This is a genomic window from Falsiroseomonas sp. E2-1-a20 (assembly GCF_051433195.1).
GTDB lineage: Bacteria > Pseudomonadota > Alphaproteobacteria > Acetobacterales > Acetobacteraceae > Falsiroseomonas.
This window is the reverse complement of the sequence record NZ_JBHMFT010000015.1, coordinates 1-54,761: the sequence shown is the minus strand read 5'-3', so window position 1 is coordinate 54,761 and position 54,761 is coordinate 1. Positions and strand designations below refer to the sequence as shown.

Here is a 54,761-nt window from a genome sequence, read left to right as displayed (position 1 = left end):
GCCGACCAGCGCCTCCATGCCCTGGCCCATGGCATGGTCCAGCGTGTGGCCGGCGCGGGTGCGCAGTTCCTCGGCCGGGGTTCCGGCGACGTCGTAGTGGTAGGCCAGCGCCTTCCACAGCCGCAGCGGCCGGCCGGGCGCGACCTGGCCGCGCAGCAGCACCGTCGCGCAATCCTCCCGGAACTCGGTCTCGGCCACCAGCCGCCCCGGCTCCTCGATCACGTGGTCCATGCCGCAGGCCAGCACCAGGCCGGAGCCGAAGGCCTCGTGCGACAGGATGGCGCGCAGCCCCTGCACCGCCTGCCCGGTGGGCACCAGCAGCCGGCGGGCAGAAATTGGCTCGCCCAGGCGCGGGTCGACCGGGTCCACCGGCAGCGGCGGGCGCATCAGCAGGTCGGAGTGCAGCGTGATGTCGGCGGCGGCGTCCTCCGCGCTCAGTTCCCAGCCGATCGCGGCCAGGTTGCGGTCCTCCAGCGAGACCAGCCGCAGGGTGCGCAGCGCCAGCCGCTGGCCGGTCGGCAGGCGCCAGGCGACGCGGCGTTCCAGCAGCCCGGCGCGCATGTCGAGCCGCCGGCTGAAGTGCGTGAGGTCGGCGCGGTCCAGGCGGAACGGCTCGCTGCCGACATGCAGCCGCATCGGCGTCGCATCCGGCGGGTTCACCAGGCTCTGGCCGACCCTCGGGAAGCCATAGGCGTGCTCGCCATAGGTGATGGCGCGCAGGATGTGGAAGCCGTTGAGGTAGACCCCCGGCTCCCGCACCGGCGCGCCCTCGTCCAGCGTGCCGCGCAGGCCAAGATGGCCGTTGGCGAGGGCGAACATCGTCTCGGCCTGGCCAAGGAAATCCTGCACCTCGGGCCCGAAGCGGGTTTCCTCCAGCGCCCAGGGGTCGGCGGGGAAGATGTCGGCGGGTGGGCGCCGGCGCAGGCGCAGCATGGGCGTCTCCGGAACTGGGAACGGGAGCCCGGTGCACGCCGGGCGTCGGCCCCTTCACAGCGCGCGAGCGGCGCCGGTCGTTCCGCGCCGGCGCCAAATACCGCCAGCCGAGCTGCCTTCAGGCGATCGGGCGGCGGGACAGCAGCAGGTCGGCGTGCGGAATGTCCGGCAGGTTGCCCGGGGCCAGAAGGCGCAGGCCATCGGGCATGATCTGCTGCACGTGGTCGAAGCCCAGGCCGCGCAGCCAGGCCTCGAAGCCGGCCGGATCCTCCCGCACCGCGATCATCGGCGCGTCCCATTCCGTCATCATCAGCAGGTCGGGCGAACGGCGGATCAGCGCTTCCGCCCCGCGCAGCGCCAGGGGCTCGCTGCCCTCGCAATCCAGCCGCATCAGGTCGGCCGCCGGCAGCCCGGCCAGTACGTCGTCGATCCGCACGCCGCGCGCCTCGAAGCGTTCGGAATAGCTCGCCACGGTGTCGGCCTGGGCGAGGTGGCCGCTGCCGATGTTCTGGGGGTGGGCGGCGAAGGCGACGGGGCCGGCGCTCGCCACCGCGGCGGCGCCATGCACCGTGACGCGCCCGTTGAACCCGTTCACCGTGACGCTGTCGCGCAGCAGCGCCAGCACGCGGGGATTGGCTTCGAAGGCATGCACATGGCCGGCATCGCCGATCACCTGGGCCATCGCCAAGGTGTGGTAGCCCATGTTGGCGCCGACCTCGACCACCTGCGCGCCGGGCCGGAGCAGGCGGCGCAGCAGGTTCTCGACCTGGCGCTCCCATTCCCCGGACAGGGCGATGTGCGGCGTCATGCCGATATCGCGCACGTCGAGGAAGATCTTCAGGCCCGAATGGGTCAGCGCCACCGCCCTCGTGCCCAGGAAGCAGTAGGTGCTGCGGGCCACGCGCGGGGCGACGGGGCGGGAGGAGAACAGCCTACGGAGCACGCTCGGCCACCTTCGGATCAGGATATTTCGTTCTCTCATCATAGCCGTCGCGGCGCCACGTCCAAACCCCGGGCGCGGCAACGTTTGATTCATCCGGCGCTGCCATGATGCGTCCGCCGGATGTCCCAGCCCGACATCTTGCGACATATTGCCGACACACCGACGGCACATGGATTTGCTACGCCAGGAAGGCGAACCCAAGGATCGGGAGCCTTCCGTCATGCCTGCAACCCCCGCTTTCGCCAAGTCCGACTTCGCCGTCCTCGCCTTCCGCGCCCGCACGCCGGTGCGCGATTTCCTGCGCAACCTACGCCGGTGGCTCAGCTACCGGCCGGAGCAGCGCTACCTGGGGGGGCGGGCGTCGCGGCGCTGAGGTGATGAACGGGCAAGCCCACGGCCTCCGCCACCAGGGTCCGGTGGCAGCGTTGCGGGTCGGCTTCCAGGCACAGCAGGCACACCGCCTGCCGCCGCGCCAGGTCGGATAGCGACGCCAGCGCGGCCTGCGCCTCCACCCCCGCCAGCCTGTGCGCGAAGATGCGGCGCATCTCCTCCGGCCGGCCCTCGCGCACGGCCGCCCGGCCTTCCGCCGGCGTGCCGAGCGCCGGCACGTGCAGGTAGCCGATGCCGGCCTCCGCCAGCGCCGCGCCCAGCGCCCGCTTGGCGAAGCCCGGCCTGCGGCTGTTCGCCAGGGCGCGGACATCGACCAGGGTCGCGATGCCCTGGTCGCGCAGCGTCGCGATCAGCCGCGCCGGCGTCGCATCCTCGTAGCCGATGGTGCAGACCGGCGCCGCCATGTCACTTCGGCAGCGCGGCGTGGGCGGCGAGGCAGGCGATGTCCAGGATCTGGTTCACGCCGGCTTCCATGCCGACGATCTGCACCGGCGCGGACAGGCCCATCAGCAGCGGGCCGATGGTCTGCGCGGACGTCAGCCTTGGTGCCGCCTTGGTCAGGATGTGGGCTGCGTGCAGGCCGGGCATCACCAGGACATTGGCCGGGCCGGTGAGGCGGCAGAACGGGTACAGCGCGGCGCGCAGCCCCGGATCCAACGCCACGTCGGCCGCCATTTCGCCGTCGTATTCGAAATCCACCTGGCGCTGGTCGAGCAGCTTCACGGCATCGCGGACATTGCCGGGGATGCTGCCCTTGGGGTCGCCGAAGGTGGAGAAGGACAGGAAGGCGACGCGCGGCTCGTGCCCCAGGCGGCGGGCGGCGGCCGCGGCGCGGCTGGCGATCTCGGCCAGGGTCGCCGCATCCGGCCGTTCATGGATGGCGGTATCCGCCACCAGCACGGTGCCGGACCGCCGCGCCAGCATCAGGGTCAGGCCGAACAGCACGGTGCCCGGCGCGGGGTCGATCGCGGTCAGCACGCCTTCCAGTGTCGCGGCATAGCTGCGGGTCGCGCCCGTCACCATCGCATCGGCATCGCCGGCGGCGACCATGCAGGCGGCGAAGACGTTGCGGTCCAGGTTCACCAGGCGCTGGCAGTCCCGCTGCAGGAAGCCCTGGCGCTGCTTCTTGGCGTACAGCCAGTCGGCATAGGCGGTGTTGCGATCCGACAGGCGGGCGTTGTGGATCTCGACGCCTTCCGGCATCGCGATGCCGAGGGATGCCACCACCTCGTTCACCCGGTCCTCCCGCCCGACCAGCACGGGCGTGCCGTAGCCGGCGTTGCGGAAGGCGATGGCGGCGCGGATCACGCGTTCCTCCTCGCCCTCGGCGAAGACCACGCGGCGCGGGTTGGCCTGCACGCGCTCGGCGATCGCCTCCATCGCATGCGCGGTGGAATCGAGCCGCCCGGCCAGGTCGCGGGCGTAGCGGTGCAGGTCCGGGATCGGCTTGCGCGCCACGCCGCTGTCCATCGCCGCCTTGGCGACGGCGGGCGGGATGCGGCTGATCAGGCGCGGGTCGAAGGCGTTGGGGATGATGTAGTCCGGCCCGAAGCGCAGCGACTTGCCGGCGCCCGCACCGGCCACTTCCTCCGGCACGTGTTCGCGCGCCAGCAACGCCAGGGCATGCGCGGCGGCGACCTTCATCGGGTCGTTGATCGTGCTGGCGCGAACGTCCAGCGCGCCGCGGAAGATGAAGGGGAAGCCGAGCACGTTGTTGACCTGGTTCGGGTAGTCGCTGCGGCCGGTGGCGATGATGCAGTCCGGCCGCACGGCGCGGGCTTCGTCCGGGGTGATCTCGGGGTCCGGGTTGGCCATGGCGAAGATGATCGGGTGGGCGGCCATGGACCGCACCATCTCCGGCGTCACGGCGCCCTTCACGGACAGGCCCATGAAGCAGTCCGCCCCTTCCATGGCCTGGGCCAGGGTGCGGCAGCTGGTATCGGCGGCGTGCGCCGACTTCCACTGGTTCATGCCCTCCGTCCGGCCGCGGTAGATCACGCCCTTGGTGTCGGCCAGGATGACGTGCTGCGGGTGGATGCCCATGGCCTTGACCAGTTCCGCGCAGGCCACCGCCGCGGCGCCGGCGCCGTTGATCACCAGCTTCACGCTTTTCAGGTCGCGGCCGGTCAGGTGGCAGGCGTTGATCAGGCCGGCGGCGGCGACGATCGCAGTGCCGTGCTGGTCATCGTGGAAGACGGGAATGTCCATCAGCTCGCGCAGCCGCTGCTCGATGACGAAGCATTCCGGCGCCTTGATGTCTTCCAGGTTGATGCCGCCGAAGGACGGGCCGAGATAGCGGACGCAATTGACGAAGGCGTCCACATCCTCCGTGTCCAGGCACAGATCGATGCCGTCCACATCGGCGAAGCGCTTGAACAGCGCGACCTTGCCCTCCATTACCGGCTTCGAGGCCAGGGCGCCGAGGTTGCCGAGCCCGAGCACCGCCGTACCGTTGCTGATGACGGCAACAAAGTTGCCCTTGCTGGTGTAGTCGTAGGCCAGCGCCGGGTTCTTGTGGATGTGCAGGCAGGGCGCCGCCACGCCGGGGCTGTAGGCCAGCGACAGGTCGCGGGCGGTGGTCAGCGGCTTGGTCAGCCGGATCTCGAGCTTGCCCGGCCGGCCCTCGGCATGCATCGCCAGCGCTTCCTGCTCCGTGATCCGGGCGGTGCGCGTATCGGCCAGGGCTTCGGCCGGTTGCTTGAGCGTTTCATCCATGGTCACGGTCTTCCCCAACTCCCCGTCCTCCCTTCATCGCAGCCTGTGGGATGCCTGGGAAGCGGGGGCTTCCGCATCGCCGATGCGGCGGGCTAGGGATGACGGGTGACGGACCTCCGAAATTTCCCACCCGCGGAAGGCGCCACCCCGGCGCTGGCGCAGTGGTTCGCGGCCAAGGCGGCGCATCCGGATGCGCTGGTCTTCTTCCGCATGGGCGATTTCTTCGAACTGTTCTTCGGCGATGCGGAGGCCGCCGCCCCGGTGCTGGATATCGCGGTGGCCTTCCGCGGCGAGCATCGCGGCCAGAAGGTGCCGATGGCCGGCGTGCCCGTCCATTCCTGGGAAGCCTACCTGGCGAAGCTGATCCGGCACGGCTTCCGGGTTGCCGTCTGCGACCAGGTGGAGACGCCGGAGGCGGCGAAGGCGCGGAAATCCTCCACCATCCGGCGCGAGGTTGTCCGAGTTGTCACCCCCGCGACGGTGACCGAGGAGGGACTCCTGGATGCCGCCCGCCCCGCCTGGCTGCTGGCCCTGGCCGAGGCGGAAGGCGGCTTCGGCGCCGCCTGGATCGACGTCTCGACCGGCGGGTTCGAGACCATGGCCCTGCCGCGGGAGGATCTCGGCGGGCTGCTGGCGCGGATCGAGCCGGTGGAGGCGGTGGCACCGCCGGAGTTCGCCGCGCTGTCCGAACTCGCCCAGCGCCTGCCCGGCCGCATCGCCGAACGCGCCCCGGCGCGTGATGCCGCCCGGCTGCTGCGGGAGGCCTTCGGCGTCGCGACGCTGGACGGCTTCGGGCGGTTCTCCGGGGCGGAGCTGGCAGCCGCCGGCCTCGCCCTGTCCTACGTGCGGGAAACCCAGGCGGGCGCGCTGCCGCGGCTGGATCCGCCGCGGCCACAAGCCGGTGCGGCCGGCACCATGGCGCTGGACGCCGCCACCCGCCGCAGCCTGGAGATCCTGCGGGACCAGCGCGGCGGGACGGAGGCGACGCTGTTCGCCGCCGTGGACCGCACCCTGACCGCCGCCGGCGCCCGCGAACTCGCCGCCCGGCTTGCCGCGCCGCTGGCGGAGGCGGAGGCGGTCTCCGCCCGGCACGATGCGGTGGCCTTCCTGCTTGGCGCGGAGGCGACGCGCACGGCGCTCCGCACCACGCTGAAGGGCGCGCCGGACATGGCCCGCGCGCTTGGCCGGCTGGCGCTGGATCGCTGTTTTCCGCGGGATTTCGCGGCGATCTCCACCGGCCTCGCCCGGGTCGAGGCCGCTGCCGCCGCCATCACCGAGGCGCCGCTGCCGCCGCCCGCGCCGATCCTGGCCGCCCAGGCCGTCCTGCGGCTGGACCCGGCGCTGGCCGCCGAATTCGCCCGCGCGCTGAACCTGGAAAAGCTGCCGGCGCGGCTGGAGGATGGCGGCATGATCGCCGCCGGCTACGACGGCGAGCTCGACGCGCTGCGCCGCCTGCGCGACGGGGCGCGGGAGGCGGTGGCGGCCTTGCAGACGGACCTGGCCCAGGAATGGGGCGTCGCCAGCCTCAAGATCCGCCACCACCAGCAATACGGCTTCCTGGCGGAGGTCCCGTCCGCGGCCGGCGAGAAGCTTTTGCGCGACGCGGCCCATCCCGACCCGCGCTATGCGAAGATCCACCGGGCGACGATGGCGAGCGCCATGCGCTTCACCTGCCCGGCGCTGGCCGAGCTCGACCGCAAGGTGGCGGAGGCCGGCGACCGTGCGGCCACCCGCGAACGCGCCTGCATCGCGCATCTGAAGCGCCTGGCGCTGGACTCCGGCGCGGCGATCTCCGCCGCCGCGCGGGCGCTGGCCGAGCTCGACCTGCACGCGGCCGCCGCGACGCTGGCCGCCGAGGGCGGCTGGTGCCGGCCGGAGCTGACGGAGCGCGCGGAGTTCTGCATCACCGCCGGCCGCCACCCGGTGGTCGAGGCCGTGCAGAAGCGCGCGCGCGGATCGTCGACCCATGGGGCCTTCGTGCCGAACGACTGCGACCTGTCGCCCGGCCGGCGCCTGTGCCTGCTGACCGGCCCGAACATGGCCGGCAAATCCACCTGGCTGCGGCAGAACGCGCTGATGGTGGTGCTCGCCCAGGCCGGGCTGTTCGTGCCGGCGACCGCGGCCCGGATGGGGCTGGTGGACCGGCTGTTCTCGCGCGTGGGTGGCGGCGACGATATCGCCGGCGGGCGGTCCACCTTCATGGTCGAGATGGCGGAGACCGCCGCCATACTGAACCAGGCGACCGCCCGCAGCCTGGTCGTGCTGGACGAGGTCGGCCGCGGCACCGCCACCTGGGACGGCCTGGCCATCGCCTGGGCGGTGCTGGAGGCGCTGCACGACCGCATCCGCTGCCGCGCCATCTTCGCCAGCCACTTTCACGAACTCACGGCGCTGGCCGGCCGCCTGCCGGAGGTGCAACTTGCCCGGATGCAGGTGCGGGAATGGCGCGGGGAGGTGGTGTTCCAGCACCTGGTCGGCCCCGGCGCCTCCGAACGCAGCTGGGGCGTGCATGTGGCGCGGCTGGCCGGCGTGCCGCGCCCGGTGCTGAAACGCGCGGCGGAGGTGCTGGCGGCGCTCGAGGCGCGTGCCCGGTCCGGCGGGCCGGACACCCTGGCGGAGGAATTGCCGCTGTTCGCGCGCGCCGCCCAGGCCACGCCGCCGAGCCCGCTGCACGCGGAGCTTGCGGAACTCGACCCGGACACGCTTACTCCGCGAGAAGCGCAGGATGCGCTGTATCGTCTCAAGGCGCTCGCCGCGGAAGTTACCGCAGCGCAGCACGAGAACCCTGTTGCAGCGGGAAGTGACACGTTAGTGTGACATCAATGACCGCCAGCCTCGGCCAACCGCCAACCCCGGCGGCCGCTCTCGCCCTTCCCACCGAACCGCCCGAGGTCCTGCCGGACCTGATCGCGGGATTGGTCGAAGCCGGCCGCCCGGTGCCCCGCGACGTGGCCCTCGGCCTGCTGCGCCGCCAGCTCGGCCGCGTGCAGGGCCGGGTGCAGCGGGCCTTCGAGGCGCATGACCTTTCGGGTCTCGGCGCCGCGCGCTGGCTGGCGGCCCTCACGGACGGCATCGTCGCCGCCATCCACACCTACACCCTGGCCACGACGCAGGATCCGGCCGCCGCGCCGGAAGCGCCCTTCGCGCTGATCGCGACCGGCGGCTACGGCCGCGGCGTGCTGGCGCCCTATTCGGATATCGACCTGCTGTTCCTGTCGGACCAGCCGCTCGGCCCGCAGGGACGGCGTTCGGTGGAATTCCTGCTGTACCTGCTGTGGGACCTCGGCCTGAAGGTCGGCCACGCGACCCGGACGCTGTCCGAATGCATCGAGGATGCGCGCGCCGACGTCACCATCCAGACGGCGCTGATCGACGCCCGGTTCCTGGCCGGCGAACGCCCCGTGTATGAGCGCTTCGAGCAGGCCTTCCTCGCCGCCCGCAAGGCCAGCGGCCTGGCCTCCTTCCTCGCCGCCAAGCGCGCCGAGCGCAGCACGCGCCATGCCCGCTACGGCGAAAGCCCCTTCCTGGTGGAGCCCCACGTCAAGGAAGGCCGCGGCGGGCTGCGCGACCTGCAGACGCTGTACTGGCTGGCGCGCCACGCCTTCGGCGTGCAGCGCATGCCGGAACTCGTCGGCCCCGACACGCCCGGCGGCGGCCTGCTGACGCCGCAGGAGGCGCGCGCCATCCGCCGCGCCTGGAACTTCCTGTGGACCGTGCGCTTCCACCTGCACTACGTGACCGGCCGCGCCGAGGAACGCCTGACCTTCGACCTGCAACCCGTCGTCGGCGCCCGCATGGGCTACACGCGGCACGGCGTGCAGGACGGCGTCGAGCGCTTCATGAAGCACCTGTTCCTGACGGCGCGCGACGTGGTGCGGCTGACGCGGCTGCTCGAGCCGGCGCTGGAACGCGCGGCCCTCGGCCCGCCCGCCGTGGTGCCGGCGGGCGATGCCGCGCTGTCCCAGGCCGGCATGGCGCTGGCCGATGGCAAGGTGCTGTTCGCGCCGGACCGCAACGTCGCCGCCGACCCCGCCATCATGCTGCGCCTGGTGCGCGCCGCCCGCGACCGCAACCTGGAAATCCACCCGCTGGCGCATCGCGCGCTGATCCGCAACGCGCGCTACGCGGTGCAGCTGCGCGACGACCCGCCGGCCAATGCGCTGTTCCTGGACTTGCTGACTGGCCGCGACCCCGCGCGCCAGATGCGCGTGCTGAACGAGGTGGGCTTCCTGTCCCGCTTCATGCCGGACTGGGCCCGCATCGTCGGCCTGATGCAGTTCGACACCTACCATGTCTTCACGGTCGAGGAGCATACGATCGAGGCGGTGGGCGTCCTCGCCGCGCTGGAACGCGGCGAGCTGGGGGAGATTGCGCCGGTAGCCTCCGAGCTGATCGGCCAGATCCAGTCGCGCCGCGCGCTGTATGTGGCCGTGCTGCTGCACGACATCGCCAAGGGCCGCGGCGGCGACCATTCGGAACTCGGCGCGCAGGTGGCGCAGGAAATCTGCCCGCGCCTCGGCCTTTCACCTGAGGAGACGGAGACCGCCTCCTGGCTGGTGCTGAACCACCTGCTGATCAGCCAGACCGCCTTCAAGCGTGACATCGACGACCCCAAGACCATCCTGGACATCGCCGAGACCGTCCAGTCGCCGGAACGCCTGAAGCTGCTTCTCGTCCTCACCGTGTCCGACATGCGCGCGGTCGGGCCGAAGGTGTGGAACGGCTGGAAGGCGACGTTGCTGCGCGAATTGTACTGGCGCGTGGCGGAAGTGCTGGCCGGCGGGCTTTCGGTGCCGGAACGCGACACCCGCGTGGCCCGCGCGCGGGCCGCCGCCGCGGCGCTGCTGACGCACCAGACCAAGGCCGAGACGGACCTGTTCCTCGGCCTGGGATACCCCGGCTACTGGCTGTCCTTCGACCCCGAGACCCACGCCCGCCACGCCGAGATGATCCGGGAGGCCGAGGCCAACGACGCCCCGCTGACCGTCCGCAGCCGCGTCATCGAGGCGCGCTCCGTCACCGAGGTCACGGTCTACTGTTCCGACCACCCCGGCCTGTTCAGCCGCATCGCCGGCGCGCTGGCGGTGGCCGGCGCCTCCATCGTCGATGCGCGCATCCACACCATGACCAACGGCATGGCGCTGGACACCTTCTGGGTGCAGGACGCCGCCGGCGGCGCCTTCGATGCGCCGCACCGCCTGGCGCGGCTGGCCGTGCTGGTGGAACAATCGCTGTCCGGCCGGCTGCGGCTGGAAGCCGAGATCGCCAAGCTGCGGCGGGAGCCCGCCCGCCTGCGCGCCGTCACCATCCCGCCGCGCGTCGTGCTGGACAACCACGCCTCCAACACCCACACGGTGATTGAGGTGAACGGCCGCGACCGGCCCGGCCTGCTGCACGCCGTGACCACCGCGATCAGCGGCCAGGGCCTGCAGATCGCCAGCGCCCACATCACCACCTACGGCGTGCGGGCGGTGGACGTCTTCTACGTGAAGGACGTGTTCGGGCTGAAGGTGGAGAACGAGCGCAAGCTCTCCGCCCTGCGCAGCGCCCTGCTGGTGGCGCTCGGCGCGCCCGAGATGCCGCCCGACACAGGCATCAGGACCGTCTGATCCGCATCAGTGGTGCTTCCAGCTGACCTCGGTGAGGGCCGGTTCGGTCGGGTCGCAGCGCAGCCAGCTGCCGTTCGGCATGCTCTGGCCGGTCATCGCCAGGATGAAGCCCCAATGCGCCACCACCAGCGTGGTGGACCAATCCTCCAGCGCCGACATCTCGCCGCGGAACAGCGCGGCGCGGGCCAGCACCTGGTCCGCCGGTTCCTCCACCGCCGGCCACCACACCTCCTCCATGTGCTGGAAATCGAGATGCGGCCATTCGGCGCCGAGTGCCGTGCAGGGGCTGCCGATGTCGCAGCTGAAGGCGTAGCGTTCCCGCACCAGGGGGTTCACCAGCACCGGCACCCCCAGCCGCTGCGCGACCGGGGCGGCGGTCTGCAGGGCGCGGGTGTAGGGGGAGGCGATGATGCGCGTGATGCCTGCCGCCGCCAGCGCCGCCGCCGCTTCCTCCGCCTGCTGGTGGCCGAGCGGGGTCAGGCGCGGGTCGGCGATGCCGGGGTCTCGGCGCGTCGCGCTGAAATGCAGGTTGAACTCGCTCTGGCCGTGGCGCAGCAGGATCATGGTCGGGCGGGCTCCTGGAGGATTTGCGGGCGGGACGGCAATCTCCCGTCGCGTCCCCGCGTTGCATCTGGATCTGAAGCTTCGGGCTGCAATCGGCGATGCACCGGGATGCAGGCGTTGCGGGGGGACGGGCGCCGCCTTAAGTGAGTGACTGATGAGGAGTTGGCAATGTCGGGCGGCTTTCCTGTCGATCTGATCCTGTTCGCGATGGTGGCGGCCTTCCTGGTGCTGCGCCTGCGGAGCGTGCTCGGCCGCCGTACCGGCTTCGAGCGCCCGCCGCGGGACGCCACGGCGCCGCCGGTCGACCCGCGCGCCCGGCGCCCGGCCGCGGAAGGCGACATCCCCGAATTGCCGCCGGCCGCCGCCACCGCCAGCACCACCCGCCACGTGGTGCCGGACCCGCGCACGCCGACCGGCCAGGCGCTGGTCCGCATCAAGGGCGTCGACCCGAGCTTCGAGCCGCATGGCTTCCTCGATGGCGCCGAGGGCGCCTTCCGCATGGTGGTGGACGCCTTCGCCCGCGGCGACCGCGAGACGCTGCGCGCGCTGCTGGCGGATGAGACCTATGGCGGCTTCGAGGGCGCCATCACCGTCCGCGAGCAGGCCGGCGAGACGCAGCGCAGCGAGGTGCGTGCCATGCAGGAGGCCGGGATCGAGTCCGCCGACCTGCGCGGCACCGTGGCCGACGTCATCGTCCGCTTCGTCAGCGACCAGATCAACCTGACCACCGCCGCCGATGGCAGCGTCTCGGCCGGGGCCGAGGCGGTGACGGAACTGACGGACATCTGGACCTTCCAGCGCGACCTGCGCAGCGGCGACCCGACCTGGCGCCTGGTCGCGACCCGCAGCGCCTGAACCTCAGCTCCTGACTGGGGGCGCAACCCGGGCGCTGCTCCTCGCCGGCGCCATGGCGCTGGCGGGCTGCGCGGAGCAGGTGGTGCTGCCACGCCCGGTCCCCTTCGCCGAAATGCCGGGCTGGCGGGCCGATCGCGTGGCGGAGGCCATTCCCGCCTTCCTGAGCAGTTGCGCGGTCCTGGCCCGGATGCCCGGGGAGCGTAGCCTGGGCGGCGCCGGGCCACTTGCCCGCAGCGCGGGTGACTTCGCCGGCCCCTGCGCCGAGGCCGCCGCCCTGCCACCGGGCGATGAGGCCGCCGCCCGCGCCTTCCTCGAGCGCCGCTTCACCGCCTGGCAGGTCGGCGAGGATGTGCTGACCGGCTACTACGAGCCGGAGCTGCGCGGCAGCCCGACCCGCACTGACAGCTTCGCCACCCCCCTGCATGCCCGGCCACCGGAGCTGGTGGAGGTCGATCTCGGCCAGTTCGCCGCCGACCTGCGCGGCCGCCGCACCTCCGGCGTGGTGCGGGATGGGCGCCTGCACCCCTTCGCGGACCGTGCCGCCATCGTCGGCGGCGCGCTCGATGGGCAGGGCCTGGAGCTGGCCTGGGTGGATGACCCGGCCGATGCGTTCTTCCTGCAGATCCAGGGCTCCGGCCGGGTCCGCATGGCCGATGGCCGCGTGCTGCGGCTCGGCTACGCCGCGCAGAACGGGCACCCCTACTTCGCTGTCGGCCGCGCCCTGCTGGAGAGCGGCGCGCTGACGCGCGAAAACGTTTCCATGCAGTCCATCCGCGCCTGGCTCGCCGCCGCACCGCCCGCCGAGGCCGCGGCGCTGATGAACCGCAACCCGAGCTACGTCTTCTTCCGCCCGCTGCCGGGACTGCCACCGGAGGCAGGTCCGCTCGGCGCCCTGGGCGCACCGCTGACGCCGCAGCGCTCCGTCGCCGTGGACCGCACGCAGACGCCGCTGGGGGCCCCTGTCTGGGTCGCGGGCGCCATGCCGCGCCTGGCCGTGGCGCAGGATACCGGCGGCGCCATCCGCGGCGCCGCGCGGGCGGACCTGTTCACCGGCTGGGGTGACGCCGCAGCGGACCAGGCCGGGCGGATGCGGGACCGCGCGGCGCTGTTCGTGCTGGTGCCGAACTAGGGCCGTTTCACCTGCGCCATGCCCAGATGAAACGGCCCTAGCTGTTGATTTGGCGCATTTTCCGAGCCGTCAGGCGTATCCGCCTGACTTGAAAATGCTCTAGCCGCCCGGACTAACCCCCGGCGCGGACGATCCGCACCAGCTGCGCCACGTGGTCCGGCGGTGTCACCTTCTCGATGCCATGGCCCAGGTTGAAGACGAAGGGCCGGCCGCGCATCGCCGCCAGGATCTGCCGCGCCTCCAGCTCCAGCGCCGCGCCCCCGGCGATCAGCACCAGCGGGTCCAGATTGCCCTGCAGGCCGACCGTCGGCGGCACCGCGCCGGCGGCGAATTTCGGGTCCATCGACGTGTCCATCGCCACGGTGTCGACGCCTGTGCGCTGGGTGTATTCGCCGATCAGCGGCCCGGCCAGGCGCGGGAAGCCGATGACGGGGATGTGCGGGTATTGCCGCTTCAGGCTGCGCACGATGATCGTGGTCGGCTCGATCACCCAGCGGCGGAACTGGCTCGGCGGCAGCAGGCCGGCCCAGCTGTCGAACAGCATCAGCGCCTCGGCCCCGGCCTCCGCCTGGGCCAGCAGGTATTCGGTGGTGGCCTCTACCAGCGTGCGGATCAGCTTGCCGAACAGGGCCGGGTCGCCGAAGGCCATGCTGCGCGTCGTCGCGAAGTCCCGGCTGCCATGGCCTTCCACCATGTAGCAGGCGACGGTGAAGGGGCTGCCGGCGAAGCCGATCAGCGCGGTCTTCGGATGCTGCGCGTCCACCGCGGCGCGCACCAGCCGCACCGTCTCCAGGATCGGGGCCACACGCGCCCGCACCGCGCCCAGCTCCAGGGCATTCACCGCTGCCGCGTCGCGCAGCGGCTCCAGCATCGGGCCCTCGCCCTCGGCGAAGCGCAGCGGCTGTCCGAGCGCCCAGGGCACCATCAGGATGTCGGAGAACAGGATGGCACCGTCCATGCCGTAGCGGCGGATCGGCTGCAGCGTCACCTCCGCGGCCAGCTCCGGCGTCGTGCACAGCTTGATGAAGCCGCCGGCGGTGGCGCGGATCTCGCGGTATTCCGGCAGATAGCGGCCGGCCTGGCGCATCAGCCACATCGGCGGCGGCCACACCGCCTCCCCGCCCAGGGCCCGGAGCAGGGGTTTCTGTTCAGCCTTGGCCGTCAAGGTTGCCGCGCCTGCTGGCTCTGCCGTCAAACCCACCTCCCCCGATCCCATTCAGGGCTTCGCCCCTGGCGCCCTTGCCTACGGCACCACCGTCGAAACGCCAATCACCCATAATAAAGAAAGAATCTGAATGGAGGAGGAGGTTGTAGGGCCCTGTGGGCAGTGTGGATCAAGCCGGCGCGGATTCCATCCACAGACCTGTCCCGGCCGGACTCGCGCCGCAGGCCGCTGATGCGAAACGCGAATCCGGATTATCCCCACGGCGCGGCGGGAGCCCCCGGATTCCACCCCGTGTGCCGCGCGGCCGGGGGTTGTCCCCGCTGTCTGCGCCGCGCCACCGGCTCGGGCGATTCCATCCCCAGGACTCCCCTGATTCCGAAACCCTGTCGGCGCGCCCTCCCTTGCGGTAAGCCTGGACCCAGCCGCAGGAAGCGGCACCCCCGGAGGCAGGCGCACCGACATGCCGAACCGCACCATCAACCTGCACCTGGTGTCCGACAGCACCGGGGAGACGCTGAACTCTATCGCGCGCGCCACGCTGTCCCGCTTCGAGGACCCGCATGTCATCCACCACCGCTGGTCGCTGATCCGCTCCCGCCTCCAGCTTGACCGGGTGCTGGAGGGGATCGAGCATGAGCCCGGCCCGGTGCTGTTCACCCTGGTGGACCGCAGCCTGCGCCTGGCGCTCGAGGAGCATTGCGCCAAGCTGAACATCGAGCACATGTCGCCGCTCGAGCCGGTGATGGAGATGCTGCAGCAGGCGATCGGCGCGCAGGCGCGGGAAAAGCGCGGCGCGCAGCACGTGATGGATGCGGATTACTTTCGCCGGATCGATGCGATGCACTATGTGCTGGCGCATGATGACGGCCAGGGCACGGCCGGCATCGCGGAGGCCGATGTCTGCATCGTCGGCGTCTCCCGCTCCTCGAAGACGCCGACCTGCTTCTACCTGGCCAATCGCGGCATCAAGGCGGCCAACGTGCCGCTGGTGCCGGGGGCGGCGTTGCCGATCGAGCTGGAGGCGGCGCCCTGCCCGGTGATCGGCCTGCATATCGAGGTTTCGGCGCTGATCGAGATCCGCCGGCACCGGCTGAAGCTGATCGGCGCGCATGGCGTCCACAGCGACGTCACCGACTACGTCGACCATGAGGCGGTGAAGGCGGAGATCCAGGCGGCGCGGCGGCTGTGCACCCGCTATGGCTGGCCGGTGATCGACGTGACGCGGCGCTCGATCGAGGAGACGGCGGCCACCGTGCTGCAACTGATGGAAGCCTGGCACGCCCGGCGCGGCGCGCGGGCGGCGGAGCCGCCGGCGGTGCAGGACCCGGCCTCCGCCGTGCTGGCCGGCGGGGCCGGGCCCGCCTGATGCGGCAATCGCCAGCGCCGGCGCTGATCCTCGCCTCCGCCTCCGCGGCCCGGCGCGCCGTGCTGGAGGCGGCGGGGCTGCGCTTCGAGGCGCGGGCCGCGGCGGTGGACGAGGCGGCGATCAAGGAAGGCGCCCAGGCCGAGGGCATCCCGCCCGCCGAGGCCGCGCTGATGCTGGCCGAGGCCAAGGCCATGCGCATCGCCCGCCGCGCGCCGGAGGCGCTGGTGATCGGCTGTGACCAGCTTCTGGTGGCGCCGGACGATTCCGGCACGCCGCGCTGGTTCGACAAGCCGCCGGATATGGCCGCCGCCCGCGCCCAGCTTTTGGCGTTGCGGGGCCGGCGGCATGAGCTGGTGACGGCGACGGTCGCCTGGCGCGGCGGCGAGCGCATCTGGCAGGACGTCACCACGCCGCGCCTGACGATGCGCGATTTCTCCCACGAATTCCTGGAGGCCTACCTGGCGGCGGAGGGCGAGGCGCTGCTGGGCTCGGTCGGCGCCTATCGGCTGGAGGGGCCCGGCGTGCAGCTGATGGCGAAGATCGAGGGTGAGCACAGCGCCATCCTCGGCCTGCCGCTGCTGCCGCTGCTGCGTTTCCTGCGCCAGCACGGCGTGTTGGCAGGTTAATCCACCGGCAGGAAGATGAAGACCACCGCCGCCACCAGGCAGCCCATGGCGGCGAAGTAGGTCCAGCGCAGCTGCTCGCCCAGGAACATCACGCTGAACACGGCGAAGACCGCCAGCGTGATCACCTCCTGCATCACCTTCAGCTGCTGTCCGGTGAAGGTGCCGTAGCCGATGCGGTTGGCCGGCACGGCGAAGCAGTATTCGAAGAAGGCGATGCCCCAGCTCAGCAGGATGGCGAGCCACAGCGGCCAGGAGGGCTGCTTCAGGTGGCCGTACCAGGCGAAGGTCATCAGCACGTTGGAGAACACCAGCAGCAGCGGCGTCAGGAAATAGGGACTCATGGGACGTTCGCGGCATAAGCCGCGGCGCCCGTCCGGGCGCCCGGCCCTTCGGGCCGCAGGTCGAAGCCTGGTGAAGCGGACATCACGCTGGCACTTCCTTCACGGCGGTGGCCGGCGGGGGCGGCAGGCGCTTCAGCAGGAACAGCATGATGACCATGGCCGGCAGCGCCGCCAGCGTCGTCAGCCCGAAGAACCACGGCCAGCCCAGCCCCTCCGCCAGCCAGCCCGACCCGGCGCCGAGCGTGCGCAGCGGCACGGCGGCCAGCGACGACAGCAGTGCGTATTGCGTGGCGGTGAAGGTTCGGCTGGTCAACGCGGACAGGTAGGTGACGAAGGCGGCATCGGCCAGGCCATCGGTGAAATTCTCCACCCCCACCTGCAGCCACAGCATCGGCAGGGAATAGCCGGCATGGGCGAGGGCCACGTACATCAGGTTGGACAGCATCTGCAGCACGCCGGTCACCACCAGCGCCCGTGCGGTGCCGAGCTTCGCCACCACCCAGCCGCCGGCCAGCGCCCCGGCGAGCGTCATGAACAGCCCGAACACGCTGCCCACCGCCGCGACCTCGAGCCGGGAGAAGCCGAGTTCGCGGTAGAACGGCGCCGTCATGATGCCGGCCAGCGCCTCCCCCAGCTTGAACAGAGCGACGAAGGCGAGGATCGCCACCCAGTAGCGGCGCCGCGTGAAATCGACGAAGGGGTCCACCACCGCCAGCTTCAGCCGCGCCCCCCAGGGCAGCACGACCACGGGCGGCGCCTCTGGCTCCGGCCCCAGCAGCACGGCGGCGAAGCCGATGCCGACGAGCGCCGCGCAATAGGCGAAGGCGGCGGTCCAGCCGGCGAATTCGGCGATGGCCAGCGCCCCGGCATTGGCCGCCAGCAGCGCCGCCCGGTAGCCCCAGATGTAGCAGGCGAGGCCGTAGCCCTGGTTCTGCTCCTCCAGCACCTCGATCCGGTAGGCATCCACCACCACGTCCTGGCTGGCGGACAGGAAGGCGACCAGCACGGCGACCATCACCGTGACCTCCGCCGCCGTCGCCGGATCCGTGAAGCCGAGCGCCAGGATGGCGGCCGCCAGTACCGGCTGGATGGTGGCGAGCCAGCCGCGCCGCCGGCCGAGCCAGCCGAACAGTGGCGGCGCCGCCTGGTCCAGCACCGGCGCCCAGAGGAACTTGAAGGCGTAGGCCAGCCCGATCAGCGCCGTCAGCCCGATGGCGGTCAGGGAGACGCCGGATTCGGAGAACCACTGGCGCAGCGTGAAGGCCGTCAGCGGCAGCGGCACGCCGGCGGAAAAGCCCAGCGCCAACAGCACCACGAATCGCCGGTCCCGGAACAGCGCTGCCAAGCGGGTGTCCTTAGTTGCTCCACCCGTGCTTACCCGCGTGCCCCCGGCAACGGAAGCCGCGTGTCGTCAGGGCTTCAGTCATCCAGTGCCTCCGTCAGGGCCAGCCGCGCCGCGCGTTGCCGGCCGAGCAGGCGGGCCGGCGTCACCAGCCGCAGCCCCGGGGCTGCCACCCGCAGCAGCAGCGTCGCGCCCGGCACCAGGCCGAGTGTGCGGCGCAAAGGGCCGGGCAGGGTCAGGCGCCCCTTGCGGTCCAGCGTCGGGCTGCGCGGCGCGGCCGCCACGGCGCGGCGGACGCAGACTTCGCCATCCTCCACCGAAACCGATAGCGGCATGGCCGGAACCAGGCCCGTGGCCGCCCGCAGGGTGGGCGTCAGCAGCACCCGCCCGCGGGCATCGAGCAGCAATCTGTGGGCGCGCATGCACGGCATCCAAACGTTGCGGATTCGGAGTGTGGAGCGCAAACCAGATGGAATGCAAAAGGGGCCGCGTGGCCGGCATGGGTGGCGCGTGAAGATCACATGCCCGCGCGCCCGAAACCCTTTTGGTCCCGGCATGGCGTGGGTGTAGCCTTGCCCATGAGGCCCTGAGGCGTCCCCCCGCCCGAGGTCGTTCCCTGCGGCGCGCCGCGCACCGTCTTCCGGACCTCCTCCGGCGGCGCGCCGCAGGTTCCAACTCAGCCCAGCAGCAGGCAGGCCATGCCGGTGAAGCGCAGCGTGGCGCCATCGAGGGTCAGCGCGCCGCTGAAGCGTACCGGCTCACCCTCCGGCCCGATGAAGCGGATGGCGCCGTCCGCATCCAGGTGCAGCGACAGGCGCGGATCGTCCAGGTCCAGCACAGCGAGGAGCTGTGCGAGGCCGATCGCAGGCAGGCGCAGCGTATCCCGGCCCGGCCGCCCCGGCAGGTCCGCATCGCCATCGGCGGGAGACCAGCAGGCCGGCGCCCTGATGCGGTCCAGCGCGGCGGCGGCGGCCGGCGTGCCCATCGGGCGGGCCATGACCGGCGCCGGCGCGGGCCGGCCCCAGGATGAGGACAGGTCCGGCCAGGCCCGGCCAGACACCAGCCGGCTTCGCGAAAAGGGTTTGCCGTTGTGCCGGGCCATCGCAACCTCCTGTGCCGTTGCAACAGGATAGGTTGCGGGCCGTGGGCTAGGCAGGCGGGCCGTGCCGATGGCGGCCATAGGTCCGCCCTTGGGCCATCCATGCGAAAGGGGCAGCGCCGTTGCCGGCACCGCCCCCTGTTCCGCACGTCGCGAAGGGTCAGAAGTTGATCTTGATGCGTTCCACATCGAAGAACTTCATCGTCTCGTGGCCGATGGTGATCTGCCCGCTGAAGGACACCTGCGTGCCGGTCTGGTCGGTGAAGCTCATCGTCCCGTCCGAGGCCAGCAGCATCTGCAGGTTCGGGTTGTAGAGCTGCACGGCGTTCTGGAAGGTCTCGAGGTTCACGCCATGCAGGAGCAGCGTGTCCTGGCCGTTGCCGCCATGGAACTCGTCGTTGCCGTCGCCGGGCGACCAGATGTAGCTGTCGTTGCCTTCGCCGCCGAAGGCCTTGTCGGCCGCGCCGTCGCGGTAGCCGCCATCCATCGCGTCGTCGCCGGCCTCGCCATGCAGCTCGTCCGAGCCCGCGCGACCCTGGATGGTGTCGTTGCCGTCGCCGCCGAACACCTTGTCGTTGCCGGCTCCGGCGTTGACGAAGTCGTTGCCCGCGCCGGCATGGATCTCGTCATTGCCGCCGTGGGTCGAGATGTGGTCGTTGCCGCCGCCGGCGAAGACCTTGTCCATGCCGTCGGTGCCAGTGATGGTATCGGCGCCATCGGTGCCGTAGCGGTCGGTGAAGTTGCCCCCCACCACCTTCGCCAGGTCCTCGCCGTCGATCGCCTTCGGTGTGCTGCCCATCGGAGCCTCCTTCTGTTGCGTGTCCCGATGACCGAAGGCTAGGCGAAAAAGACCGACGACGAAACGTTTGGCTTGCCTCTCAATCCGATAGGCGCTGCCGTTGTCATGACCCCGACATGAAAAAAGCGGCGCCGAGTGGGCGCCGCTGGTTCATGGTCGACAAAGTTCGCTGGAGCGAACGGCTTACGCCGCTTCGCTCTCCGACCGGCGCGCATGCTTCTTGCGCTCATGCGGGTCGAGGTAGCGCTTGCGCAGGCGGATGGCGGCGGGGGTGACTTCCACCAGCTCGTCATCTTCGATGTAGGCGATAGCCTGCTCCAGGCTCATCCGGCGCGGCGGCACCAGCAGCAGCGCCTCGTCCTTGCCGGCGGCGCGGATGTTGGTAAGCTTCTTTTCCTTGATCGGGTTCACGTCGAGGTCGTTGTCGCGCGAATGCTCGCCGAGGATCAGCCCGACATAGACCTTCACGCCCGGATCGACGAAGAGCGTGCCACGCTCCTGCAGCGAGAACAGCGAATACTGGATCGCCTCGCCATCGGAGTTCGAGATCAGGGAGCCGTTGCGGCGCCCCTCGATCGGCCCGGCCCAGGGCTCATAGCCCGCGAAGATGCGGTTCATGATGCCGGTGCCGCGCGTGTCGGTCAGGAACTCGCCGTGGTAGCCGATCAGGCCGCGCGACGGGATGTGGAAGGTGAGGCGCTGCTTGCCGCCACCCGACGGCCGCATGTCCTGCATCTGGCCCTTCCGCAGGGACAGCTTCTGCACGACGACGCCCGAGTATTCCTCGTCCACGTCGACCAGGCATTCCTCGAACGGCTCTTCCTTCTCGCCGGTCTCCGGGTTCTCGCGCGTCAGCACGCGCGGGCGGCCGATCGTCAGCTCGAAGCCCTCGCGGCGCATCTGCTCGATCAGCACGCCGAGCTGCAACTCGCCGCGGCCGGCGACCTCGAAGGCGTCGACTTCCTCGGAGACCTTCACGGTGATGGCGACGTTGCCCTCGGCCTCCTTCATCAGGCGGTCGCGGATCTGGCGGGAGGTGACCTTCTTCCCCTCGCGGCCGCCCAACGGGCCGTCATTGATGCGGAAAGTCATGGCGAGCGTCGGCGGATCGACCGGGATGGCCGGCAGCGGCTCGGCGACGGAGGGGTCGCAGATGGTGTCCGGGATGGTGCCGTTGCCCAGGCCCGCGATGGCGATGATGTCGCCGGCATAGGCGGTGTCCACCACCACGCGGTCCAGGCCGCTGAAGGTCATCAGCTTGGTGAGCCGCCCGGTCTCCACCACGGAGCCGTCGCGGCGCAGCACCTTCACCGGCATGTTGAGCCGGGCGGTGCCCTGCTCGATGCGGCCGGTCAGGATGCGGCCGAGGAAGTTATCGGCCTCCAGGATCGCGGCGTTCATGGCGAAGGGCAGGCTGGGGTCGAGGCCCGGCGCCGGCACATGCGCCAGGATCAGGTCGAACAGCGCCGACAGGTCCTTCTTCGGACCGTCCATCGTGGCATCGGCCCAACCTTGGCGGCCACTCGCAAAAAGCATCGGGAAGTCGAGCTGGTTGTCATCGGCGCCCAGCGCCGCGAACAGGTCGAACATCTCGTTGTGGACTTCGTCCGGGCGCGCGTCCTGGCGGTCCACCTTGTTGACGACGACCATCGGGCGGATGCCGCGGGCCAGCGCCTTGGTCAGCACGAATTTCGTTTGTGGCAGCACGCCTTCGGCCGCATCGACGAGGACGACCGCGCCATCGACCATCGAGAGGATGCGCTCGACCTCGCCGCCGAAATCGGCGTGGCCGGGGGTGTCGACGATGTTGATCTTCACGCCCTTCCATTCCACCGCGGTGGATTTGGCAAGGATGGTGATGCCGCGTTCGCGCTCCAGGTCGTTGCGGTCCATCGCCCGCTCGGCGACCTGCTGGTTGGCGCGGAAGGCGCCCGCCTGCTTCAGGAGGTTGTCGACGAGCGTGGTCTTGCCGTGGTCGACGTGGGCGATGATCGCGACGTTGCGAAGTTCCATGGGGTGATCCGGATCCGGGCAAAGAGTTTAGCGAAGGATTCGAGCAGAGACCTTCGCGCCGACCCCCGCCGCCCCCGGGACTGACCGTGAGGTCATCCAGGCACTTCGCTGGGCCATTGGCATTGATGCGGCGCACACATAAGGGTGCGGGCGCCAAAAAGCGAGCAAGAACCGCATGACCGGGCCCGTCATGAGGCAGGAGGCAGCCCTGCCGGCACGGCAGGGCTCATCCAGGGGGGGCTCAGCGCAAGGTCGGACCCGGGCTGCCGTATCCGGGCAGGCTGGGCGCGGGCATCGGCCCAGGCGTGAACATCGGCGCCGGCGACGGCCCGATCACCCGCGGCGTGCCACCGCCCAGGGTTTCGCCGGGAACCACCGGCGCGGTGCCGGCAGCGCCCATGTCCTCCGTCTTGGAGCGCGGCAGGTCGGAGGCCGTCGGGGCAGGTTGCCGCAGCCGGTCCATCGCCTGGTCGATGTGGCGATAGGCCGCCGCGCGGTCGCGCCGGTCCACCGCCTGGCGTGCAGCCGAGATCGCGCCGACCGCACCGCCCTGTGCGGGCTCGCCGGCACGGGTGGCGATGACGGAGCGGGTCAGGACGCGGGTCTCCGCCTGCTCCAGATACTCCCGCGCCCGGCCGGCATTGCCTGCGGCCACGGCTTCCCGCGCCAGGCGCAGGAGCGATTCGGCCCCGTCGCGATCGGCGCCGTAGGCCGGCTGCGCCCGGGTCTCCCCCCTGGCCTCCCGCGGCAGCAGGGCGGGGCTGGCCAGCACCGGCAGGGCGGCGGCCAGCAACAGGGCGTGGCGTAGGCGCATGGCGGGTCCTCCGGTTCGAACCCCCTCAACGCCCTGCACCCGCCCTGGTTTCAGGCGCGTGGCGTCAGGCGGCGACCAGCGACTTCAGGTCGGCCTGCGGGCGGGCCCCGAAATGGCTGATCGCCTCCGCTGCCGCGACCGAGCCCCAGCGGCCGCATTCCGCCATCGGCTTGCCCCGGGCGAGCGCGGCCAGGAAGCCGGCGGCATAGGCGTCGCCGGCGCCGGTGGTGTCCACCACCTGCGTCGGCACCGCGCCGACGGGCCAGGATTCGCCGCCGGCGACCACCAGGCTGCCCTTCTCGGACCGCGTGATGGCGGCCAGCGCAACTTCCGTCCGGACCTGCGCCACGGCGGCGTCGAAATCCTCGGTCTCGTACAGCGACAGCAACTCGGCCTCGTTGGCGAACAGGATGTCGGCCTCGTCCTGGACGAAGGCGCGGAAGGCGGCGCGGTGGCGGCCGACGCAGAACGGGTCGGACAGCGTCAGCGCCACCTTGCGGCCGGCGGCGTGGGCTGCCTTCGCCGCCTTGTAGAAGGCGGCCTGCGCGGCGGGCGGGTCGAACAGGTAGCCCTCCAGGTAGGTGACGGCGGCGCTGGCGACCTCCGCCTCGTCCACGTCGTCGGGCCCGAAGGTGACGCAGGCGCCGAGGAAGGTGTTCATGGTGCGCTGGCCATCCGGCGTCACCAGGATCAGGCAGCGCGCGGTCGGCGCCCCGCCTTCGAGCGGCGCGGTCGGGAAGCGCACGCCGGCGGCGCGGATGTCGTGGGCGAAGACCCGGCCCAGCTCATCCGCCGCGACCTTGCCGAGGAAGCCGACGCGCGCACCCAGCGCCGCCGCCACCGCGCAGGTATTGGCGCCCGACCCGCCGCTGCCCTCGATGCCCGGACCCATGGCGGCGTAGATGCGCTCGGCCGACGCGGTGTCGATCAGCGCCATGCCGCCCTTGGCCATGCCCTGCGCCGCCAGGAATCCGTCCTCGGCACGGGCCAGCACGTCGACGATGGCATTGCCGATGCCGAGGAGATCGAGGCTGGCCGGGCTGGTGCCGGGTGCGGAGGATGTCATGCGATGCGGGCCTTGCTGCGTTTCGGCGCGGAAAGTGCCGGAAGGACGTCAGGACCGCTACCCCATCTGACGGTTGGGCGAGCCGGCTTGGCCGGCACCCTCGGCCGGCCCATCTGCCGGCTCATGCTCAACGCCCTGCTGCTGGCCCTGCGCCAGATCCCCGACCCGGCCTTCCGCCGGCCCCTGCTGCTTGGCGCGCTGGGGGCGCTGCTGGGGCTGGTCGGGCTGGCGCTGCTGTCCGGCTGGGCGCTCGGCGCCGTGGCGGGCGGCGAGGGCTGGTTCGCCACCGCCGCCGCGGCGGCCGGGGCCGTGCTGGTGGCGGTGGCGGCCTACTGGCTGTTCATCCCGCTGCTGCTGGCGGTGTCCGGCATCTTCCTGGACGGCGTGGCGGAGGCGGTGGAGCGGCGGCACTACCCGACCTTGCCGCCCGCCAGCGGCGCCAGCACCGTCACCCAGGCCTGGAGCGCCGGCATCCTGGCGGCGAAGATGGTCGGGCTGACGCTGATCCTGCTGCCGCTGTCGCTGCTGCTGCCCATCATCGGCGTGCTCGGGCTTTGGGCCGTGGCGGCGATCGGGCTGGGCGAGGGGCTGTTCGAAGGTGTCGCGCTGCGCCGCATGGGCCGCGACGCGGCGGAGGCGCTGCGCCAGCGCCGCCGTGGCGAGATCTGGACGCTGGGCGGCGCGCTGGCGCTGCTGGCGGCGGTGCCGGTGCTGAACCTGCTGGTGCCCGTGCTGGGCACGGCGGCGATGACGCACCTGCTGAACCGCCCCGCCAAGGCCGCCTGAACGCCGCGCCCGGAACTTTCCGGCCGGCATTTCCTGACCTTGGGGAAAGGCTGATTCAGCGAAACGCATCCTGCGCGCCGTTGTCTCCGCGCCCACGCACGTGTTAGCCGATGCAGCCGGACGGGGCGCCATGGCGCCCGCCATGCGTTGCAGGGGCGCATGGAACGTTGCAGGGGCCTTTGAAGGGGGACGATGATGAATGTCTTCGGCCGTCGCCGCGAGGAACGACCCGACGCGCCCAGCGCGGAACCTCAGACCGACCTGCGGCACGAGCCCGGCTCGGACGCCAGATCCGTCATCGTGCCCACCAGCCGCGACCCCGATCCCGGCGCCACCTTTCTCCGACCCACCAGGGATGCCTCCACCATGAGCCTCGCCCCGAAGCCGCCCACGCCGACCATGCCGACGCCGCCCGCCGGCACCGCCATCCCGCCGCGGCCGCCCCAGATGGGTGGTCAGATGGGCGGTCCCATGGGCAACCCGATGGGCAATCCGATGGGCAACCCCCAGGGCCCGATGCCCGGCGCGCCGACCATGCCGACCCCGCGCCCGACGGCGCCGGAGCGTCGCACCCTGGTGGTCGGGCGCGGCATCAGCCTGCAGGGCACGGTGGCCGATGCCGAGCGCCTGGTGGTCGAGGGCACGGTCGAGAGCCAGATGATCCAGGCGACGGAGCTCTCCATCAGCCAGACCGGCGTCTTCAAGGGCGAGGTCCAGGTGGAGGATGCCGAGATCGCCGGCACCTTCGATGGCACCCTGACCGCGCGCGGCCAGCTGGTCATCCGCGGGACCGGCCGCGTCATCGGCGTGGCGCGCTGCCGCCGCCTGATGGTCGAGGATGGCGGCCAGATCTCGGGCAAGATGGAGATGCTCGGCGACGCCCAGGTCGCCCCCGGCCCGGCGCCGCGCGCCTACGCCGAGGGCTGATGCGGCCGCGCGGCGCCCGGCACCCCGCCGGCGCCGCCTGCTGCACCACCACATGCGCTGCCGCGTCCTCCTGCTGCCGCTGAGCCTGCTGGCCGCCTGCGCGACGCAGGACCCGGCTGATCCGGCGCTTCTGCTGCAGGAGGCCCTGGCCTCGCACCAGGCCAGCCTGTCCGGCATCTCGCCGCACCCGGCGGCGGCGGGTGGGGAAGGTTCGGCGGCGCGACCGGCGGTGGGAAATCCGCCCGTCGCACAACCCGGCGGCAGCCTGCCCGCCATGGCCGGCCAGGTTGTCGGCCACGGCCCCGCCGCCGTCACCGCCTGGTTCGGTGAACCGCGGCTGCGGCGGGAGGAAGGCAGTGCCGAGATCTGGCACTACCAGGCGGAGCAATGCCACCTGGACCTGGTCTTCTACCGGGACGAGGCACCCGCCGGAGCCGGAGGTGGCCTGCGCGTCGCCTTCGCGGCGGCCCGCGCGGTCGGCACGGCGCGGCGCGGCGAGACCGCCTGCCTGCGCGACATCGCCCGCGGCAGCGCGCCCGCGACCTGACAGGCTGCGGAAATTCGGCGAAATGCCCTCTCCCCCACTTCCTAGGGCAGGTCGGCATAGATGCCGACAGTTGGGTGAGGGGGACGTGCAAGCGTCTGAACGAGCTCACAATCTTCACGCCCCCCTCACCCCAACCCTCTCCCCCCTGCGGGTGGAGAGGGCTTTTTCCGCAGCCTGCTAGAGATACCGCCCGCGTTCCAGGATCTCCCGCGTGTAGTCGCGGTAGCTCATGCCCAGCGCCTCGGCCCGCGCCAGGCGGCGCAGCACGATCTCCCGGCCCGGAGTCTTCCAGGCGGCCTTGCGGGCGCGGCGCCAGCAATGCAGCCGCCAGCCTTCCTCCGGGTCAGGGTCTTCCAGCGGCGGGCCGCCATTGTGTCCGGGCGGCGCGCTCATGCGGCACGCGGAGCATCAGGTGCCGAGGGATGGCGTCGTCGGGCGAACATCCGGCCTCCGTGGTCGATCCACGGAAACTATGATAGACAGAAATCCATCATGCAAGACGAAGCCGAAGCGCCGGATGCCGCCGCTGCCCGCTTGGCCGCCCGCCTGCGGGCGGAACGGGAGGCGCGGGGCTGGACCATCGCCGAACTGGCCGAACGCTCCGGCGTCTCCCGCGCCATGATCTCCAAGGTGGAACGCGCGGAGGCCAGCCCCACCGCCGCCCTGCTCGGCCGCCTGTCGGGACCCTTCGGCCTGACCCTTTCGGCGCTGCTGGCCCGCGCCGAGGCGGCGCCGGGTGGTGGCGTCATCGCCCGGCGGGCCGACCAGGCGCTGTGGCGCGACCCGGGCTCGGGCTACCTGCGCCGCATGGTCTCCCCGCCCGGTGCGGAGCCGGAGGTGGTGCGGGTCGAACTGCCGCCGGGCGCGCGGGTGCCCTACCCGGCGGCCTCCTACGCACTGCTGCGCGGCCAGTGCATCTGGCTGCTGGAGGGTGCGCTGCGGTTCCATGAGGGCGCGGTGACGCATGACCTGGCACCCGGCGACTGCCTGGCGCTCGGCCCGCCCGCGGACTGCGCCTACGAAAACCCCTCCGCGACGCAGCCCTGCCACTACGTGGTGGTGGTGGCGCGGCGCTGATTTGGCGGCCAGGATGCGCGGGATGGCGTATTCCTCCCCATGATGTCGGCCTGGCTCGATGCCTTCGTGCCGGTCTTCGGCCTGCTCGGCCTCGGCGCGCTGCTGCGGCAGAAGCTGCTGCGGGACGATGCGATCTGGGCGGGGATCGAGAGACTGGTCTTCTGGGTGCTGCTGCCCAGCCTGATCGTCAACGCCCTGTCCGGGATGCGGCTGGCGGATCTGCCGGTGGGCGGGCTGGCCGGCGCCATCTGGGGCGCGCTGCTGGCCGGCACAGCGGTATCGCTGCTGCTGGCCCGTGTGCTGAATGCGGGTCATCCGGCGATGACCTCCATCCTGCAGGGCGGCATCCGCTTCAACAACCTGATGGGCTTCGCCATCGCCGGCGCCATCTGGGGCCCGGCCGGCATCGCGCTGTGCGCCATCTGCACCGGGCTGATCGTGCCGATGGTGCAAACGATTTCCACCATCGCCTTCGCCGTGGGGGCCGCGGGACGCATCCGGCCCGTGCGGCTGCTGCGCCAGGTGCTGCTGAACCCGCTGATCCTCGCCTGCGCGCTCGGCTTCGCGGTATCGCTGGCGGGCGGGCTGCCGGCCGGGCTGTCGCCGATGGTGCGCGCACTGGGCCAGGCCTCGGTGGCGCTCGGGCTGCTGTGCGTCGGCGCGGCGCTGACGCTGCGGGGCTTGGGCGACCGGCCGCTGGTGCAGGGGCTGACCGCGCTGCTGAAGCTGGTGCTGATGCCGCTGGCGACGCTCGGCATCGCGATGGCGGTGGGGCTCGGCCCGTTGCCCACCGCCATCTGCGTGATGCTGATGGCGCTGCCCACGGCGGCGACGAGCTACGTGATGGCGCGCGCCATGGGCGGCGACGCGCCGCTGATGGCCTCCATCACCACCAGCGAGCACGTGCTGTCCGTGGTGACGCTGCCGATCTGGGTGTGGTTCCTCAGTACCCGGATGTAGCGGCTACCGCCGCGGCAGGAACCCGACGATCTCCTCCGCCCGCGCGCAGATCGGCGCGGCGATCGCCTCGGCCCGGTCGGCGCCGAGGCGAAGCTGCGCATCGAGCGCCGCCGGGTCGTCCAGCAGCCGCGACATCTCGCGCCGGATCGGGTCGAGGTGGCCGATCAGGGCGGCCACCAGCACTTCCTTGAAGGCGCCGAAGCCCTTGCCGCTGTGCTCCCGCAGCACGTTCTCCGGCAGCGTGCCGGTGATGGCGGCCAGGATGCCGACCAGGTTGCGTGCCTCGGCCCGGCCCTCCAGGCCCGAGACATGCTCCGGCAGCGGCTCCGCATCCGTCCGCGCCTTGCGGATCTTCAGGGCGATGCTGTCGTGTTCGTCGGTCAGGTTGATGCGCGACTGGTCGGAGGCATCCGACTTCGACATCTTCCTGGTGCCGTCGCGCAACGACATCACCCGCGCGGCGACGCCCTGGATCAGCGGCTCGATCTTCGGGAAGAAATCGACCTCGTAGTCGTGGTTGAACTTCTGGGCGATGTCGTTGGCCAGTTCCAGGTGCTGGCGCTGGTCGTCGCCCACCGGCACCTGGGTCGCGTGGTAGGTCAGGATGTCGGCGGCCATCAGGTTCGGGTAGACATACAGCCCGGCGCTGGCGGCCTCGCGGTCCTTGCCGGCCTTGTCCTTGAACTGCGTCATCCGGTTCAGCCAGCCGAGCCGGGCGACGCAGTTGAAGATCCACGCCAGCCGCGCATGGGCATGGACGTGGGACTGGATGAACAGCGTGCAGCGGTTCGGGTCCAGCCCGCAGGCGATCAGCGCCGCCGCCATCTCCCGCGTCTGCCGCGCAAGCTCCTTCGGGTCCTGCCAGACGGTGATGGCGTGCAGGTCGACGACGCAGAAGATCGTCTCATGCGTGTCCTGCATCGGCACCCAGTTGCGGATGGCGCCGAGGTAGTTGCCGAGGGTCGGCACGCCGGAGGGCTGGATGCCGGAGAAGACGCGGGTCATCGGGTCAGGCCAATCTGCAAGGTCCGGCACCCTTGTGCCGGGACCGCCGGCGACGTCAAGGCGGCGCACCCTTTCCTTGCGCGCAACGCTGCGACATACCTGCGCCACGCTTGCGCTTTAGTATCCTACACGGCCGGTTCCTGTGCCGGCCGATCCCGCCGCTCATTTCGTTCTGGACCCGCCCGTGATCCCTCCCCTTCCGACCGACCCCATCGTCCCCGTGATCCTGTGCGGCGGCACCGGCAGCCGGTTGTGGCCGCTATCGCGGGAGGGGTATCCGAAGCAGTTCTGGCCACTCGTCTCGACGGGCGAAACGCCCCGCACGATGCTGCAGGACGCCGCCGAGCGCGCCCGCGGCCCCGGCTTCGCCCCGCCGGTGGTGGTGAGCGGGGAGGCGCATCGCTTCCTGGTGGCCGAGCAGCTGCGCGAGGCCGGCATCGCCGATCCGCGCATCATCCTGGAGCCGGAGGCGCGCAACAGCGCCGCCGCCATCGCCGCCGCCGCCGTGCTGGTCGGCGAGGAACAGCCGGACGCCGTGCTGTGGATCATGGCCGCCGACGCCGCCGTGCAGGACGTGCCGGCGCTGCTGCGCGCGCTGGCCATCGCCGCCGCGGCCGCCCGCACCGGCCGCATCGCCACCTTCGGCATCCGCCCGACCGCGCCCGAGACCGGCTATGGCTACATCGAGGCCGGCGGCCCGCTCGCCGGCGCCGAGGGCGCGAGGGAGATCGCCCGCTTCGTCGAGAAGCCGGATGCGGCCACCGCGGGCGCCTTCCTCGCCGGCGGCCGGCATTTGTGGAACAGCGGCATGTTCGTCGCCACCGCCGGCACGCTTCTGGCGGAATTGCAGGCGCATGCGCCGGAGGTGCTGGCGGCGGCGCGGCATGCGGTGGCGGAGGGCACGCGGGATCTCGGCTTCGTCCGCCTCGGGGCCGGCTTCGCCGCCGCGCCGTCGGTGTCGATCGACACGGCGGTGATGGAGCGCACGGGGCTTGCCGCCGTGGTGCCCTGCGAGCCCGGCTGGTCCGATGTCGGCAGCTGGTCCTCGCTGTGGGAGATCGCGCCGAAGGATGCCGAGGGCAACGCGACCACCGGCCCCACCGCGCTGCTCGGTGCGCGGCGCTGCTACGTGCGGTCGGAGGGCATCCTGACCGCCGTGGTGGGGCTGGAGGACGTGGTGCTGGTGGTGACGGACGACGCGGTGCTGGCCTGCCACCGGGACCGCGCGCAGGACGTCAAGAAGATGGTGGAGCAGCTGAAGGCGGCGCGCCACAAGGAGGCGACGGAACACCGCCGCGTCTACCGCCCCTGGGGCGCCTATGAGGGCGTGGCGCTGGGCGAGCGGTTCCAGGTCAAGCGCATCACGGTGCGGCCCGGCAGCAAGCTGAGCCTGCAGAAGCACTACCACCGGGCGGAGCATTGGGTGGTGGTGGCCGGCACCGCCATCGTCGAGCGGGATGGGGAGCGCATCCTGCTGCGGGAGAACGAGAGCGTGTACATGCCGCTCGGCTGCGTGCACCGGCTGGAGAACCCCGGCATGATCCCGCTGACCCTGATCGAGGTGCAGGCCGGCTCCTACCTCGGCGAGGACGACATCGTCCGCCTGGAAGACACCTACGGCAGGACGTGAACCAGCGTCCATCTGGCACCCGGCGACGGGCGACCCAGATGGAGCGCATGACCCGACGCACATCTCGACGCACCCTGGGCCTCGCCCTCGCCCTGCTGCCCCTGCTGGGACTATCCCCCGCCCGCGCGCAGGAGGGGGAGGTGGTCCGCTCGGAACGCGAGAGCTTCCGGCTGACGACCTTCGCCACCGGCCTGGAACGGCCCTGGGGCGCGGCATTGCTGCCGGACGGAAGGCTGCTGGTGACGGAACGCGTCGGCCGGCTGCGGCTGGTCGGGCGCGACGGCGCGGTCTCCGCCCCCCTGCGCGGCGTGCCGGAGGTCGAGGCGGCAAGCCAGGGCGGGCTGCTGGACGTGGCCGTGGCGCCGGATTTCGACCGGACCCGGGAAGTCTTTCTCTGCCAGGCGATGCTGGTGCAGGGCGGCGCGCTGACCCGGCTGGTGCGCGCCCGCCTGGCCGCGGACGGCACGGCGCTGGAGGCGGTGACGCCGCTGCTGGACGCGACGCCGGCGCAATCCTCCGGCCGCCAGCATTATGGCTGCCGCATCGCCTTCGGGCCGGATGGCCGCCTGTTCCTGTCCACCGGCGACCGCAACGTGGACCGCATGCGCGCCCAGCGCCTGGACGACCTCGCCGGCAAGATTCTGCGGGTGGACCGCGAAGGCCGGCCGCAGCAGGACAATCCGTTCGCCAGCCAGGCCGGAGCGCGGGCGGAGGTGTTCTCCTACGGCCATCGGCATCCGCAGGGGCTGGCCTTCAACCCCTGGACCGGCAGCCTGTGGTCCTCGGAATATGGGCCGCGCGGCGGCGACGAGATCAACATCATCCGCCCGGGTGCCAATTACGGCTGGCCTGTCGTGACGCATGGCGTGAACTACAGCGGCACGCAGATCAGCGACCGCAAGTCGGCACCTGGCATGGTGGACCCGATCCATGTCTGGACCCCGGTGGTCAGCCCCTCCGGCATCGCCTTCTACGACGGCCAGGCGTTTCCCGGCTGGCAGCGGAGCCTGTTCGTGGCCGCGCTGAACGCGCCGGGGCTGGTGCGGCTGACGACGGAGGGCGACCGCGTGGTGGCCGAGGAACGCCTGCTGTTCGACCGCCGCATCCGCATGCGGGATGTGCTGGTGGCGCAGGATGGCGCGGTGCTGGTGCTGACCGACGAGGCCAGCGGCCGCATCCTGCGGCTGGCGCCGCAATAGCAATTCAGTGGTCGTAGTGCAGCCGCAGCTCGTGCCGGCCATCAGGCAGCACCGCCTCCGCCACCCGGTCCGCCGACCGGCGCAGCATCAGCGCGGCGAGGCGGGCGGCGAGCGCTGCATCCTCCGGCTCCTCCAGGCTGGGCGGGGCCCCATCGGCCGGCAGCAACGCCTCGCCCGACCAGCGCAGCACGGCATCGAGGTTGTATTCGTCGAAGCGGGCCGATAGCTCCAGCGTCGCGCGCGGCGCCAGGACCCCGGGCAGGGCGGCGGCGACTTCCTCCAGCGCCGCCTCCAGCCGCGCCACCACCTCCGCCCGCGCGCCCCATTCGGCGCCGGATTGGCGGGCAAAGGCCTGCAACGCCTCCGCGCCCTCCGCCGGCTGCCAGGCCAGGCGGCGCTGGCGGGCCGTGCCGATGCGGAAGGCGGCGACCAGCAGCAGCGCCGCCACCATCGCCAGCACGAGGGAGGAGGAAACCAGCAGACGCAGCCCGGCCGGCATGCCGGAGAAGATCTGCGGCGCCGCGTCGTAGGACAGGCCGATGACCAGCGCGGCGCCCACCACCAGCGTGCGCCGCGCATCCATCAGCCGCTGCGTGACGATGCCCATGCCGGTGGTGACGATGAAGGCCGCGGCGAAGAACAGCGCCGCGCCCAGCACGCCGCGCGGCACCGCCAGCACCACCGCCGCCGAGCCCGGCACCAGCGCCAGGACGATCCACAGCGCCCCCACCGCCAGGGCAACCCGGCGTGCCGCGACCCCGGTGGCGATCGAAAGCCCGACGCTGGCCGTGTAGCTGTTGGTCCCCGGCAGGCCGAGTCCGCCCGCGATGAAGGTGCCGATCCCATCCGCCAGCGCGCCGGCCCGCATCGGCCCGAAGTCAGGGCGGCGCCAGGCCGGGTCGTTCGCCCTCTGGCAGGCCACCACGTCGCCGCAGACCCGCACCAGGCAGGCCAGCGCCCCCATCGCGAAGCCCGGCACCAGCGCCCATTCCAGGCTCGGCACGGCCAGCGGCCAGGCGGGGAGCTGCCAGGCCACCGGCACGGGGAGCAGCGTCCCGCCCGCCAGCATCACCCGCCCCGCATGCGTGCCAAAACCCAGCACCAGCCCGGCCAGCACCGCCACCGGCCGCAGCCGTGGCCCGCCCCAGACGCTGAGGCCGATGATGACGGCCAGGGCCACGGCGGTCGCCGGCCGGTCGTCCGTGCCGCGGTCCAGCCCCGGCCCGAAGCCGAGCATCAGCCGCAGCGCCAGCAGGCCGAGCCCGATGCCGATCATCAGCACCACCAGGCCCACCAGCTCCGTCGGCAGCCAGGGCCGCAGGCGGCGCACGGCGAAGGACAGCAGGATCTGCGTCGTCCCCGCCACCATGGTCAGGGCCGACACGGCGGCGATGCCGCCCTGCTGCGCCGCGAAGAAGCTGGGCGGCAGGTAGATGGCGGTGAACACCGCCGGCAGGAGGTAGCCGGAGCCGATGCCGTGCCGGCCCCAGGCCTGCAACAGCGTGGCGATGCCCAGCGCCAGCATGGCCAGCGACAGGTAGCCGGAGACCGTCGCGCCATCGAGCCCCGCCGTGTCGGCGACCAGCAGCGGGAAGACCAGCGTGACGGAGCCGAGCCCGACATGCTGCAACGCCGCCGGCCACAGCACGCCGGGTGGCGGCGCACTGTGCAGGGGCCAGCGCGGACCCGAACCTGTTTCGATGCTCATTGTATCCTGCACGCGCCGGTTGCGAACTGCATGCAGCAATGTGCCGGCTTACGCCAGGGGAGAACCATCCCGCTTGAGAACCTCGCCCGCCAGGTACAGGCTGCCGCAGACCAGCACCCGCGCGGGCTGGCCCTCCCGTGGCAGCGCCGCCAGCGCCTGTTCCACCGTGCCGCCGGCCCGCGCCGCGCCGCCGCTGGCGGCGACGATGCCCTCGACCGGCATCGCCAGGTGCTGGCCCGGCTCCGCCACCGCCCAGAGGCTGGTCGCGGCCGGGATGATCGGGGCGAGGAATTGCGGCACCTGCTTGCCGGCCTTCATGCCGACCAGCACATGCAGCGCCCGGTCGGCGAAGCTTGCCCGGATGTGCCAACCGACCGCAATGCCGGCCCCGGCATTGTGGCCGCCATCCAGCCACAGCTCCCACCCCTCGGGCAGCATCCTGGCCAGTTCGCCCGTCAGTCGCTGCATGCGCGCGGGCCAGTTGGCGCGGGCGATGCCGGTGCGGATCGCGGCCTCGGTCAGCCAGGGCGGGTTCCAGGCGCGCAACGCGGCGATCGCGATGCCGGCATTGTCCGCCTGGTGCGGCCCCGCGAGGCCGGGCGGCGGCAGGTCGATGCGGCCGGCCGTGTCGCGGTAGGTCAGCGCGCCGTCCGGATGCCGTGCCACATCCCAGTCCCGGCCGCGCGCCAGCAGGGGCGCGCCATGCAAGGCAGCCTCCGCGGCAATGACCGAAAGTGCCTCCGGCGGCTGCGTGCCGGTGGCGCAGGGCACGCTGGGCTTGATGATGCCGGCCTTCTCGCCGGCGATCCCGGCCAGCGAATCGCCGAGGAAATCCATGTGGTCCATGGAGATGCTGGCGATCGCGGTCGCCGCCGGCCGGTCCACCACGTTGGTCGCGTCGAACCGCCCGCCGAGGCCGACCTCCAGCACCAGCAGGTCCGCCGGGACGCTCGCAAAAAGATGCAGGGCGACGGCGGTGGTGACCTCGAACACCGTGATCGGCGCGCCGGCATTCACCCCTTCGACATGCTCCAGCGCCGCGGCCAGCGCGTCCTCGGTCACCAGGCTGCCTGCCAGCCGGATGCGCTCGTGGAAGCGGACCAGGTGCGGGCTGGTGTAGACATGTACGCGCAGCCCCGCGGCTTCCGCGATGGCGCGGAGGAAGGCGCAGGTGCTGCCCTTGCCGTTGGTGCCGGCGACATGCACCACCGGCGGCAGCCGCCGTTCGGGGTGATCGAGCGCCGCCAGGCAGCGTTGCAGGCGGCCGAGGGTGAGGTCGATCAGCTTCGGGTGCAGCGCATGCAGCCGGTCGATGATCGCCTCGCTGCGCGAGGTGGTCGTGCTCACGCCGGCTTCACGACCTCGGCTTCCACGGGTTCCGGTGCCGGCAGGGCGACCAGCTCCTCCACCGGCGCCTCCGGCAGCGTCGGCTCCCGCAGCAGGGAGATGGTGCGCGCCAGCGTATCCCGCATGTCGTGGCGCTTCACCACCATGTCGAGGATGCCGTGCTCCAGCAGGTACTCCGCCCGCTGGAATCCCTCCGGCAGCTTCTCCCGCACCGTCTGCTCGATGACGCGGGCGCCGGCGAAGCCGATCAGCGCGTTGGGCTCGGCGATCTGGATGTCGCCGAGCATGGCGAAGCTGGCGGTGACGCCGCCCGTGGTCGGGTCGCACAGCACCACGATGAAGGGCAGGCCGGCCTCCTTCACCATGCGCGTCGCGATGACGGTGCGCGGCATCTGCATCAGGCTGACCGCGCCTTCCTGCATGCGGGCGCCACCGGAGGCCGTGAAGACGATCAGCGGGCTGTCCTGCAGCACGGCGAGTTTTCCGGCCGTCACCAGCGCTTCGCCGACGGCCGCGCCCATGGATCCTGCCATGAAGCTGAATTCGAAGGCCGCCACCACGGCACGGCGGCCGAGGATGTTGCCCTGCGCCACCAGCACGGCATCGTCCATGCCGGCCTTCTGCTGCGCCTCCTTCAACCGGTCCGCGTACTTGCGCTGGTCGCGGAAGCGCAACGGGTCGGTCGGCACCTTCGGCAGCTCGATCCGCGACCAGCCCTCGTCCAGCGTCGCCTTCACCCGGCCGGCGGCGGACAGCCGCATGTGGTGGCCGCAATGGGTGCAGACATGCAGGTTCCGCTCCAGGTCGCGGTGGAAGATCATCTGCTCGCAGGCCGGGCATTTGTGCCAGAGGTTGTCCGGCACCTCCCGCGGCTGGCCGAACAGCGCCTTCACCTTCGGCAGCGCCCAGTCGCTGATCCAATTCATGGCTCGAAACCCTCACGCACCGCCGCAAACCGACCGGAGGTAGGGGCAACAGGGGCCGCGGCGCAAGGGCCGGGCCGAAGCTCCGTCAACCGCATCGATAGACCAGATATATCATGCGGCTGGGGAAAACCCTGCTAGGGTGATCGAAACAAGACGCACCAGGGGGAAACGCCGCGATGAACCTGCGCGACCTGCGCTACGCGCTCGCCGTCGCGGAGCACCGGCACTTCGGCCGCGCCGCCGAGCTTTGCCACATCAGCCAGCCCACGCTCTCCACCCAGCTCCGCAAGCTGGAGGAGGAACTCGGCGTGGTGCTGTTCGAACGCACCAACAAATCCGTCGCCGCCACCCCCGCCGGCGAAGCCCTCCTCGCCCATGCCCGCGCCGCGGTGGACGCCGCGGACGCCATGCTGGCGCTGGCCCAGGCCTCCCGCGACCCGCTGCGCGGCCGGCTCCGCCTCGGCATCATCCCGACCCTCGCCCCCTACCTGCTGCCGCTGGTCTTCGGCCCGCTGCGCGACGCGCTGCCCGACCTGGTGGTGGAACCCTGGGAGGACGTCACCACCGCGCTGCTCGACCGCCTGCGCACCCACGACCTCGACGCCGCCCTGCTCGCCACCGCACCGGAGACACCCGAGCTCGAATCCCACGAGCTGTTCACCGAACCCTTCCTCGCCGCCCTGCCGCCCGACCACCGCCTGGCCGCGCAGGACCGCATCCGCGAGGAAGACCTGGCCCCCGACGTGCTGGTGCTGGCCGACGGACACTGCCTGCGCGACCAGGCCCTGGCCGCCTGCGGCCAACCCGGCCTCCGCGCCGGGGCGCTGCGCGCCTCCAGCCTGGCAACCCTGATGAACATGGTCGCCGCCGGCTACGGCACCACCCTCATCCCCGGCCTCGCCGCTGGGGTCGCCCGCGACGCCGGCATCACCCTCCGCCCGCTGACCAACAACACCGGTCGCCAGATCAACCTGACCTTCCGCGCCACCTTCCCCCGCCGCACCACCCTCGACGCCATCACCACCCTGGTCCGCACCCGCCTGAGCCGGTTCGCCGAAGCCGCGGCGGACGGCGAGGTCTAGGGTCCTTGGCGGGCGTGGTCGGCGCGGGTGGCTCGCGGGGGGCTACTGCCCCTCGGCGGGAGGGTGCAGGGAGCGTGGAGCCCCCTTCACCGAACTCGCATCCAATAGAGTCTCTGCTCCTGCCAAGGTTGGGTCGAGGGTTCGAATCCCTTCGCCCGCAGCAGTGGCAACCGGATTCCAACCTTCTCTGGGCGGTGGGCGCTCAAGCGCCGTGGCCATGAGGCTGCGCAGACGCTGGGTGCATCGCGCGCTGCGCAGGACGAAAGGCAGGTCTCCACCGCTCGGCTGCGAGCCACGGTGTTGTCCGATCACCCCGCCTGCCTTGGCGTCCGACCGCCGGCGTGATTCGTATCGGCGCGTCATCGCCGGCCTGGCGCCTGCGCCCCGCTTTCGACCAGCCGCCGCAGCGCGTCGTCGTCCCAAGCCTCGCATGCGAGCAGCGCGCGATACGGGTCTCCCTCAAGCCCCAGCACCGCCGCGAAGGCGGGCTCGGTCTTCATGCCCTGCCGCCGCCGATCCATCACGCGATCTCGCAGCGCCGTGCCGCCAATCCGCAGCAGCCTGGCCTCGATGCGAGCATGCCGCCAGGCCATCTGCTGTTCGACCGGTTCGGCGGCGGCGAAGATCTCGATATCCCAGCCGCTGGCCTGGAAGCGCGCCACCAGCGGGCGGTATGTGCCGCGCCATTGCCACAACGCGAACTCCGGCCAGCCGGAGCACAGCGGCCAGACCACTGCGAGGAACGCATCGGAATCCGGCGCGTGGCAGAGGATGTCGAGGTCGCTGCCTGGCAGGTCGAGCCCGAGCGCTGGCGTGCCGGCGACCCGCGGATCGAAGGTATCGAGCCGCCGCGCCGGATCAAGGTACCGCAAGACCTCCTGCCATGGTAGCCGCGCACCCATCCGCGCCCGCGTCTCTGCCAAGTCCCACCTCGCGTTGCATGAGGGCGATACACGCTTCCTCGAAGGTTTCGCGGCGCGCCGCGACCCGGGCCTGGATGCCCTCGGTCGCGACATGGCGCAAACGGTTGGTGCCATCGCTGACGGCGGCCAGGATCACCTCCGCCACCTCCTCGGATCTGCCCACACTGGCCGGGTCCACATCGCGTGGTCCGTCCAGAGTGTCGCAACCCGGTCGAATTACGAATCAACCCGCCCCTCCAGCCCCGCCGGCTCGCATCGAAGGTGCTTCTAGACCGAAGCCAACTCCTGTGATTCGGACCGGGCTTCGACGATGCTGCGCAGTCGGCCAGCGTGCCTGGCCGGGGGCATCCCAAAGATGCGGGTGTAGTCGCGACTGAATTGCGAAGGGCTGCCGTATCCGACGCTGAAGCCCGCGCTTGCGGCGTCCATGGCATCGCCGACTATGAGCCGCTGCGCCTCATGCATACGCAGATGCGTACGGAACTCAAGCGGACTCATCGACGTGATCGCTTTGAAATGGGCGTGGAAGGTGGAGCGGCTCATACCCGCCATCTCGGCCAATTTCTCGATCGGACAGGCCTCCCGAAAATGCGTTCTGATCCAGACGATGGCGCGGGCAATCTGGTTGAGGCGGCTGTCGGCGTGCGCCATCTGCCGGATCGTGGCGCCTCTGTCGCCGGCCAGAAGGCGATAGAGGATTTCGCGGATTGTCAGCGGCGCAAGCGCCTCAATGTCGTCCGGCGTGTCCAGCAGGCCCACGAGCCGGGTCGCGGCGTCGAGCAGCGCGGGCGTCGTCCGGTTCAGCGCAATCCCAACAGGAAGGCGCTCCGCCTCGAGGCGGGTTGCGGGATAGCGGATCGCGAACTCTCCGAGCGCCGTCATGTCGAGGTCGAGACGCAGACAGAGATAGGGCCGCTCCACGCTCGCCTCGATCACCGATCCCATGACTGGCAGGCCCACCGACGCGATCAGATCCCATAGCCGCCATAGACATGCAGCATGGTCGGCGCCGGGCCGGTGATGTCGGCGCGGCGGAGGAGGAACATCGGCACCCGCGTGCCGTCCTTCGAGGCGTAGAAGCGCTGATCCACGACGATGCGCGGGTCTATGGCAACTTCAGCCTTCGCCCATATCGTGCTGACGTTGGCGGAAACGTCGTAGCGGTGGATCGTGGTCGGTGAATTGAAGCTGGTGAAGGTGAAGAACGCCTCGTTGTCGGCAAGGCGGCCGCGGAACCCGCCGGCGGTGCCGATGCCGGGCAGCGCCACCGCACCGTCGGGCGTGCCGTCGAGCCGATACGGTCTCACTTCGGTCTTTGCATCCACCATGTAGGAGACCACGAGCCGGCCGCCGAGCAAGACCGCATCGCTCAGCGTGCCGTCCTGCTCGGGGACAAGCTCCACGAAATCCGCATCGGCGGCAGCCAGATCAAAAGTGACGATCCTGCTGCGCGCGGCACCTTGCTGCGTGGCCAGGATGACAGTCGTGCCGATGCACCCGATCACGACCCAGAAGTGATCGAAATTCGGAACGAGCGTGCGCGACGGCCAGCCGGGGCGCGTGAGATCGACGATCGTGGGTGTGCTTCCGTTCGACCCGGGGGACGAGAAGATCGCCGCGTGGCGGCCATCGTCGGTCCATGTCACGACGTGCACCAGGTGCGGATGGTCGGGCGTCGCATGGACGACGCGGTCGTTTGCCTGCGCTGTTCCGAGCGCATGAAAATAAACGGCATGACCGCATACCGGCGCCGCGGATGGGGTATTGTCGGCGGGAGCGGGAAAACCTGAGTAGAAGATGCCTGAGCTTCGTCCAGGCGATGGTCGTGAACCGCGCCCGGGCGATCTCGTCCTCCAGCAACGCGCCGGTCGCGACATCGAGCACGCGGATCGTGCGCCAGTCGCTGCCGGACTCCTGCACCCCGAAAGCGACAAGCCTGCCGTCATCGGAGGGTGACCATTCCGCGAGCGCGGTCGTGCCGTCGCTCGACCACGCATTGGGGTCGATCAGCACATGATCAGGCCCGTCCGCCCCCTCACGCATGATGAGCACGGCCTGGTTCTCAAGTCCGGCGTTCCGCGTGAAGAAGTAGCGTCCGCCCCGCTGCTGCGGCGCGCTGAGCCGCTCGTGATCGAACAGGCTGGTCAGCCGCGCGTGGAACGACGCGCGGGCGGGCAGCGTTGCCAGATAGGCACGGGCGGTGCGGTCCTGGGCGGCCATCCAGGCGGCCACCTCGCGGTCGCGGCGCGCGTCGTTCTCGAGCCAGCGGTAGGGGTCGGCAATCCGGTGGCCGAAACGCTCCTCCACGACATCGCTGCGCCGCGTGTGCGGATAGCTGATCGCGGGCATGGCGGCCTCCACTGTCTGGCCCTGGGCCATGCGAATGGGAGAAGGGCGTGACAGCGCGGTGACGAGGGCGGTGCCGAGCATGCCGGACAGCAAGGCACGGCGGCGCGATGCGGGAAGGTCCTGCATTGTCACGGACTGACCGGGATGCGCGCGATCACCGACGCCGGCCGCGGTCTGGAGGGAGGAACTTCCAAGCATTGCATCTGCCTTCGCTTCGTTGAGTTTCCCACGGCCGCACGACGCCGCGGTCGAACCGCGCCTCGGTCAGCCTGAATCGCCGCCCTTCTCCCTCCCGAAGGTTGCGTGAACATGGAGCGTCCCGCCGTACCGGCGAAAAACGCGGGCTGTCAGATCCTGCACTGCGCATTGAAAGCGGCCGTTTTGGATGCGCCACAGCGGACAACGCCCAGTTCGCCCTGCGCGATGGTCCCGCCCGCCGGAGCGGAACGGATCGCCACCCGGCCATCATGCTGGGCAACGACCTCGGCCACGCGATTGAGACCCAGGCCGCTGCCCTTGGATTGCAGCCGCAACCTGCAGAACGGCTTGAAGACGCGCTTGCGCTCCTTGGGTAGAATGCCCGGCCCGTCCTCCTCGACTTCGAGCGTCCTGCCGATGCCGCGCAGGACGACATGCTGCCCACCGTGATCCATGGCGTTGCGCAGCAGGTTCATCAATCCACGCTCCAGCGCCGCCGCATCTTCACGGCAGGTTGCGCCTGGACAGCAAGGCACGGCAGCGCGATGCGGGCAGGTCACGCATCGTCACGGAGTGACCGGAACGCGCGCGATCACCTTGATTTCGAAATCGAAGCCGGCGATCCAGGTGGTGCCGATCGCGGTCCAAGCCGGGTGTGGTGGTTCGGGGAAATGCTGGTTCTTCACTTTCAGCACTGTCTCGATCTGCGCCTGCGGGTCGGTGTGAAAGCTGGTCACGTCGAGGACGTCATCGAAGCCGCATCCGGCCGATCCGAGCGCCGCCCGGAGGTTCGCGAAGGCGCGCTGCACCTGGTGCTCGAAGTCGGGCTCGGGACTGCCATCGTCGCGGCTGCCGACCTGGCCTGATACGAACAGCAGGTCGCCCGATCGGACTGCGGCCGAGTAGCGATGCTTCTCGTAGAGGGCATGGCGGTCGGGTGGAAAGAAGGCTTGGCGTTGCGTCATGAGATTGCTCCATCGTCGTTGGTTGGATGTGCGCGCTCGAAGGGTCAAGCCTTCCTCGTAGCCATCACGCTCGCCGCATGTGTCGCGTCTGGCGCAATCAGTGGGTTCTGATCCTAGGTCTTGCGTTCTGCGAGCCATGAACCATGGACCCGGCGGGAACCCAGGCGGGGATCTCGATCGCGGCGACCGGTCCCGCTGCTATCCGCGTGGCATCGAGAATCCAGAGTTCGGCTTGTCGCGTCCGCAGATCGGTGACGTAGGTGAGGAGCCAACCAGGATCCTCGCCCCCGCCCGTCGGGTCGGCCGCGAAGCACGGCTTGCCGGCGTAGACGCCCATCAGCAAGGGGAGATGCTGGCGCTCTCCGGTTGAGAGATCGTATTTGGCAATACCACAGGTCTGCGTGCTTCCCCCGGGGAACGAGCACGCGTACGAGTAACGGCTCTCACGCCCCGTGTAGGCCAGGTTCATCGTCGGGAACTCGGTGACGAGGTCGTCCATGATCTCATTGCGGGCCGTGCGCCGCGCCGGATCGATCGTCCAGCGCGAGCGGTAGCAACCACCGACCGGCATCGCACCATGCGGCGCAGACCCATTGATGAAGTCGCTGGCCGACCCCCACGAAGGCTCGTCCATGAAGGGGCCCTCAATGACGATCCGGCCACCCTCATCCTCCCAGGAGTTCGCGAGATGCATGGAGACGTGCGGATCGACGTCGATCCAGACCGGCGGTTCACCTCCGGAACGATCACGCTTCATGACACCGATGCGCCCGCGATAGCCGCGGTCGAATTCATAGGGAAACGCGAGACCGTTCCGGAGGTTGAGGACGAGCGAGCCATCGAACCAGATGACATGGTCCTTCGTGATCGCGAAGCGCGAAGCTCGTCGTCTCGTCCATGACCGGCGTGAAATGGCCGGTCATGAAGGCGGGCAGCCTGTCGCGGTCCACGGGCCCACTCGCGGCCGGCGCCTCGAAGGTGAGGATGGATGATGCGACGGTGGCTGCTGCAAGGCCGCTTGCCATGCGCAGGACGTCGCGGCGGGTGGCGTTCATCGGATTGATCCTTTCGTCGCCCGGACGTACGCGCGGCGGCGCTCGATCTTTGCCAGAAGGACGAGGCTTGCGATGAGCACGAGCGCACCGTTGAAGAGATGATTGACAAGGAGCGGCGAGCCACCCCCGCCGGCCAGCACGAACTGTACGAGCGTGAGGACGGCGAGAAATCCCGCCCACCAGCCGAAGCCGCGCAGACGACGCACGGCGAGTACGCCGAGAAGCAGCACCAGGACGGGGAGCGCGAGAAGCGAGCCGAGCATGGCATGCGAGGAGAAATCGCTTCCTCCGAACAGCGCTTGTCCGGCCAGGAGGAACTGAGCCAGGATCCCGGCGGGCATGAGCCAGCCGCTTGCGGTGAACCACAATGGCGTGCCGCGCTCGAGGTCGCGCAGGGTGTCGTGGACCTGCTTCATCACGCGGCCCCCGCAACGCTGGGCGACGCCGCAAAGCGGGAAAGCGCGTCGCGATAGTTCCGCCCGGCATCCGCAAGAGCCGCCGCGTCCATGCAGGCGGTACCGTGCAGGAGGAACGTGTCCCGCCAGTCCATCGCACAACGGTTCATGGTGGCGCGGAGCGGCGCGAGAAGCTCGGCAACCGTAAAGCGGTTGCGCCCTTCCCGCCGATAGGTGGCCGCGGCGGCGCCCATTGTCACCACGATCATGACGGGCGTTCCGGACAGACCGGCGCCCTCCGTATCCGGGTGGATATAGGCCATCCGGGTGAGCACCTTGTCCTGCCAGTCCTTCATCACTGCGGGGGTCGAGTACCACTGCATCGGGAACTGAAGGACGATGCGCTCGGCGGCGAGAAGCCTGGCTGCTTCGCGTTCGCCATCGCGATCCATTTCGATGCCCTGCGGGTAGAGGGCGGTCATGTCGGCGATCCGGACATCGCGCAGGCCGCTGGCGGCGCTCGCCAGCGCCGCATTGACGCGGGACCGAGGCGGGTCGGGGTGAAAGAGGAGGATCAAGGTCATATGCGGCGGTTCAACTCTTTGGATCTGGCCGCAAAGGATCGGTTCGGGTTCGTCCGATGCGGGCAGAGCGGACAATGACCCCGCCAGAAGAATCCTTCCGATCAATTATCGAACTATCCCATTATCCGCTTCATGAATTTACGAGCGGTCGATCTCAACCTCCTGGTCGTTCTGGACGCGCTTCTCGACGAAGGGCATGTCGGCCGCTCCGGCGATCGCGTAGGGCTTTCGCAGCCTGCGACCTCCGCGGCGCTTCAACGCTGCCGCCATCTCTTCCGGGATGATCTCCTGGAGAGACGTCGCGGGATGATGCGCCTGACGCCGAAGGCCGAAATGTTGATTGCCGCTGAGAACTGACCCGGTTTTCGGAGTGAACCCCTGCGGCTGGACCACTTGGCACTCTGGAACTGATACGCTGGCCGGACCTTTAATCAGGCGAAGGTCATGTCGTCCCGAGGCCCCTACCGGCGTCATTCGCCGCAGTTCAGGCTTCAGCTGTGCCAGGACATCCGCAGCGGCGCCATCGGCCGCCGCGATGCGGCCAGGCACCACAACCTGTCAACCAGTCTGCTTCAGCTCTGGCTGACCCAGTACGACCGTGGAGAGCTCAGCAGCGAGGAGGCAGAGGCCTCTATCGTTGCCGAGTACGAGGCAAGGATCGCCGCGCTGGAGCGCAAGGTCGGTCAGCTCACCATGGAGCTGGACCTGGCAAAAAAACGCCGCGCCTGCGCCTCGTGAGCGACAACGAAACATCATCGATCATCACCGGCCCCAGGCCTGCTCCATCCGAAGGGGGTGCCAAGTGATCGAGTTACCGCGCAGCAGCTACTACTATCGGGCTCAGGCAGGCGCTGCCGCACTGGCGGACAACGAGTTGGAGGAGCTCACCGGCACCATCCAAGATGAGCTCCCCGGGTACGGCTACCGCAGAGTGACGCGTGAACTCCGGCGCCGTGGCCATGTGGTCAACCACAAGCGCATCGCTCGTGTGATGCGGGCAAAGGGCATGGGGATCAAGCCGCGGCGGCGCCATGTTCGCACCACTGACAGCAAGCATGACGATCCGGTCTCCCCAACCTGTACCGCAACGTCATTCCCACACAGCCGAACCAGGTGTGGGTCGGCGACTTCACCTACATTCGTATCGCTTCGGGATTTTGCTACCTGGCTGTCATCCCGGACGCGTGTAGCCGCAAGGTGGTCGGCTACGCCATCTCGCGCACCATCGACACCAGCCTGGCGCTGGCTGCCTTGCGATCGGCAGCAGAGACCGGCCATCCTCCTGCTGGATGCATCTTCCACACCGACCGCGGGTGTCAGTACGCGAGTGAGGCGTACCGCCGGGCCCTGGCGGACGCTGGGCTCCGAGGCTCGATGAATTCCGTCGGCAACCCGTACCACAACGCGCAGGCCGAGAGCTTCATGAAGACGCTCAAGGTCGAGGAGGTCTACATAAGCGGCTACGAGACGTTCCAGGACGTAGCGGCGCGTTTGCCGCGGTTCATCGAGGAGGTCTACAACGCCAGGCGCCTTCACTCGGCGCTCGGCTACCGATCACCCGACGAGTTCGAATACCAATTGGTCCGGCACGTGGCCTACTTCTGACCCAGGGTGTCCAGCCGCAGGGGTTCACTCCAGGCGCACACGGTGGTCTGACTCAAAATCCGTAGAGACCCGCCGGGTTCTCAACCAGGATGCGGTGCAGCGTCGCCGCAGCCCCGGCCCAATCGGCCAGCCGGGCCAGCGCGCGCGCATCATCCACCGCCAGGAAGGGGTGCACCGCATCCGGCGCCAGGCCCGGCCGCACGCCGGAATGCGGGAAGTCGGAGGCCCAGACAACCCGCGCCGGATTGGCCGCGACCAGGGCGCGGGCGATCGGCGCCATGTCGGCCAGGTCCGGCGCCGTGGACAGGCGATGCGCGGCGGAGAGCTTCACATGCGCGCAGCCCTGCCGCAGCAGGTCGAGCAGCGCCGCGAAGCCCGGCTGGCCGGTCCCGCCGGCACCCTGCGCCCGGCCGAAATGGTCCACCACCACGCCGCAGGGCAGGGCCGCGATGTCCTCGGCCAGCGCCGCGATCACCGGCAGTTCCGTATAGACCTGCACATGCCAGCCGAGCGGCGCCACCCGTGCCGCGGCTTCCGCCAGCATGGCGCGCGCCGCGCCGGGATCGGCACGCCCGGCGGTGTGCAGGTTGATCCGCACGCCGCGCACACCAGCCGCGCGCAGCCGGTGCAGGGTGGCATCTTCCGTCGCGGCGTCAATCACCGCGATGCCGCGGGCGCGGGTGGGGCCGAGTTCGGCCAGGGCGCGTTCCATGCCCGCATTGTCGGTTCCGTAGGTGCTGGGCTGCACCAGGACCACGCGGTCCAGCCCCAGCCCATCCAGGTGGGCGCGCAGCCCGGCGGCGGTCATCACCCCCGGCGTATAGCTGCGGGCGGGGTCGAGGACATGGCCTTCCTCGAAGACATGGGTGTGGCAGTCGCAGGCGCCTGCCGGCAGGGATCGGGTGCTCATGCGCACAGGCTTACCGTGGCGGCGGGCGGCGTCCAGATACGGATCGCGGTGGTTTCCATCAACCGGCTTTATGCCCTAGCCTCCCGCCCATGAATCTGCGGCAGTTCGAGGTGTTCCACGCCATCATGCGGACCGGCACCGTCACCGGCGCCGCGCGGCTGCTGAATGTGACGCAGCCTTCCGTCAGCACCGTGCTGAAGCATCTGGAGGCGCAGCTGCGCTTCCGCCTGTTCAACCGCATCGGCGGCCGGCTGCAGCCGACGCCGGAGGCGCAGGCGCTGCTGCCGGACATCGACGCGGTGTTCAGCCGCCTGGCCGCGGTGCAGCGGCTGACGCAGGACCTGGCGGGCGGGCGGCTGGGCACGCTGTCCGTCGCCGCGGCCTTCCCGATCGCCAATGGCTACATGGCCCGCGCGGTGGCGAGCTTCCTGACCGGCCGGCCCGGCATGCGCGTGGCGCTGCAATCGCTGACCAGCCCGCAGGTGGTGGACCGGGTGGCGAGCCGGGAGGTGGAGCTGGGCGTGGTGCATGAACCGGTCGGCAGCACGGAGGTGGATACCGAGCTGCTGCTCCGCAGCGCGCTGGCCGCCGTGCTGCCCGCGGAACACCCCCTGGCACGGCTGGAGTGCATTCCCCTGGCGGCGCTGGCCGACCAGCCCATCATCACCTACCTGCCGCAGAACCTGTTCCGCTTCCATGTGGACAAGGCGCTGGCGGAGGCCGGCATCTCGCCGCGCATCGTGGCGCAGGTCACCGTCTCTCTGACAGGCATCATGCTGGCCCAGCACGGTGCCGGCATCGCGCTGGTCGAGCCGTTGATGCTGCGAAGCCTGGATTTCCCCGGCCTGGTGGCGCGCCCGCTGGACCCGCCGGCCGCCTTCGAGACGGTGCTGATCCGCCCCCGCGGCACGCCGGATTCCACCGTGCTGGCGCGCTTCGTGGCGCATCTGCGGAACGTGCTGCGGACCGAGGGCCTGCTGCCGGCCGGCCATTGATGTGATCAATACCCCGCGCAAGGCTTACTATTGGACGCGGGCATCGGGCTGGAGGACCATTTGCGCCAGGCAAACGCGGATGAGGAAACCCGGGCATGGACATCGCCGCCCCTCGCTATGACACCAACTGGCCCTCGATCCGGGACGAGGTGAGCGCCACCGAATGGCAGGCGCGCTGCGACCTGGCCGCCTGCTACCGGCTGATCGACGCCTACGGCATGACGGACCTTATCTACAATCACATCACGCTCCGCATTCCCGGCACGGAGCATCTGCTGATCAACCTGTACGGGCTGCTGTACAAGGAGATCACGGCGACCTCGCTCGTGAAGATCGATGTCGAGGGCAATATCCTGTGGAAGCCGGATACCGACTACGGCATCAACAAATCCGGCTACGTGATCCACGGCGCCATCCACAAGGCGCGGCCGGATGTGGCGGCGGTGATCCACACCCATACCCGCGCCGGCATGGCGGTGGCGGCGATGAAGTGCGGGCTGCTGCCGCTCAGCCAGACCTCCATCCGCTTCGTCGGCCACCTCGGCTACCACGACTACGAAGGCCCGGCGGTGGACCTGTCCGAGCGCGAGCGCATCGTCGCCGACCTCGGCCCGCATGATGCGCTGGTGTTCCGCAACCATGGGCTGCTGACCTGCGGCGCGACGCTGCCGCAGGCCTTCAACACCATGTACCAGCTGGAGATGTCCTGCCGCGCCCAGGTGGATGCGATGAATTCGCGCACCGACCTGCTGGTGCCGGACGAGGCAACGCTGGCCAAGACCGCGCATCTGTACCAGCCTGGCGCGCGCCGCCCCTACGGCGTGCTGGAATGGCACGCCATGCTGCGGCGGCTGGACGCCGAGCAGGGCAATTCCGGCTACCCGCCCTACGCGATCTGAGTTTCTGCAATCCGCCGCAGAGCGGATTCACGGGAGGAGATGCATATGAACCCGATCATCGGGCGACGCCTGCTGCTGGGCGCCACCGCTTCCCTGCCCGCGATGAGCGCGGTCCGGGCGCAGGGCAGCTGGCCGGACCGGCCGGTCCGCTTCGTCGTGCCCTTCGCCGCCGGCGGCAACACCGACGTGCTGGCGCGCCTTTACGCCGCGCATATCGGGCCGAAGCTCGGCCAGCCCATCGTGGTGGAAAACCGCAGCGGCGCGGCCGGTGCGATCGGGACGGAGGCCGTCATCCGGTCCCGCGCCGATGGCTACAGCTTCCTCATCGGCAGCCCCGGCTCCATCGTCAACAGCCCGCTGCTGATGGCGAACAAGCGCTTCGACCCGATCACGGAACTCACCTTCGTCGCCATGTTCGGTCAGGTGCCGATGGTGATCATCGTCAACCCGTCCCTGCCGGTCCGCACGCTGCCGGAGCTTGTGACCTTCTCGAAGTCGCGGCCTGCGGGCGTGACGATCGGCACCTCGGGCATCGGCGGCGCCAACCACCTGCCTCTGGAATTGTTCAAGGCGGAGACCGGCGCCAACCTGGTGCATGTGCCCTATCGCGGCGGCGGCGCCACGCTGCCGGATTTCGTCGCCGGCAATGTCGATGGCATCCTGATCGAGCTGTCCAGCGTGCTCGACCTGCACCGCGATGGGCGCGGCCGCATCCTCGGCATCGCAGCCCCGCAGCGCTCGGCCCAGGTGCCGGAGGTGCCGACCTTCATCGAGGCGGGCTACAAGGACTTCCTCGCCGCCTCCTTCGTCGGGCTGTTCGCGCCCGTGGGCACGCCGGCCCCGATCCTCGACCGCATGCAGACCCTGATCGGCGAGGCGGCGCAGGATTCGGATATTCGCGGGCGGCTCGATTCCTTCAGCGTGACGCCGCCGACGCCGGAGGAACTCACCACCGACCACCTCGCCCGCTTCCTGCAGGGCGAACTGGCCAAGGCCCGCCGCGCCATCGATATCGCCGGCCTTGAGCCGACATGAGCGGCATGCAGCTGGTTCCCGCCGAGACCTGCCGCGGGCAGATCACCTCCATCCTCACCGCCTGGGGGATGGCGGCGGAGACGGTGCGGATCACGGCGGAGGTGATGATCGAGACCGACCTCGCCGGCGTCGACAGCCACGGCATCTCGATGCTGATGGATTACGACGAAAGCCGCCGCAAGGGCCGGCTGAACCTGCAGGCGCAGCCGCGCATCATGCGGGAGAACCCGGTGACGGCGCTGGTCGATGCCGATGCGGGTCTTGGCCATCCGGCCGCGGTCTTCGGCATGAAGCTGGCGATGGCCAAGGCGAAGGTTGCCGGCGTCGGGGTGGTGACGGTGCGGAATTCTCACCATTTCGGCGCCGCCGGCTACTACGCGGCGCTGGCCCCGGCGGAGGGGCTGGTCGGCATGGTCACCAGCGCGACGCGCAGCATCTCCGTCGTGCCGACGCGGGGCTCCATTCCGCTGCTCGGCACCAACCCGCTTGCCTTCGCCGCGCCGGCCGGGCGCAACCCGCCCTTCCGGCTGGACATGGCAACCAGCAGCTGCGCCAGCAACAAGGTCAAGGTGCACGACCTGCAGGGCAAGCCCCTGCCCGCCGGCTGGGTGCTGGACGAGACCGGTAAACCGGTGACCGATGCGGCGGAGGCTTGGCACCGGCTGCGGGTGACGCATCAGGGCGGGCTGACACCCCTCGGCGGCACGCCGGACATGGCGAGCCACAAGGGCTACGGCCTGGCGATGATGGTGCATATCCTGGGCGGCGTGCTGTCCGGCGCCAGCTTCTCGCCGATCCGCAACCGCACGCAGCGGCCGGAGGATCCCGACAATCTCGGCCATTTCTTCATGGCGATCGATCCGGACTGCTTCCGCGAGGACGGCGAATTCGAGGCCGACCTGGACGCGGCGATCGACGTGCTGCACGCGACGCCGCCCGCCGACCCGGCGAAGCCCGTGCTGGTGGCCGGCGAGCCGGAGGTCGCCAGCCGCGCCCGGCGCCTGGCGGAGGGAATCCCGATTCCCGCGAGCCTGGCGCGACAGTTGCGCGATGTCTGCGACCGCGCCGGGGTGCCGTGCCTGATGCCGTGACTTGCCCATAAGAAGAAAAAGGGAGGCAATGACAATGAACATCACACGACGCGCCTTCGGTGGTCTCGCCGCCGCGGGGCTGGCCGCGCCGGCCCTGGCGCAGGCGGATTTCCCCAGCCAGACGGTGCGCATCATCGTGCCCTTCGCGCCTGGCGGCGCCACCGATATCGTCGGGCGCATCCTGGCACCCGGCATGCAGGAAGCCTTCGGCGGCCGCACCGTGCTGATCGAGAATCGCGGCGGCGCGGCCGGCATCATCGGCGCGGAGGCGCTGCTGGCCGCGCCCAAGGATGGCCACACCATGGCGCTGTTCACCATCACCAACGCCGTGCTGAATGCCGGGCTGATGCGCGACCCGCGGCTGGACCCCCGCACCGCCTTCACCCCCGTCTCCCTGGTGGCGACGCTGCCGATGGTGCTGACCGTGGGCAAGCATGTGCGGGCCAACACGCTGCAAGAACTGGTTGGCGTGATGAAGGAAGCGCCGGGCCGCCTGACCTATGGCTCGGCCGGTGCCGGCAGCATCAACCATCTCGGCGCGCATCTGTTCAACCTCCGCACGGGGACGGAGGCGGTGCATGTGCCCTATCGCGGCGCCGGGCTGGTCTATGCGGACCTGATCGCCGGCAATGTCGATTGGCTGGTGGAGGGCATCGCCTCCCAGGCGCCGCATGTACGCTCGGGCAATGTCCGCGCGCTGGCGGTGCTGGCGCGGGAACGCAATCCGGCGCTGCCCGATGTGCCGACCGCCATCGAGCAGGGTTTCGAGGATTTCGAGATCATGAACATCATGGGCGTCTTCGCCGCCTCTGGCACGCCGGCCCCGGCCATCGCCCGGCTGGAAGGCGCCATCCGCACCGCCGTCGCCAAGCCGGAACTGGCGCGCCGGCTGCGGGAATCAGGTGCCGAGCCGGCGGGCAGCACGACGGCGGACTTCCAGCGCTTCTGGGAACAGCAGCTGGCGCTGTGGCTGCCGGTGGTCGAAGCCTCCGGCGTGCGGCTGGATTGAGGAGGGCGAGTGATGCAATGGCAGGGCGGCGGCTGGCTTGTCGACATCGTCGTGCCGGGCTTTCCCGGCAAGGCGACGCAGCATGGTGGCCTGGGCTGGAGCACGATCGTGCTGCTGCGCGGCCATGGCCGGGTCGTGGTGCTGGATGGCGGCGGCTTCGGCCAGCGGCGCACGCTGGTCGAGGCGCTGGCGAAACACGGCGTGGCACCGGCCGATGTGACGGACCTGCTGCTGAGCCATTCGCATCACGACCATGCGGTGAACTGGCCGCTGTTCCGCCACGCCCGCATCGCCATCGGGCGCAAGGAAATGGCCTGGGCGCTGGGCGTGGAATGGGGCACCACGCCGGTGCCCGAACACACCATCCTGGCGCTGTCCACCTGGCCGACGCTCCGCCTGATCGATGAGGGCGAGACGGTGCTGCCCGGCATCACCGCGCAGCTCGCGCCTGGCCACACGCCGGGGCACCTGATCTTCGTCATCCAGGGCGAGGACCAGGACTGCGTGCTGTTGCAGGATGCCGTGAAGAACCGCGTGGAGCTGACCACGCGGCGCACCGACATGACCTATGACGCCGCGATCAGCCGCGCCACGGTGGAGATGGTGTGGGAGATCTGCCGCACCCGGCCGGGCTGCCTGCTGATCCCGGGCCACGACCTGCCGATGGTGGTGGAGAATGGCGTGCCACGGCCGATCGGACGGCAGACCGCCGGCATCAAGGCCTGGTTCGGCGACAGCCTGGAGGAGATGACGCGCTTCGAGCTGGCGCCGCCGGAATAGCCCAGCCTCAGCGCGCCGAGGCGAGGATGCGCCGGGCGCGGCGCAGGATGGGCTCATCCACCACGCGGCCATCCAACTGGCTCTGAAGCTCCTATAGCGGTCAAGTGGTGGCTGGAGCTGTTTTCGTCGGGCCGTACGGCCGGCAGAGACCCCTGTGTTTGTCGCCGTTGCCGTGGCACGCGCCGACGCCGCCCGGCTTTCACGCCGACTTCGAGACGCCCGCGGCGGCCGAACAGGAGGATCTTCGGCGCATCACCATCCTGCGCAGGGTTGGCGGCGCTGATCATCTCGCCCTTGCGGAGCGCCTGGCCGACGGCAACTTCCACGAACAGGAGCCCACTTTGGCATCATCTCGCTACATGCGGGTGGCGCGCATCCGGCTGCTCAGCACCGCTGCGCAGTTGCTGGAGGTGAAGCAGGGCCTCGACGGGCTCTTCTTCGTGACGCTTGTGCCGCAGGGTTGTTCATTCTCGAAGACGATCTGCACAACGTTGATCCAGGAGATCTGCGCGACCGCTTCCGCGCCCATCTGAGCCGCGCCGGGATCGCCGATACGAACGGCTTGATCATCGGGCATCTCGAGGCCGCCTACTGCCGGCAGAAGCGCACAGGCCGACTCGGCTACGCCTTCCACATTCATCTTGTCTGCGATGAGAACGCGCGCGCGGTGATCGAAACCCCTCGGGGTGTCCGAAGCTTGAAGCCGAAGTTGCCCGATTTGCGGCAGCCTGTGCGGGTCGAGCCGATGAAGGAGCATGATCTGCGGCACGTGCTCGGCTACTGCTTCATGGCCTTCTGGCGCAGCCGCTCCATTGCGGAAGACCCCGAAGGCATTGACGACGTCGCGCTGCCGCGCGGCGGTCGATTGCCAGACGAGGCCGCTGGCCGCGAATGGCTCTGGCGCGACCAGCAAAGCCTCGCCGACATGTCCATCGTGGTGGGCACCCGGGCGATGTCTCCCGCATTTCACTATCCGCTGCCCCCCCTTGATTTTCAGCGGGTTGCGTCCGCCCCTTGTCGCTTCAAGCGAAAATTTTGACGTCCTAGGGTTCCGCCGCGACATGGTGAATAGCGCGGTTCGCGTTAGATCGCGTCGGCATTCGACAGCGCCGCGCGAAGCCGTTCGGAACCTTCCATGGTGATGTCGGGCATGGCGGGCCAAATGCCGCTCGCCTGGCTCCGCTCAGCCACGCCAGCAGGACATCCGGGCAGGTCGGGCAGGACGTGCGTGAAGGTGCCTGTGATCTCCGCTGATGTTGGCCTCTGCACCCCTTTGCATCTGCATGACAGCGGCGCATTGCACAGGGCTAGGCGCCTCCGCCATCTTTCACCTCGCCCACCGACTACTGACCTCGGAATGACCTCATGTCCAAGACCCATCCCGTAACGCCGCTGATGGCCTGGGCCACGCTGATCCTGGCCTTCTGCCAGCCGATTGCGGCCAGCTTGCCGTGGCTTGGAATCGGCCAACCGATTGGGACCATGTCGGCCGCAAGCCTGACTGGCGTGACCCCGGCCTCCTATGCTTTCTCGATCTGGGGGCCGATCTTTGCCCTTTCGCTGGTCTGGGCAGTGCGCCAAGCACTACCGTCGATGGCGGTCGACCCGGTGACGATGCGACTGCGCCTGCCACTGGCGCTGGCTTTCGCGATGAACTGCCTGTGGATGACCGTCGCGCAATTCACCGCCAATGGCTTCCATTTGGTGCTGATCCTGGCTGCCATCGTTGCCTGCGCCATCTGGGCATTCCTGCCTGAGGCACGGCGCCTGCCCGAGGGTTGGTTCTCCCGTTGGGTGATGCGGCCGTTCCTTGGACTTTTTGCCGGCTGGGTGACAGCGGCGGTCTTCGTGAACCTGGCAGGTGCGGCGAAGGTCTCTGGGCTGGACCCCGACCCTTGGCTGTCCGCGCTGATCATTCTGGCTGCGGGAGGGATGGCGGCGGGGATGCTCCGGGCGGGGCGCGGCGACCCCTGGTATCTGCTGGCCGCGGGCTGGGGGCTGGTCGCGGTGCTGCTGGGCAACCTCGGCATGGCCGCTGTGGGGGATGTGTCATACCGGCTCGAGCTGGTGCCGGCGGTGGCAGCGGGCCTCGCCCTGGCAGCGGTCTTGGCAAGCGGTTTCGGCATCTGGCGCAAGGGCGGTATGACCGCCTGAGTGCCGGGCCACGCGCGGTCGTGGACGGTGGCCCTCTTCAGGGGGGGCTTTGCCCACTCTCAACGAGCATCCTCCCAGAAGCTCGCCTTTTCAGGAGGGAGAAGTCGGGCTCGCGCGGGGCGCGACAATGGGACCGACTGGCCACACGACTGATCCAACTCGGCAACCGGGCAGTCATCAGCGGCGCGCTGATAGCCTTGGACAGGGACACCAGCGATGCGCTGCTGACGGCGATCCGGCGCACTGAACCGCCCCGGGTTGGCCGGAGGCTTTTGGGCTTGGGTCACGCCGCCAGCGGCAGGTTCTCCTGGGCGGCATAGTAGCGCGCCTCGGCCTCGGCGGGAGAGATGTTCCCGATCGGCTCGAGGAGGCGCTGCGTGTTGAACCATGCCACCCATTCGAGGGTGGCGAACTCCACCGCGTCGAGGGAGCGCCAGGGTCCGCGGCGGAAGTCCCTGTCGCCGACGACCATCGTGATGTTTAGTCACCCACCCTCCCGCGGCACCAGGTGAGCGGATGTGGACACAGTCACGCCCGGCCCATGGAAAGACGGTCTGGCCTCCATCACCACCATGCAGTGGAACAGGCCAGCCAAGGACGTCATCGCCTGGAAGCTCTGCACCGGCATGGCCGCCAGCGATGTCACCGCGACGCCGGAGATGGCGCTCACCGCCTCAGGCTGCACCCAGGCCCGCGTGCGGCACCGACCGCGCCTGCTGTCCGACAACGGGCCCTGCTACATCGCGGGTGATCTCGCCGAATGGCTCGCCAACAACGCCATGGGTCATATCCGCGGCGTGCCCTGCCATCCGCAAACCCAGGGCAACATCGAGCGCTGGCACCAAACCCTG

55 protein-coding genes and 4 pseudogenes (1 of these 59 running past the window's edge) are annotated in these 54,761 nt (G+C 70.4%); 28 read left to right on the top strand and 31 right to left on the bottom strand.

The annotated features are described in order from the left end of the window. The 4 genes from ACFHPP_RS18400 to ACFHPP_RS18385 all read right to left on the bottom strand — a co-directional run. On the bottom strand, positions 1-933 hold the beginning of the coding sequence (locus ACFHPP_RS18400) for a glycoside hydrolase family 65 protein (RefSeq protein ID WP_437164690.1). Its footprint begins 1,479 nt before the window's first position; 933 of the gene's 2,412 nt are visible here — the first part of the coding sequence; the start codon lies at positions 931-933; its stop codon lies off the left edge, out of view. Between the two features lie 118 nt (positions 934-1,051). Then, positions 1,052-1,876 carry an FkbM family methyltransferase gene (locus ACFHPP_RS18395; protein ID WP_437164689.1) on the bottom strand — a complete coding sequence of 275 codons (825 nt, stop codon included), beginning with the start codon at positions 1,874-1,876 and terminating at the stop codon, positions 1,052-1,054. 320 nt (positions 1,877-2,196) lie between these two features. Then, positions 2,197-2,670, bottom strand: a complete 474-nt coding sequence (locus tag ACFHPP_RS18390) for a DUF488 domain-containing protein (RefSeq protein ID WP_437164688.1) — start codon at positions 2,668-2,670, stop codon at positions 2,197-2,199. Between the two features lies 1 nt (position 2,671). Then, positions 2,672-4,981: an NADP-dependent malic enzyme gene (locus ACFHPP_RS18385; protein ID WP_437164687.1), complete on the bottom strand. Its 2,310-nt coding sequence runs from the start codon at positions 4,979-4,981 to the stop codon at positions 2,672-2,674. A gap of 105 nt (positions 4,982-5,086) precedes the next feature. On the opposite strand from ACFHPP_RS18385, the gene mutS reads away from it, so the two are divergent. Further along, positions 5,087-7,798 (top strand): DNA mismatch repair protein MutS, encoded by a 2,712-nt coding sequence (mutS, locus tag ACFHPP_RS18380; protein ID WP_437164686.1) that lies wholly within the window; start codon positions 5,087-5,089, stop codon positions 7,796-7,798. Positions 7,799-7,803: 5 nt separating this feature from the next. Beyond that, entirely contained in the window at positions 7,804-10,590 is a 2,787-nt protein-coding gene (locus tag ACFHPP_RS18375) for a [protein-PII] uridylyltransferase (protein WP_437164685.1), read from the top strand. Between the two features lie 6 nt (positions 10,591-10,596). On the opposite strand, the gene ACFHPP_RS18370 is transcribed toward ACFHPP_RS18375, so the two are convergent. Further along, complete coding sequence (locus ACFHPP_RS18370) at positions 10,597-11,154, bottom strand: histidine phosphatase family protein (RefSeq protein ID WP_437164684.1); 558 nt, start codon at positions 11,152-11,154, stop codon at positions 10,597-10,599. Between the two features lie 168 nt (positions 11,155-11,322). Between ACFHPP_RS18370 and ACFHPP_RS18365 the strand changes: the two genes are divergently transcribed. Beyond that, positions 11,323-12,009, top strand: a complete 687-nt coding sequence (locus ACFHPP_RS18365) for a Tim44/TimA family putative adaptor protein (protein WP_437164683.1) — start codon at positions 11,323-11,325, stop codon at positions 12,007-12,009. Positions 12,010-12,091: 82 nt separating this feature from the next. Then, complete coding sequence (gene mltA / locus ACFHPP_RS18360; RefSeq protein ID WP_437164682.1) at positions 12,092-13,138, top strand: murein transglycosylase A; 1,047 nt, start codon at positions 12,092-12,094, stop codon at positions 13,136-13,138. Between the two features lie 112 nt (positions 13,139-13,250). Here mltA and hemE read toward each other — a convergent pair whose 3' ends face one another. Then, positions 13,251-14,303: a uroporphyrinogen decarboxylase gene (gene hemE / locus ACFHPP_RS18355; protein WP_437164681.1), complete on the bottom strand. Its 1,053-nt coding sequence runs from the start codon at positions 14,301-14,303 to the stop codon at positions 13,251-13,253. Between the two features lie 460 nt (positions 14,304-14,763). Here hemE and ACFHPP_RS18350 point away from each other — a divergent pair, with 460 nt between their 5' ends. Both ACFHPP_RS18350 and ACFHPP_RS18345 read left to right on the top strand, forming a co-directional pair. Further along, on the top strand, positions 14,764-15,669 hold the full coding sequence (locus ACFHPP_RS18350; RefSeq protein WP_437164680.1) for a pyruvate, water dikinase regulatory protein: 906 nt from the start codon (positions 14,764-14,766) through the stop codon (positions 15,667-15,669). After that, on the top strand, positions 15,669-16,295 hold the full coding sequence (locus ACFHPP_RS18345) for a Maf family protein (RefSeq protein WP_437164679.1): 627 nt from the start codon (positions 15,669-15,671) through the stop codon (positions 16,293-16,295). The genes ACFHPP_RS18350 and ACFHPP_RS18345 overlap by 1 nt, the downstream gene beginning before the upstream one ends. Here the strand turns inward: ACFHPP_RS18345 and ACFHPP_RS18340 are convergent. The 8 genes from ACFHPP_RS18340 to ACFHPP_RS18305 form a co-directional block, all read right to left on the bottom strand. Continuing rightward, the gene (locus tag ACFHPP_RS18340) at positions 16,292-16,636 is read right to left on the bottom strand and encodes a DMT family protein (protein ID WP_437164678.1); all 345 of its coding nucleotides are present in this window, start codon (positions 16,634-16,636) and stop codon (positions 16,292-16,294) included. The genes ACFHPP_RS18345 and ACFHPP_RS18340 overlap by 4 nt on opposite strands. A gap of 82 nt (positions 16,637-16,718) precedes the next feature. Further along, entirely contained in the window at positions 16,719-17,981 is a 1,263-nt protein-coding gene (locus tag ACFHPP_RS18335) for an AmpG family muropeptide MFS transporter (protein ID WP_437164677.1), read from the bottom strand. A 74-nt stretch (positions 17,982-18,055) separates the two neighbouring features. Continuing rightward, complete coding sequence (locus tag ACFHPP_RS18330; protein WP_437164676.1) at positions 18,056-18,400, bottom strand: AbrB/MazE/SpoVT family DNA-binding domain-containing protein; 345 nt, start codon at positions 18,398-18,400, stop codon at positions 18,056-18,058. A 254-nt stretch (positions 18,401-18,654) separates the two neighbouring features. Further along, positions 18,655-19,080 (bottom strand): hypothetical protein, encoded by a 426-nt coding sequence (locus ACFHPP_RS18325; RefSeq protein ID WP_437164675.1) that lies wholly within the window; start codon positions 19,078-19,080, stop codon positions 18,655-18,657. 157 nt (positions 19,081-19,237) lie between these two features. Beyond that, positions 19,238-19,876 carry a calcium-binding protein gene (locus ACFHPP_RS18320; RefSeq protein WP_437164674.1) on the bottom strand — a complete coding sequence of 213 codons (639 nt, stop codon included), beginning with the start codon at positions 19,874-19,876 and terminating at the stop codon, positions 19,238-19,240. A 183-nt stretch (positions 19,877-20,059) separates the two neighbouring features. Continuing rightward, positions 20,060-21,889, bottom strand: coding sequence for a translational GTPase TypA (gene typA, locus ACFHPP_RS18315; protein WP_437164673.1), 1,830 nt, complete (start codon positions 21,887-21,889; stop codon positions 20,060-20,062). Between the two features lie 241 nt (positions 21,890-22,130). Further along, entirely contained in the window at positions 22,131-22,703 is a 573-nt protein-coding gene (locus ACFHPP_RS18310; RefSeq protein WP_437164672.1) for a hypothetical protein, read from the bottom strand. 64 nt (positions 22,704-22,767) lie between these two features. Next, positions 22,768-23,769, bottom strand: coding sequence for an adenosine kinase (locus ACFHPP_RS18305; RefSeq protein ID WP_437164671.1), 1,002 nt, complete (start codon positions 23,767-23,769; stop codon positions 22,768-22,770). An 87-nt stretch (positions 23,770-23,856) separates the two neighbouring features. On the opposite strand from ACFHPP_RS18305, the gene ACFHPP_RS18300 reads away from it, so the two are divergent. The 3 genes from ACFHPP_RS18300 to ACFHPP_RS18290 all read left to right on the top strand — a co-directional run bounded on the left by ACFHPP_RS18300 (position 23,857) and on the right by ACFHPP_RS18290 (position 26,029). Further along, on the top strand, positions 23,857-24,555 hold the full coding sequence (locus ACFHPP_RS18300; protein WP_437164670.1) for an EI24 domain-containing protein: 699 nt from the start codon (positions 23,857-23,859) through the stop codon (positions 24,553-24,555). 192 nt (positions 24,556-24,747) lie between these two features. Beyond that, positions 24,748-25,482 carry a bactofilin family protein gene (locus ACFHPP_RS18295; protein ID WP_437164669.1) on the top strand — a complete coding sequence of 245 codons (735 nt, stop codon included), beginning with the start codon at positions 24,748-24,750 and terminating at the stop codon, positions 25,480-25,482. A gap of 52 nt (positions 25,483-25,534) precedes the next feature. Next, the gene (locus tag ACFHPP_RS18290) at positions 25,535-26,029 is read left to right on the top strand and encodes a hypothetical protein (RefSeq protein ID WP_437164668.1); all 495 of its coding nucleotides are present in this window, start codon (positions 25,535-25,537) and stop codon (positions 26,027-26,029) included. 177 nt (positions 26,030-26,206) lie between these two features. On the opposite strand, the gene ACFHPP_RS18285 is transcribed toward ACFHPP_RS18290, so the two are convergent. Further along, positions 26,207-26,422 carry a hypothetical protein gene (locus ACFHPP_RS18285; RefSeq protein ID WP_437164667.1) on the bottom strand — a complete coding sequence of 72 codons (216 nt, stop codon included), beginning with the start codon at positions 26,420-26,422 and terminating at the stop codon, positions 26,207-26,209. A gap of 99 nt (positions 26,423-26,521) precedes the next feature. Between ACFHPP_RS18285 and ACFHPP_RS18280 the strand changes: the two genes are divergently transcribed. Beyond that, complete coding sequence (locus ACFHPP_RS18280) at positions 26,522-27,106, top strand: helix-turn-helix domain-containing protein (protein WP_437164666.1); 585 nt, start codon at positions 26,522-26,524, stop codon at positions 27,104-27,106. A 39-nt stretch (positions 27,107-27,145) separates the two neighbouring features. Further along, positions 27,146-28,066 carry an AEC family transporter gene (locus ACFHPP_RS18275; RefSeq protein WP_437164665.1) on the top strand — a complete coding sequence of 307 codons (921 nt, stop codon included), beginning with the start codon at positions 27,146-27,148 and terminating at the stop codon, positions 28,064-28,066. 3 nt (positions 28,067-28,069) lie between these two features. Here the strand turns inward: ACFHPP_RS18275 and trpS are convergent, their stop codons facing one another. Continuing rightward, positions 28,070-29,071 carry a tryptophan--tRNA ligase gene (gene trpS, locus ACFHPP_RS18270; RefSeq protein WP_437164763.1) on the bottom strand — a complete coding sequence of 334 codons (1,002 nt, stop codon included), beginning with the start codon at positions 29,069-29,071 and terminating at the stop codon, positions 28,070-28,072. A 187-nt stretch (positions 29,072-29,258) separates the two neighbouring features. Between trpS and ACFHPP_RS18265 the strand changes: the two genes are divergently transcribed. Both ACFHPP_RS18265 and ACFHPP_RS18260 read left to right on the top strand, forming a co-directional pair. Further along, positions 29,259-30,701 (top strand): mannose-1-phosphate guanylyltransferase/mannose-6-phosphate isomerase, encoded by a 1,443-nt coding sequence (locus ACFHPP_RS18265; protein WP_437164762.1) that lies wholly within the window; start codon positions 29,259-29,261, stop codon positions 30,699-30,701. Positions 30,702-30,748: 47 nt separating this feature from the next. Next, on the top strand, positions 30,749-31,900 hold the full coding sequence (locus ACFHPP_RS18260) for a PQQ-dependent sugar dehydrogenase (protein WP_437164664.1): 1,152 nt from the start codon (positions 30,749-30,751) through the stop codon (positions 31,898-31,900). 4 nt (positions 31,901-31,904) lie between these two features. On the opposite strand, the gene ACFHPP_RS18255 is transcribed toward ACFHPP_RS18260, so the two are convergent. From ACFHPP_RS18255 to accD, 3 genes are read right to left on the bottom strand one after another with little or no spacing between them, the layout of a single operon-like run. Then, on the bottom strand, positions 31,905-33,608 hold the full coding sequence (locus tag ACFHPP_RS18255; RefSeq protein WP_437164663.1) for a solute carrier family 23 protein: 1,704 nt from the start codon (positions 33,606-33,608) through the stop codon (positions 31,905-31,907). 48 nt (positions 33,609-33,656) lie between these two features. Beyond that, a complete protein-coding gene (locus ACFHPP_RS18250) occupies positions 33,657-34,955 on the bottom strand; it encodes a bifunctional folylpolyglutamate synthase/dihydrofolate synthase (protein ID WP_437164662.1) in 1,299 nt (432 codons plus the stop codon). Beyond that, positions 34,952-35,881, bottom strand: a complete 930-nt coding sequence (gene accD / locus ACFHPP_RS18245; protein ID WP_437164661.1) for an acetyl-CoA carboxylase, carboxyltransferase subunit beta — start codon at positions 35,879-35,881, stop codon at positions 34,952-34,954. Before accD ends, ACFHPP_RS18250 begins: the two co-directional genes overlap by 4 nt. Before the next feature lie 176 nt (positions 35,882-36,057). Between accD and ACFHPP_RS18240 the strand changes: the two genes are divergently transcribed. Further along, a complete protein-coding gene (locus tag ACFHPP_RS18240) occupies positions 36,058-36,963 on the top strand; it encodes a LysR substrate-binding domain-containing protein (RefSeq protein ID WP_437164660.1) in 906 nt (301 codons plus the stop codon). Between the two features lie 359 nt (positions 36,964-37,322). Here the strand turns inward: ACFHPP_RS18240 and ACFHPP_RS18235 are convergent, their stop codons facing one another. The 10 genes and pseudogenes from ACFHPP_RS18235 to ACFHPP_RS18190 form a co-directional block, all read right to left on the bottom strand. After that, positions 37,323-37,835, bottom strand: coding sequence for a DUF4269 domain-containing protein (locus ACFHPP_RS18235; RefSeq protein ID WP_437164659.1), 513 nt, complete (start codon positions 37,833-37,835; stop codon positions 37,323-37,325). Further along, the gene (locus tag ACFHPP_RS18230; protein WP_437164658.1) at positions 37,822-38,022 is read right to left on the bottom strand and encodes a hypothetical protein; all 201 of its coding nucleotides are present in this window, start codon (positions 38,020-38,022) and stop codon (positions 37,822-37,824) included. Before ACFHPP_RS18230 ends, ACFHPP_RS18235 begins: the two co-directional genes overlap by 14 nt. 131 nt (positions 38,023-38,153) lie before the next feature. Next, entirely contained in the window at positions 38,154-38,831 is a 678-nt protein-coding gene (locus ACFHPP_RS18225) for an AraC family transcriptional regulator N-terminal domain-containing protein (protein WP_437164657.1), read from the bottom strand. Between the two features lie 23 nt (positions 38,832-38,854). After that, positions 38,855-40,235: pseudogene (locus ACFHPP_RS18220) on the bottom strand (hypothetical protein). Positions 40,236-40,582: 347 nt separating this feature from the next. After that, entirely contained in the window at positions 40,583-40,969 is a 387-nt protein-coding gene (locus ACFHPP_RS18215; RefSeq protein WP_437164761.1) for a sensor histidine kinase, read from the bottom strand. A gap of 30 nt (positions 40,970-40,999) precedes the next feature. After that, on the bottom strand, positions 41,000-41,398 hold the full coding sequence (locus tag ACFHPP_RS18210) for a RidA family protein (protein ID WP_437164656.1): 399 nt from the start codon (positions 41,396-41,398) through the stop codon (positions 41,000-41,002). Between the two features lie 97 nt (positions 41,399-41,495). Continuing rightward, the gene (locus ACFHPP_RS18205) at positions 41,496-42,248 is read right to left on the bottom strand and encodes a carotenoid oxygenase family protein (RefSeq protein WP_437164760.1); all 753 of its coding nucleotides are present in this window, start codon (positions 42,246-42,248) and stop codon (positions 41,496-41,498) included. After that, on the bottom strand, positions 42,190-42,453 hold the full coding sequence (locus ACFHPP_RS18200) for a hypothetical protein (RefSeq protein WP_437164655.1): 264 nt from the start codon (positions 42,451-42,453) through the stop codon (positions 42,190-42,192). Before ACFHPP_RS18200 ends, ACFHPP_RS18205 begins: the two co-directional genes overlap by 59 nt. Beyond that, the gene (locus tag ACFHPP_RS18195; protein WP_437164654.1) at positions 42,450-42,869 is read right to left on the bottom strand and encodes a DUF6220 domain-containing protein; all 420 of its coding nucleotides are present in this window, start codon (positions 42,867-42,869) and stop codon (positions 42,450-42,452) included. The genes ACFHPP_RS18200 and ACFHPP_RS18195 overlap by 4 nt, the downstream gene beginning before the upstream one ends. Beyond that, positions 42,869-43,432, bottom strand: coding sequence for an NAD(P)H-dependent oxidoreductase (locus tag ACFHPP_RS18190; protein ID WP_437164653.1), 564 nt, complete (start codon positions 43,430-43,432; stop codon positions 42,869-42,871). Before ACFHPP_RS18190 ends, ACFHPP_RS18195 begins: the two co-directional genes overlap by 1 nt. A 132-nt stretch (positions 43,433-43,564) precedes the next feature. Here ACFHPP_RS18190 and ACFHPP_RS18185 point away from each other — a divergent pair, with 132 nt between their 5' ends. From ACFHPP_RS18185 to ACFHPP_RS18170, 4 genes and pseudogenes are all read left to right on the top strand, one after another. Next, positions 43,565-43,789, top strand: coding sequence for a helix-turn-helix domain-containing protein (locus tag ACFHPP_RS18185; protein ID WP_437164652.1), 225 nt, complete (start codon positions 43,565-43,567; stop codon positions 43,787-43,789). An 87-nt stretch (positions 43,790-43,876) separates the two neighbouring features. Continuing rightward, complete coding sequence (locus ACFHPP_RS18180) at positions 43,877-44,170, top strand: transposase (protein WP_437164651.1); 294 nt, start codon at positions 43,877-43,879, stop codon at positions 44,168-44,170. A 64-nt stretch (positions 44,171-44,234) separates the two neighbouring features. Next, a pseudogene (locus tag ACFHPP_RS18175) lies at positions 44,235-44,453 on the top strand (IS3 family transposase); the annotation flags it as partial. Positions 44,454-44,509: 56 nt separating this feature from the next. After that, positions 44,510-45,037 (top strand): IS3 family transposase, encoded by a 528-nt coding sequence (locus tag ACFHPP_RS18170; RefSeq protein WP_437164759.1) that lies wholly within the window; start codon positions 44,510-44,512, stop codon positions 45,035-45,037. Between the two features lie 52 nt (positions 45,038-45,089). Here the strand turns inward: ACFHPP_RS18170 and ACFHPP_RS18165 are convergent, their stop codons facing one another. After that, positions 45,090-45,947: an amidohydrolase family protein gene (locus ACFHPP_RS18165; protein ID WP_437164650.1), complete on the bottom strand. Its 858-nt coding sequence runs from the start codon at positions 45,945-45,947 to the stop codon at positions 45,090-45,092. An 89-nt stretch (positions 45,948-46,036) separates the two neighbouring features. On the opposite strand from ACFHPP_RS18165, the gene ACFHPP_RS18160 reads away from it, so the two are divergent. From ACFHPP_RS18160 to ACFHPP_RS18120, 9 genes are all read left to right on the top strand, one after another. Beyond that, entirely contained in the window at positions 46,037-46,942 is a 906-nt protein-coding gene (locus ACFHPP_RS18160) for a LysR family transcriptional regulator (protein WP_437164649.1), read from the top strand. A gap of 95 nt (positions 46,943-47,037) precedes the next feature. Continuing rightward, positions 47,038-47,841: a class II aldolase/adducin family protein gene (locus ACFHPP_RS18155; protein WP_437164648.1), complete on the top strand. Its 804-nt coding sequence runs from the start codon at positions 47,038-47,040 to the stop codon at positions 47,839-47,841. 45 nt (positions 47,842-47,886) lie between these two features. Beyond that, positions 47,887-48,876 carry a Bug family tripartite tricarboxylate transporter substrate binding protein gene (locus ACFHPP_RS18150; RefSeq protein WP_437164647.1) on the top strand — a complete coding sequence of 330 codons (990 nt, stop codon included), beginning with the start codon at positions 47,887-47,889 and terminating at the stop codon, positions 48,874-48,876. After that, positions 48,873-49,967, top strand: a complete 1,095-nt coding sequence (locus ACFHPP_RS18145) for an Ldh family oxidoreductase (protein ID WP_437164646.1) — start codon at positions 48,873-48,875, stop codon at positions 49,965-49,967. Before ACFHPP_RS18150 ends, ACFHPP_RS18145 begins: the two co-directional genes overlap by 4 nt. Before the next feature lie 34 nt (positions 49,968-50,001). Beyond that, on the top strand, positions 50,002-50,976 hold the full coding sequence (locus ACFHPP_RS18140) for a Bug family tripartite tricarboxylate transporter substrate binding protein (protein WP_437164645.1): 975 nt from the start codon (positions 50,002-50,004) through the stop codon (positions 50,974-50,976). A gap of 12 nt (positions 50,977-50,988) precedes the next feature. Continuing rightward, on the top strand, positions 50,989-51,756 hold the full coding sequence (locus ACFHPP_RS18135) for an MBL fold metallo-hydrolase (protein ID WP_437164644.1): 768 nt from the start codon (positions 50,989-50,991) through the stop codon (positions 51,754-51,756). Positions 51,757-51,914: 158 nt separating this feature from the next. Beyond that, positions 51,915-52,289 carry a hypothetical protein gene (locus tag ACFHPP_RS18130; RefSeq protein WP_437164643.1) on the top strand — a complete coding sequence of 125 codons (375 nt, stop codon included), beginning with the start codon at positions 51,915-51,917 and terminating at the stop codon, positions 52,287-52,289. Then, complete coding sequence (locus ACFHPP_RS18125; protein ID WP_437164642.1) at positions 52,217-52,795, top strand: hypothetical protein; 579 nt, start codon at positions 52,217-52,219, stop codon at positions 52,793-52,795. Before ACFHPP_RS18130 ends, ACFHPP_RS18125 begins: the two co-directional genes overlap by 73 nt. Positions 52,796-53,121: 326 nt before the next feature. Continuing rightward, positions 53,122-53,910 (top strand): hypothetical protein, encoded by a 789-nt coding sequence (locus tag ACFHPP_RS18120; RefSeq protein ID WP_437164641.1) that lies wholly within the window; start codon positions 53,122-53,124, stop codon positions 53,908-53,910. 283 nt (positions 53,911-54,193) lie between these two features. On the opposite strand, the pseudogene ACFHPP_RS18115 reads toward ACFHPP_RS18120, so the two are convergent. Continuing rightward, a pseudogene (locus tag ACFHPP_RS18115) lies at positions 54,194-54,358 on the bottom strand (IS3 family transposase); the annotation flags it as partial. Between the two features lie 151 nt (positions 54,359-54,509). On the opposite strand from ACFHPP_RS18115, the pseudogene ACFHPP_RS18110 reads away from it, so the two are divergent. Continuing rightward, positions 54,510-54,761, top strand: a pseudogene (locus ACFHPP_RS18110) (IS3 family transposase); the annotation flags it as partial.

What these genes read in the sequence shown, in the direction of transcription:
- ACFHPP_RS18390 (WP_437164688.1), bottom strand. Translation starts at nt 2,670, where the DNA reads ATGGCGGCGCCGGTCTGCACCATCGGCTACGAGGATGCGACGCCGGCG.
- ACFHPP_RS18385 (WP_437164687.1), bottom strand. Translation starts at nt 4,981, where the DNA reads ATGGATGAAACGCTCAAGCAACCGGCCGAAGCCCTGGCCGATACGCGC.
- ACFHPP_RS18375 (WP_437164685.1), top strand. Translation starts at nt 7,804, where the DNA reads ATGACCGCCAGCCTCGGCCAACCGCCAACCCCGGCGGCCGCTCTCGCC.
- ACFHPP_RS18370 (WP_437164684.1), bottom strand. Translation starts at nt 11,154, where the DNA reads ATGATCCTGCTGCGCCACGGCCAGAGCGAGTTCAACCTGCATTTCAGC.
- ACFHPP_RS18365 (WP_437164683.1), top strand. Translation starts at nt 11,323, where the DNA reads ATGTCGGGCGGCTTTCCTGTCGATCTGATCCTGTTCGCGATGGTGGCG.
- ACFHPP_RS18350 (WP_437164680.1), top strand. Translation starts at nt 14,764, where the DNA reads ATGCCGAACCGCACCATCAACCTGCACCTGGTGTCCGACAGCACCGGG.
- ACFHPP_RS18345 (WP_437164679.1), top strand. Translation starts at nt 15,669, where the DNA reads ATGCGGCAATCGCCAGCGCCGGCGCTGATCCTCGCCTCCGCCTCCGCG.
- ACFHPP_RS18340 (WP_437164678.1), bottom strand. Translation starts at nt 16,636, where the DNA reads ATGAGTCCCTATTTCCTGACGCCGCTGCTGCTGGTGTTCTCCAACGTG.
- ACFHPP_RS18330 (WP_437164676.1), bottom strand. Translation starts at nt 18,400, where the DNA reads ATGCGCGCCCACAGATTGCTGCTCGATGCCCGCGGGCGGGTGCTGCTG.
- ACFHPP_RS18325 (WP_437164675.1), bottom strand. Translation starts at nt 19,080, where the DNA reads ATGGCCCGGCACAACGGCAAACCCTTTTCGCGAAGCCGGCTGGTGTCT.
- ACFHPP_RS18320 (WP_437164674.1), bottom strand. Translation starts at nt 19,876, where the DNA reads ATGGGCAGCACACCGAAGGCGATCGACGGCGAGGACCTGGCGAAGGTG.
- typA (WP_437164673.1), bottom strand. Translation starts at nt 21,889, where the DNA reads ATGGAACTTCGCAACGTCGCGATCATCGCCCACGTCGACCACGGCAAG.
- ACFHPP_RS18310 (WP_437164672.1), bottom strand. Translation starts at nt 22,703, where the DNA reads ATGCGCCTACGCCACGCCCTGTTGCTGGCCGCCGCCCTGCCGGTGCTG.
- ACFHPP_RS18305 (WP_437164671.1), bottom strand. Translation starts at nt 23,769, where the DNA reads ATGACATCCTCCGCACCCGGCACCAGCCCGGCCAGCCTCGATCTCCTC.
- ACFHPP_RS18295 (WP_437164669.1), top strand. Translation starts at nt 24,748, where the DNA reads ATGATGAATGTCTTCGGCCGTCGCCGCGAGGAACGACCCGACGCGCCC.
- ACFHPP_RS18290 (WP_437164668.1), top strand. Translation starts at nt 25,535, where the DNA reads ATGCGCTGCCGCGTCCTCCTGCTGCCGCTGAGCCTGCTGGCCGCCTGC.
- ACFHPP_RS18285 (WP_437164667.1), bottom strand. Translation starts at nt 26,422, where the DNA reads ATGAGCGCGCCGCCCGGACACAATGGCGGCCCGCCGCTGGAAGACCCT.
- ACFHPP_RS18280 (WP_437164666.1), top strand. Translation starts at nt 26,522, where the DNA reads ATGCAAGACGAAGCCGAAGCGCCGGATGCCGCCGCTGCCCGCTTGGCC.
- ACFHPP_RS18275 (WP_437164665.1), top strand. Translation starts at nt 27,146, where the DNA reads ATGATGTCGGCCTGGCTCGATGCCTTCGTGCCGGTCTTCGGCCTGCTC.
- trpS (WP_437164763.1), bottom strand. Translation starts at nt 29,071, where the DNA reads ATGACCCGCGTCTTCTCCGGCATCCAGCCCTCCGGCGTGCCGACCCTC.
- ACFHPP_RS18260 (WP_437164664.1), top strand. Translation starts at nt 30,749, where the DNA reads ATGACCCGACGCACATCTCGACGCACCCTGGGCCTCGCCCTCGCCCTG.
- ACFHPP_RS18255 (WP_437164663.1), bottom strand. Translation starts at nt 33,608, where the DNA reads ATGAGCATCGAAACAGGTTCGGGTCCGCGCTGGCCCCTGCACAGTGCG.
- accD (WP_437164661.1), bottom strand. Translation starts at nt 35,881, where the DNA reads ATGAATTGGATCAGCGACTGGGCGCTGCCGAAGGTGAAGGCGCTGTTC.
- ACFHPP_RS18240 (WP_437164660.1), top strand. Translation starts at nt 36,058, where the DNA reads ATGAACCTGCGCGACCTGCGCTACGCGCTCGCCGTCGCGGAGCACCGG.
- ACFHPP_RS18225 (WP_437164657.1), bottom strand. Translation starts at nt 38,831, where the DNA reads ATGGGATCGGTGATCGAGGCGAGCGTGGAGCGGCCCTATCTCTGTCTG.
- ACFHPP_RS18210 (WP_437164656.1), bottom strand. Translation starts at nt 41,398, where the DNA reads ATGACGCAACGCCAAGCCTTCTTTCCACCCGACCGCCATGCCCTCTAC.
- ACFHPP_RS18200 (WP_437164655.1), bottom strand. Translation starts at nt 42,453, where the DNA reads ATGAACGCCACCCGCCGCGACGTCCTGCGCATGGCAAGCGGCCTTGCA.
- ACFHPP_RS18195 (WP_437164654.1), bottom strand. Translation starts at nt 42,869, where the DNA reads ATGAAGCAGGTCCACGACACCCTGCGCGACCTCGAGCGCGGCACGCCA.
- ACFHPP_RS18190 (WP_437164653.1), bottom strand. Translation starts at nt 43,432, where the DNA reads ATGACCTTGATCCTCCTCTTTCACCCCGACCCGCCTCGGTCCCGCGTC.
- ACFHPP_RS18185 (WP_437164652.1), top strand. Translation starts at nt 43,565, where the DNA reads ATGAATTTACGAGCGGTCGATCTCAACCTCCTGGTCGTTCTGGACGCG.
- ACFHPP_RS18180 (WP_437164651.1), top strand. Translation starts at nt 43,877, where the DNA reads ATGTCGTCCCGAGGCCCCTACCGGCGTCATTCGCCGCAGTTCAGGCTT.
- ACFHPP_RS18165 (WP_437164650.1), bottom strand. Translation starts at nt 45,947, where the DNA reads ATGAGCACCCGATCCCTGCCGGCAGGCGCCTGCGACTGCCACACCCAT.
- ACFHPP_RS18160 (WP_437164649.1), top strand. Translation starts at nt 46,037, where the DNA reads ATGAATCTGCGGCAGTTCGAGGTGTTCCACGCCATCATGCGGACCGGC.
- ACFHPP_RS18155 (WP_437164648.1), top strand. Translation starts at nt 47,038, where the DNA reads ATGGACATCGCCGCCCCTCGCTATGACACCAACTGGCCCTCGATCCGG.
- ACFHPP_RS18150 (WP_437164647.1), top strand. Translation starts at nt 47,887, where the DNA reads ATGAACCCGATCATCGGGCGACGCCTGCTGCTGGGCGCCACCGCTTCC.
- ACFHPP_RS18145 (WP_437164646.1), top strand. Translation starts at nt 48,873, where the DNA reads ATGAGCGGCATGCAGCTGGTTCCCGCCGAGACCTGCCGCGGGCAGATC.
- ACFHPP_RS18140 (WP_437164645.1), top strand. Translation starts at nt 50,002, where the DNA reads ATGAACATCACACGACGCGCCTTCGGTGGTCTCGCCGCCGCGGGGCTG.
- ACFHPP_RS18135 (WP_437164644.1), top strand. Translation starts at nt 50,989, where the DNA reads ATGCAATGGCAGGGCGGCGGCTGGCTTGTCGACATCGTCGTGCCGGGC.
- ACFHPP_RS18120 (WP_437164641.1), top strand. Translation starts at nt 53,122, where the DNA reads ATGTCCAAGACCCATCCCGTAACGCCGCTGATGGCCTGGGCCACGCTG.